At 63.2% G+C, this 56,665-nt stretch carries 49 protein-coding genes and 3 pseudogenes; 23 read left to right on the forward strand and 29 right to left on the reverse strand.

Annotation, left to right across the window (positions count from 1 at the left end; genetic code table 11):
- Positions 1 to 432: 432 nt before the first annotated feature.
- Positions 433 to 1,404, reverse strand: a complete 972-nt coding sequence (gene cbiB / locus X760_RS58195; RefSeq protein ID WP_023719900.1) for an adenosylcobinamide-phosphate synthase CbiB — start codon at positions 1,402 to 1,404, stop codon at positions 433 to 435.
- Here cbiB and cobD point away from each other — a divergent pair.
- Positions 1,403 to 2,461 (forward strand): threonine-phosphate decarboxylase CobD, encoded by a 1,059-nt coding sequence (gene cobD, locus X760_RS58200; RefSeq protein WP_023719901.1) that lies wholly within the window; start codon positions 1,403 to 1,405, stop codon positions 2,459 to 2,461. The genes cbiB and cobD overlap by 2 nt on opposite strands.
- Entirely contained in the window at positions 2,458 to 2,967 is a 510-nt protein-coding gene (locus X760_RS58205) for a tyrosine phosphatase family protein (RefSeq protein WP_023719902.1), read from the forward strand. The genes cobD and X760_RS58205 overlap by 4 nt, the downstream gene beginning before the upstream one ends.
- On the opposite strand, the gene X760_RS58210 is transcribed toward X760_RS58205, so the two are convergent.
- Both X760_RS58210 and X760_RS58215 read right to left on the reverse strand, forming a co-directional pair.
- On the reverse strand, positions 2,968 to 3,771 hold the full coding sequence (locus X760_RS58210) for a creatininase family protein (protein ID WP_023719903.1): 804 nt from the start codon (positions 3,769 to 3,771) through the stop codon (positions 2,968 to 2,970).
- Positions 3,772 to 3,879: 108 nt separating this feature from the next.
- The gene (locus X760_RS58215; protein ID WP_023719904.1) at positions 3,880 to 4,263 is read right to left on the reverse strand and encodes a RidA family protein; all 384 of its coding nucleotides are present in this window, start codon (positions 4,261 to 4,263) and stop codon (positions 3,880 to 3,882) included.
- A gap of 276 nt (positions 4,264 to 4,539) precedes the next feature.
- Here X760_RS58215 and X760_RS58220 point away from each other — a divergent pair, with 276 nt between their 5' ends.
- From X760_RS58220 to X760_RS58235, 6 genes and pseudogenes are all read left to right on the forward strand, one after another.
- On the forward strand, positions 4,540 to 5,544 hold the full coding sequence (locus X760_RS58220) for an ABC transporter substrate-binding protein (RefSeq protein WP_023719905.1): 1,005 nt from the start codon (positions 4,540 to 4,542) through the stop codon (positions 5,542 to 5,544).
- Between the two features lie 3 nt (positions 5,545 to 5,547).
- Positions 5,548 to 6,390, forward strand: a complete 843-nt coding sequence (locus tag X760_RS58225; protein ID WP_023719906.1) for an ABC transporter ATP-binding protein — start codon at positions 5,548 to 5,550, stop codon at positions 6,388 to 6,390.
- Positions 6,377 to 7,205 (forward strand): annotated as a pseudogene (locus tag X760_RS74895) (ABC transporter permease). Before X760_RS58225 ends, X760_RS74895 begins: the two are co-directional and overlap by 14 nt.
- Positions 7,206 to 7,294: 89 nt before the next feature.
- Complete coding sequence (locus X760_RS0138250; RefSeq protein WP_031194267.1) at positions 7,295 to 8,560, forward strand: cytosine deaminase; 1,266 nt, start codon at positions 7,295 to 7,297, stop codon at positions 8,558 to 8,560.
- Positions 8,560 to 9,957 (forward strand): FAD-binding oxidoreductase, encoded by a 1,398-nt coding sequence (locus X760_RS58230; RefSeq protein WP_084642772.1) that lies wholly within the window; start codon positions 8,560 to 8,562, stop codon positions 9,955 to 9,957. Before X760_RS0138250 ends, X760_RS58230 begins: the two co-directional genes overlap by 1 nt.
- A complete protein-coding gene (locus X760_RS58235) occupies positions 9,954 to 10,535 on the forward strand; it encodes an NAD(P)H-dependent oxidoreductase (RefSeq protein WP_023719909.1) in 582 nt (193 codons plus the stop codon). Before X760_RS58230 ends, X760_RS58235 begins: the two co-directional genes overlap by 4 nt.
- Before the next feature lie 237 nt (positions 10,536 to 10,772).
- Here X760_RS58235 and X760_RS58240 read toward each other — a convergent pair whose 3' ends face one another.
- From X760_RS58240 to X760_RS58260, 5 genes and pseudogenes are all read right to left on the reverse strand, one after another.
- Positions 10,773 to 13,247: an FAD-dependent oxidoreductase gene (locus X760_RS58240; protein WP_023719910.1), complete on the reverse strand. Its 2,475-nt coding sequence runs from the start codon at positions 13,245 to 13,247 to the stop codon at positions 10,773 to 10,775.
- Positions 13,244 to 14,425 (reverse strand): pyridoxal phosphate-dependent aminotransferase, encoded by a 1,182-nt coding sequence (locus X760_RS58245; protein WP_023719911.1) that lies wholly within the window; start codon positions 14,423 to 14,425, stop codon positions 13,244 to 13,246. Before X760_RS58245 ends, X760_RS58240 begins: the two co-directional genes overlap by 4 nt.
- The gene (locus X760_RS58250) at positions 14,425 to 15,324 is read right to left on the reverse strand and encodes a homocysteine S-methyltransferase family protein (RefSeq protein WP_023719912.1); all 900 of its coding nucleotides are present in this window, start codon (positions 15,322 to 15,324) and stop codon (positions 14,425 to 14,427) included. The genes X760_RS58245 and X760_RS58250 overlap by 1 nt, the downstream gene beginning before the upstream one ends.
- Positions 15,321 to 17,784: pseudogene (locus X760_RS58255) on the reverse strand (FAD-dependent oxidoreductase). Before X760_RS58255 ends, X760_RS58250 begins: the two are co-directional and overlap by 4 nt.
- 13 nt (positions 17,785 to 17,797) lie before the next feature.
- Positions 17,798 to 18,391, reverse strand: coding sequence for an XRE family transcriptional regulator (locus X760_RS58260; RefSeq protein WP_031194268.1), 594 nt, complete (start codon positions 18,389 to 18,391; stop codon positions 17,798 to 17,800).
- Between the two features lie 273 nt (positions 18,392 to 18,664).
- Between X760_RS58260 and X760_RS58265 the strand changes: the two genes are divergently transcribed.
- Positions 18,665 to 19,363 (forward strand): nitroreductase, encoded by a 699-nt coding sequence (locus tag X760_RS58265; protein ID WP_023719914.1) that lies wholly within the window; start codon positions 18,665 to 18,667, stop codon positions 19,361 to 19,363.
- A gap of 20 nt (positions 19,364 to 19,383) precedes the next feature.
- Here the strand turns inward: X760_RS58265 and X760_RS58270 are convergent, their stop codons facing one another.
- The 4 genes from X760_RS58270 to X760_RS58285 form a co-directional block, all read right to left on the reverse strand.
- Entirely contained in the window at positions 19,384 to 19,971 is a 588-nt protein-coding gene (locus X760_RS58270) for a sarcosine oxidase subunit gamma (RefSeq protein ID WP_023719915.1), read from the reverse strand.
- Entirely contained in the window at positions 19,964 to 22,960 is a 2,997-nt protein-coding gene (locus tag X760_RS58275) for a sarcosine oxidase subunit alpha (RefSeq protein WP_023719916.1), read from the reverse strand. The genes X760_RS58270 and X760_RS58275 overlap by 8 nt, the downstream gene beginning before the upstream one ends.
- Positions 22,957 to 23,253: a sarcosine oxidase subunit delta gene (locus tag X760_RS58280; protein ID WP_023719917.1), complete on the reverse strand. Its 297-nt coding sequence runs from the start codon at positions 23,251 to 23,253 to the stop codon at positions 22,957 to 22,959. Before X760_RS58280 ends, X760_RS58275 begins: the two co-directional genes overlap by 4 nt.
- Before the next feature lie 91 nt (positions 23,254 to 23,344).
- The gene (locus tag X760_RS58285) at positions 23,345 to 24,604 is read right to left on the reverse strand and encodes a sarcosine oxidase subunit beta (protein WP_023719918.1); all 1,260 of its coding nucleotides are present in this window, start codon (positions 24,602 to 24,604) and stop codon (positions 23,345 to 23,347) included.
- 216 nt (positions 24,605 to 24,820) lie between these two features.
- Between X760_RS58285 and X760_RS58290 the strand changes: the two genes are divergently transcribed.
- The 7 genes and pseudogenes from X760_RS58290 (at position 24,821) to X760_RS58320 (ending at position 34,211) form a co-directional block, all read left to right on the forward strand.
- Complete coding sequence (locus tag X760_RS58290) at positions 24,821 to 27,310, forward strand: mechanosensitive ion channel family protein (RefSeq protein WP_023719919.1); 2,490 nt, start codon at positions 24,821 to 24,823, stop codon at positions 27,308 to 27,310.
- 156 nt (positions 27,311 to 27,466) lie between these two features.
- Positions 27,467 to 27,730, forward strand: a complete 264-nt coding sequence (locus X760_RS58295; protein ID WP_023676533.1) for a hypothetical protein — start codon at positions 27,467 to 27,469, stop codon at positions 27,728 to 27,730.
- 268 nt (positions 27,731 to 27,998) lie between these two features.
- Entirely contained in the window at positions 27,999 to 30,560 is a 2,562-nt protein-coding gene (locus tag X760_RS58300; protein WP_023719920.1) for an FAD-dependent oxidoreductase, read from the forward strand.
- Between the two features lie 96 nt (positions 30,561 to 30,656).
- Entirely contained in the window at positions 30,657 to 31,508 is an 852-nt protein-coding gene (locus tag X760_RS58305; protein ID WP_023719921.1) for a DUF1194 domain-containing protein, read from the forward strand.
- A gap of 111 nt (positions 31,509 to 31,619) precedes the next feature.
- Positions 31,620 to 32,570, forward strand: coding sequence for an ABC transporter substrate-binding protein (locus tag X760_RS58310; protein WP_023719922.1), 951 nt, complete (start codon positions 31,620 to 31,622; stop codon positions 32,568 to 32,570).
- Positions 32,571 to 32,759: 189 nt separating this feature from the next.
- A pseudogene (locus X760_RS58315) lies at positions 32,760 to 33,429 on the forward strand (ABC transporter permease).
- Positions 33,426 to 34,211 (forward strand): ABC transporter ATP-binding protein, encoded by a 786-nt coding sequence (locus X760_RS58320; RefSeq protein WP_023719923.1) that lies wholly within the window; start codon positions 33,426 to 33,428, stop codon positions 34,209 to 34,211. Before X760_RS58315 ends, X760_RS58320 begins: the two are co-directional and overlap by 4 nt.
- Positions 34,212 to 34,243: 32 nt before the next feature.
- Here X760_RS58320 and X760_RS58325 read toward each other — a convergent pair whose 3' ends face one another.
- The 3 genes from X760_RS58325 to X760_RS58330 form a co-directional block, all read right to left on the reverse strand.
- Positions 34,244 to 35,182 carry a GlxA family transcriptional regulator gene (locus X760_RS58325; RefSeq protein ID WP_302895626.1) on the reverse strand — a complete coding sequence of 313 codons (939 nt, stop codon included), beginning with the start codon at positions 35,180 to 35,182 and terminating at the stop codon, positions 34,244 to 34,246.
- A 348-nt stretch (positions 35,183 to 35,530) separates the two neighbouring features.
- Complete coding sequence (locus X760_RS74900) at positions 35,531 to 35,677, reverse strand: hypothetical protein (RefSeq protein ID WP_198030510.1); 147 nt, start codon at positions 35,675 to 35,677, stop codon at positions 35,531 to 35,533.
- Between the two features lie 322 nt (positions 35,678 to 35,999).
- On the reverse strand, positions 36,000 to 36,185 hold the full coding sequence (locus X760_RS58330; protein ID WP_023719925.1) for a hypothetical protein: 186 nt from the start codon (positions 36,183 to 36,185) through the stop codon (positions 36,000 to 36,002).
- A gap of 230 nt (positions 36,186 to 36,415) precedes the next feature.
- On the opposite strand from X760_RS58330, the gene X760_RS58335 reads away from it, so the two are divergent.
- Complete coding sequence (locus tag X760_RS58335) at positions 36,416 to 37,315, forward strand: LysR substrate-binding domain-containing protein (protein WP_023676521.1); 900 nt, start codon at positions 36,416 to 36,418, stop codon at positions 37,313 to 37,315.
- 6 nt (positions 37,316 to 37,321) lie between these two features.
- Here the strand turns inward: X760_RS58335 and X760_RS58340 are convergent, their stop codons facing one another.
- The 10 genes from X760_RS58340 to X760_RS58385 form a co-directional block, all read right to left on the reverse strand.
- The gene (locus X760_RS58340) at positions 37,322 to 38,305 is read right to left on the reverse strand and encodes an alpha/beta hydrolase (RefSeq protein ID WP_023719926.1); all 984 of its coding nucleotides are present in this window, start codon (positions 38,303 to 38,305) and stop codon (positions 37,322 to 37,324) included.
- Positions 38,306 to 38,574: 269 nt separating this feature from the next.
- Entirely contained in the window at positions 38,575 to 38,757 is a 183-nt protein-coding gene (locus X760_RS58345) for a hypothetical protein (protein WP_023719927.1), read from the reverse strand.
- A 188-nt stretch (positions 38,758 to 38,945) separates the two neighbouring features.
- The gene (locus X760_RS58350; protein WP_023719928.1) at positions 38,946 to 41,015 is read right to left on the reverse strand and encodes an ASKHA domain-containing protein; all 2,070 of its coding nucleotides are present in this window, start codon (positions 41,013 to 41,015) and stop codon (positions 38,946 to 38,948) included.
- A gap of 113 nt (positions 41,016 to 41,128) precedes the next feature.
- On the reverse strand, positions 41,129 to 42,103 hold the full coding sequence (locus X760_RS58355) for a methyltetrahydrofolate cobalamin methyltransferase (RefSeq protein WP_023719929.1): 975 nt from the start codon (positions 42,101 to 42,103) through the stop codon (positions 41,129 to 41,131).
- 80 nt (positions 42,104 to 42,183) lie between these two features.
- Positions 42,184 to 43,275 carry a methylenetetrahydrofolate reductase gene (locus X760_RS58360; RefSeq protein ID WP_023719930.1) on the reverse strand — a complete coding sequence of 364 codons (1,092 nt, stop codon included), beginning with the start codon at positions 43,273 to 43,275 and terminating at the stop codon, positions 42,184 to 42,186.
- Positions 43,272 to 43,895, reverse strand: a complete 624-nt coding sequence (locus X760_RS58365; protein ID WP_023719931.1) for a methylenetetrahydrofolate reductase C-terminal domain-containing protein — start codon at positions 43,893 to 43,895, stop codon at positions 43,272 to 43,274. Before X760_RS58365 ends, X760_RS58360 begins: the two co-directional genes overlap by 4 nt.
- Positions 43,888 to 44,190, reverse strand: a complete 303-nt coding sequence (locus X760_RS58370) for a virulence factor (RefSeq protein ID WP_023719932.1) — start codon at positions 44,188 to 44,190, stop codon at positions 43,888 to 43,890. The genes X760_RS58365 and X760_RS58370 overlap by 8 nt, the downstream gene beginning before the upstream one ends.
- Before the next feature lie 236 nt (positions 44,191 to 44,426).
- Positions 44,427 to 45,338, reverse strand: coding sequence for a fatty acid desaturase (locus X760_RS58375; RefSeq protein ID WP_245278621.1), 912 nt, complete (start codon positions 45,336 to 45,338; stop codon positions 44,427 to 44,429).
- A 47-nt stretch (positions 45,339 to 45,385) separates the two neighbouring features.
- A complete protein-coding gene (locus X760_RS58380; RefSeq protein WP_023719934.1) occupies positions 45,386 to 46,168 on the reverse strand; it encodes a formyl transferase in 783 nt (260 codons plus the stop codon).
- Between the two features lie 82 nt (positions 46,169 to 46,250).
- Complete coding sequence (locus tag X760_RS58385) at positions 46,251 to 46,826, reverse strand: DUF4893 domain-containing protein (protein WP_023719935.1); 576 nt, start codon at positions 46,824 to 46,826, stop codon at positions 46,251 to 46,253.
- Between the two features lie 121 nt (positions 46,827 to 46,947).
- On the opposite strand from X760_RS58385, the gene X760_RS58390 reads away from it, so the two are divergent.
- Positions 46,948 to 47,862 carry an NAD(P)-dependent oxidoreductase gene (locus tag X760_RS58390; RefSeq protein ID WP_023719936.1) on the forward strand — a complete coding sequence of 305 codons (915 nt, stop codon included), beginning with the start codon at positions 46,948 to 46,950 and terminating at the stop codon, positions 47,860 to 47,862.
- A gap of 4 nt (positions 47,863 to 47,866) precedes the next feature.
- Here the strand turns inward: X760_RS58390 and X760_RS58395 are convergent, their stop codons facing one another.
- Positions 47,867 to 48,496: a DUF1638 domain-containing protein gene (locus X760_RS58395; RefSeq protein ID WP_023719937.1), complete on the reverse strand. Its 630-nt coding sequence runs from the start codon at positions 48,494 to 48,496 to the stop codon at positions 47,867 to 47,869.
- A gap of 64 nt (positions 48,497 to 48,560) precedes the next feature.
- Between X760_RS58395 and X760_RS58400 the strand changes: the two genes are divergently transcribed.
- On the forward strand, positions 48,561 to 48,701 hold the full coding sequence (locus X760_RS58400; RefSeq protein WP_023676507.1) for an entericidin A/B family lipoprotein: 141 nt from the start codon (positions 48,561 to 48,563) through the stop codon (positions 48,699 to 48,701).
- 81 nt (positions 48,702 to 48,782) lie between these two features.
- Here X760_RS58400 and X760_RS58405 read toward each other — a convergent pair whose 3' ends face one another.
- Positions 48,783 to 49,481, reverse strand: a complete 699-nt coding sequence (locus X760_RS58405; protein ID WP_023676506.1) for a B12-binding domain-containing protein — start codon at positions 49,479 to 49,481, stop codon at positions 48,783 to 48,785.
- Between the two features lie 308 nt (positions 49,482 to 49,789).
- On the opposite strand from X760_RS58405, the gene X760_RS58410 reads away from it, so the two are divergent.
- Positions 49,790 to 51,364, forward strand: a complete 1,575-nt coding sequence (locus X760_RS58410; RefSeq protein WP_023719938.1) for a trimethylamine methyltransferase family protein — start codon at positions 49,790 to 49,792, stop codon at positions 51,362 to 51,364.
- 89 nt (positions 51,365 to 51,453) lie between these two features.
- On the forward strand, positions 51,454 to 52,140 hold the full coding sequence (locus tag X760_RS58415; protein WP_031194270.1) for a hypothetical protein: 687 nt from the start codon (positions 51,454 to 51,456) through the stop codon (positions 52,138 to 52,140).
- Between the two features lie 45 nt (positions 52,141 to 52,185).
- Here the strand turns inward: X760_RS58415 and X760_RS58420 are convergent, their stop codons facing one another.
- Positions 52,186 to 52,467, reverse strand: coding sequence for a hypothetical protein (locus X760_RS58420; RefSeq protein ID WP_031194271.1), 282 nt, complete (start codon positions 52,465 to 52,467; stop codon positions 52,186 to 52,188).
- 304 nt (positions 52,468 to 52,771) lie between these two features.
- Here X760_RS58420 and X760_RS58425 point away from each other — a divergent pair, with 304 nt between their 5' ends.
- Complete coding sequence (locus X760_RS58425) at positions 52,772 to 53,332, forward strand: RNA polymerase sigma factor (protein WP_023719942.1); 561 nt, start codon at positions 52,772 to 52,774, stop codon at positions 53,330 to 53,332.
- Between the two features lie 2 nt (positions 53,333 to 53,334).
- A complete protein-coding gene (locus X760_RS58430) occupies positions 53,335 to 55,455 on the forward strand; it encodes a VWA domain-containing protein (protein WP_023719943.1) in 2,121 nt (706 codons plus the stop codon).
- A 147-nt stretch (positions 55,456 to 55,602) separates the two neighbouring features.
- On the opposite strand, the gene bmt is transcribed toward X760_RS58430, so the two are convergent.
- Positions 55,603 to 56,619, reverse strand: a complete 1,017-nt coding sequence (gene bmt, locus X760_RS58435; protein WP_023719944.1) for a betaine--homocysteine S-methyltransferase — start codon at positions 56,617 to 56,619, stop codon at positions 55,603 to 55,605.
- Between the last annotated feature and the right edge of the window lie 46 nt (positions 56,620 to 56,665).

Consider the following 56,665-nt stretch of genomic DNA (forward strand, 5'->3'; position numbering starts at 1 on the left):
ATCGCGATTCCCTCAGACCGTCCACCTCAGAGAATCACAATCAGCGAATTACGCAACAGGCCCACAAGGGGAGATCGGCAGGGCAGAGGGGGGCACTGTCCCCTCGGCCTGTCAGTCGGAGACAACTACGTCGTCAGACCGTCATTAGCAGGTGAACGGTCAAGAGGCTGGCGATCCTTCGCGCCCCCCTCTGTCCTGCCGGACATCTCCCCCGCGAGGGGGGAGATTGGATGGCGCTTCGGATTTCGCCAACCTCGAACGTCAAAGGCAGGGAATGAGAAGCGCAAAGCTGGGGCGATTATTCTTTGGGCACAGCAATTTTGTTCTTGCTTTGTGCCGGCAGCTATGGTACTAATCTCGCTATGGTGCTAACTGGCTCCAACGACCCGCCGCTTGGCGGGTTTTTTGTTTCCGCTCGATCTCGGGCGCAGGTCACGCCAAGACAACAACCACTGCGACCACCCCGAACAGCGCGATCAGCAGTAAGTCGGCGACCCGGTAAAGTTTCAGCGCCCGTCGGATGTCGGTGCTCTCGATATCGTCGCGGCGGCCGCCTTCGCCCATCAACGCGTCTTCGACCATGACGCCGTCATAGGAACGGGGGCCGGCGAGCGCCAGGCCGAGCGCACCGGCCATCGCTGCTTCCGGCCAGCCGGCATTGGGCGAGCGGTGTTTTTTCGCATCGCGCCGCACAGCATGCCAGGCGGCTTTGGCATCGGCGCCCTTGACCAGGACAGCGGCAAGCACGATCAGCAGCGCCGTCAGCCGTGATGCCGGCAGGTTGATCCAATCGTCGAAGCGCGCCGCTGCCCAGCCGAAGGCCTCGTGGCGCGGGGTGCGGTGGCCGATCATCGAATCGGCGGTGTTGGCGGCCTTGTAGGCGACGCCGCCGGCGAGCCCGCCAACGCCGATCCAGAACGCCGGCGCGACGACGCCGTCGGAGAAGTTCTCGGCCAGGCTTTCGATCGCGGCGCGGCAGACAGCGGCCCTGTCGAGCTTTTCCGGGTCGCGGCCGACGATCCGCGAGACGGCAATGCGGCCCATGTCCAGTCCGCCGCTGTCGAGGGCGTCGGCCACCGCTTCGACATGCTCGGCCAGGCTCTTCTGCGACAGCAGCGACGTCGCCAGGATTGCGATGACCAACAAGCCGAGGGGAATGCTCCAAAGCATGGCTTCGATCCAGAAGGCGAGGGCGGCCGGCACCAGCACGATGACCAGCAGCGCGAAGACGCCCCAGCGGCGACGCTGGGCGTCGGAATCAGTGGCGCGGTTGAGCCTGCGGTCGAGAAAGGATATCAGCCTGCCGAACCAGGTGACGGGATGGCCAATGGCATCGAAGAGCTGGGCCGGGTAGCCGAGTACAAGTTCGATGGCCAGCGACAGGAAAGTGATCAGGATCGACATGAAGTCTCTTGATGGAGTGACGGCGGCAGTGGACCACGGCGGAAGCCTTGGCCGGGCGAGGGCGCTTTTCGCTCACGCGCCGCTGCCTTTCGTCGACCTCTCGACCGGGATCAATCCGCACTCCTACCCGCTTTTCGATTTGCCCGCCACCGCCCTGTCGCGATTGCCGGAAGCAGCGCGTGCCCGTGAATTGGCCGAAGTCGCGGCAAGCGCCTATGGCGTGCCGTCGGCGGCGAATGTCGCAGCGGCGCCCGGCACGCAGATCCTGTTGCCGCGCGTCGCTTCGCTGGTCGGCCCAGGTAAGGCGCTGGTGCTCGGGCCGACTTATGCCGAGCATCGGCGGGCAGCGGCGATCGCCGGCCATGCAGCGGCTGAAGTCGATGATTTCGAAGCCTTGGCGGCGGCCGACCTTGCCGTCGTCGTCAATCCCAACAACCCGGACGGGCGCGTCGTCGAGCGCGAAAGGCTGCTTCGACTTGCCGCAAAATTGCGCGCCAGAGGCGGGCTGCTGGTCATCGACGAGGCCTTCATGGATGTCGGCCCACGCAGCGAAAGTCTCGCTGGCGACGTCGACCAGGGCGGCATCGTCGTGCTGCGCTCGTTCGGCAAGTTCTTCGGCCTGGCCGGCCTGCGGCTTGGCTTTGCATTGACCGACGCGCTGACGGTCGAGCGGCTGCAGGCGCAATTCGGGCCATGGGCGATTTCCGGGCCGGCGCTCGAATATGGCATAAGGGCGCTTGCCGATACCGGCTGGCAGGCCGGGATGCGGCGCCGATTGGCCGAGGATGCCGCACGGCTCGATGCGCTGTTCGGCCGGTTCGGCGTGCCTGTCGCCGCTGGCACCGCGCTGTTCCGCTATATCAGGCTGGCGAACGCCGCCCGCCTGTTTTCGGTGCTCGGCCAGCGCGGCATCCTGCTTCGGCATTTCGCCGACCGGCCGGATGTGTTGCGCGCCGGCCTACCGGGAGCCGACGAAGAATGGCGGCGGCTCGAATCAGCGCTTGCCGGCTGGGCCTCGCGGCGCGACGATGATGCCAAGGGAGAAACGATCCAATGATCCATGTCTGCTCGCTGTCCAAAGTCGAGGAAACGGTGACGAAGACCGGGGCCGGGCGGCTGCTTTCGCTGCTCGCTGCCGGCACGGAGGTGATGCGGCCGGCCTCGATCACCAGGGAAAACCATCTGCACCTAGTCATGCACGACATTGCGGTAGCGCAGGAGGGCATGACCATGCCGGGCGAGGAGCATGTCTTGAACCTGCTCGATTTCGCCCGCCAATGGGATCGCTCGCGGCCGCTGGTGGTGCATTGCTATGCCGGCATCAGCCGGTCGACCGCCTCGGCCTACATTATCGCGGCAGCGCTGGCGCCGAAGCGCGACGAAGCCGAACTGGCCAAGACGCTGCGCGCGCTGTCGCCCACGGCGACACCCAATCCGCGGCTGATCGCAATTGCCGACGCACTGCTCGAGCGCGACGGCCGCATGAGCCGCGCCATCGAGGCGATCGGGCGCGGCGCCGAAGCGTTTGAGGGCACGCCGTTTGCGCTGAGGATCGAGGGCTAGTTACGCCAGCCAATCCGCCAGTTTTGCCTTGCGCACGTCCTTCAGCAAGCTGATGAAGCCGTCGGCCTGATGCTCGGCGGTGAGCCGGCCTTTTTCGGCGGTTGCAATGCTGGCGTCGCCGACCACGCCATTTGGGTTGAGGTCGCTGGCGATCCAGGCGAAGGCGTGCGTTCCGGTGTGGCGCAGCAGCGAAAATTCCTTTTCGGCGCGCGCAACCTTGGAGACGAAATTGTCGGCCTTGGCCATGTCGACGAGGTCGGGCCGGAAGTGCAGCATCAGCGAGGTCTCGACGTCGCCGCCATGAATGCCGTGGCGGTCTTCGAGGTCGGTGTACATGCCGGCCGGCCGGCCAAACCGTTGCCAGCTGGTCTTTACCGCCAGCATCTTTGCCCGCACGCGCAATTCGCGGGTGACGATGCCCATGATCTCCTCATTGCCGCCATGCGAGTTGACGACAATCAGTTTTCGCACGCCGGCGCGTGCGACCGACAGGCCAAGTTCGGTCCACGCCTCGACCAGGGTCGTCGCCGGCAGAGTGAGGGTGCCGGGCGCATGCAAATGCTCGTTCGACTTGCCCACCGCCTGAACCGGCAGGATGCGGATGTCGAGATCGCCGGGCAGGCGCGCGATCACCGTTTCCAGCATGCCGTTCATGATCGAGGTGTCGGTCGAAACCGGCAGATGGGGCCCGTGCTGCTCGATCGCCGCCAGCGGCAGAACGGCAATGGTCGCCTCAGGATCGACGGTCGCGTATTCGGTGGTCCGGTAGTCACCCCACCATACGCGTTTTTTTGTTCCGGCCATTTTTTACCTCGAAGAGACTGGATGCGCGCTTGATGAGGGGCGGCACCAACCTTTGTCGTGTAACTTGAGATCATCGGCCTGTCGATTCCAGCCGCTGGCCAGCGCTCCTCAACCCGCCGCGATGACCTCGATCTCGACCTTAAACTCCGGCCGGGCAAAGCCGGACACGATCATCAGCGTCGAGGCCGGCGCCGGACTGGCGAACAGCCGGTCGCGAACCTCCATATAGGGCCGCAGGAAGGCGCGGTCGGTGACGTAGGCGTTGATGCGGACGATGTCGGACAGGCCGAGCCCGGCCTCGCCGAGAATCGCCGCTATGTTCTGGAAACAGAGCTCGGCCTGTGCGCCGGCCTCCTCGGGGATCTGGTCGTCCGCTGTGGTCGCGACCTGGCCCGAACACAGCACCAGCCGCTTGCCGGGCGGCAGCTCGACGCCATGGCTGTAGCGGGCGAAGGGCGGCTTGATCGACTTCGGCGTGAGAAATTTGAACATGGCAATCTCCGTTCACGGCAGCGTAAAGCTGGATGTAGGCGGGCATCAAGATGGCGGTGCATGTCACGAGGGCGATTGTGGACAGGCGATCAAAAAATAGGCACGATGCCTTCCGTACAGCATGACCCGTCCGGCCTTCGCGCCGCCATTGCACAGGCGGGCATTGCACAAGCGGGCGGTCCCGACGCAACGCGCCGGTGGCATGTGTCTTGCTTCTTGAAACAATGGTGTCGAGCCCGGCGCGTGATGCGCCGGAGCGAACAAAGGGTGGTGTGGATGTACGGAAGACTCAAGATTTCGGCGGGCGTGATCGTGCTGCTTGGCGCAGGTACGCTTGCCGCGGCAGCGAACGAAAAAGTCACCTTCGGCACCAACTGGCTGGCCGAGCCGGAACATGGCGGTTACTACCAAGCCGTGGTGGATGGTACCTATGCCGCATGCGGCATCGACGTGACGATCATGCAGGGCGGCCCACAGGTCAGCGGCCGGCCGCTGCTGCTCGCAGGTAAGATCGATTTCTACATGGGCGGCAATCTGCTGTCGGCCTTCGATGCCGTGCAGCAAGGCATACCGATGCGCGTCGTGGCCGCCGACTTCCAGAAGGACCCGCAGGTCATCATGTCCCATCCCGGCCAGGGGCTGGACAAATGGGAAGACCTGAAGAACGCCGACCAGTACATCCTCGGCGACGAAGGTGCGCAGACCTTCTTCCAGTGGATGGTCACCGACCTCGGCTTCGATGCCGCAAAACGCGTGCCCTACACTTTCAACCCGGCTCCGTTCATCGCCAACAAGAAGTCGATCCAGCAGGGCTACGTCACCTCGGAGCCATTCGCCGTCCAGAAGCAGGGCGGTTTCACGCCGAACCAGTTCCTGCTGGCCGACTATGGCTGGGACACATATGCAACGACGGTCGAAACCATGCAGGAGACGGTCGACAAGCGGCCCGAGGTGGTCCAGTGCTTCGTCGATGGCTCGGCCAAGGGCTGGTACAATTATCTCTACGGCGACAACAAGGCCGCCAACGAGATGATCAAGAAGGAAAATCCGGACATGACGGATGAGCAGATCGCCTTCTCGATCGAGCAGCTGAAGAAGTTCGGCGTGGTCGATTCCGGCGACAGCGAAAAGCTCGGCATCGGCGCCATGACCGATGCGCGCATCCAGAGTTTTTACGACAAGATGGTCAAGGCCAAGGTAACACCGGCGGGCATCGACATCAAGAAGGCCTACACGCTGGCCTTCGTCAACAAGAGCGTCGGGCTCGACCTGAAGAAGTAGGCCGTGAAGCTGGAGAAAGTGGCGCAACAGCCAGGAAGCGTATCGGGGCCGACGCTGTTGGCGCTGCGTGGCGTCGGCAAGGTGTTTTCCAACGGCGTCACCGCGCTCAGCAATGTCGAGCTGACGATCCGGGAAGGCGATTTCCTCAGCCTGCTCGGACCGTCGGGCTGCGGCAAGTCGACGGCGCTGCGGCTGATTGCCGGCCTGTCGACGCCGACCTCGGGTGTGCTCGACTGGCGCGGCAGCGGCGCCCTCGATCGTTCAAATATCGGCGACCGCTCGAATATCGGCTTCGTCTTCCAGGAGCCGACGCTGCTGCCCTGGGCCGATGTCTTCGACAATGTCTGGCTGCCGCTGCGGCTGAAGGGTGTGTCGCGGGCCAAGGCGGCGCCGGCGGTGATGGAGATGCTGGCGCGGGTTCACCTGACCGGCTTCGAGAATGCCGTGCCGCGCGAATTATCAGGCGGCATGAAGATGCGCGTCTCGATTGCCCGCGCCATGGTGACCAAGCCGCGCATTCTGTTGATGGACGAGCCATTCGCCGCACTCGACGAGATCACCCGCTTCAAGCTCAACAACGATCTTCTGGAGCTATGGCAGGATGAGCGTTTTACCGTCGTTTTCGTCACTCACAGCGTCTTCGAAAGCGTTTTCCTCTCCAACCGCGTCGTCGTCATGGCGGCGCGGCCGGGCCGGGTGTTTGCCGAGCTTGCCGTCGATGCATCCTATCCGCGCGACGAGGCGTTTCGCACCTCGCCCGATTATGCCGCGCTCTGCCGCCAGGCATCCGACGTGCTGATCGGCGCCATCAACTCAACTGCCGGACCGCATCATGACGGCCATTGAAGAACAAGTCCTGGCGCTCGACCCGGAGGAGGCGCGCCGCGTTCGCCAGGAGCGCTTCGAGCGCATCGGCAGGTGGCTGCTGCCGCTGGCGATCATGATCCTGGCGATCTGGCTGTGGGACCGCGTCTGCGTCTGGAACGACATCCCGAAATATATCCTGCCGCGTCCCGGCGTGGTGCTGCAGACGCTGCACGACGATGCCGGGCTGCTGTTCTCCTCGCTGCTGGTGACGCTCAGGATCACCTTCTTGAGCCTGCTTCTCGCCGTCATCGGCGGCGTCGGGCTGGCAGTGCTGTTCGCGCAGTCGAAATGGGTGGAGATGTCGTTCTTTCCGTTCGCCATCGTGCTGCAGGTGACGCCGATCGTCGCGATTTTTCCGCTGATCAACATCTATGTCGACAACCAGACGACAAAGCTGCTGCTTTGCGCCTGGATCGTCGCCTTCTTCCCGATCCTCTCCAACACCACGCTCGGCCTCAATTCCGTCGACCGCAATCTGCGCGATTTGTTCAAGCTCAACGGTGCCACCCGCTGGCAGCAATTGCGCTATCTGCGGCTGCCGGCGGCGATGCCTTATTTCCTCGGCGGGCTGAAGATCGCCGGCGGCCTGTCGCTGATCGGCGCNCGCCACCGGCCAGTCGTCCGGCCTCGCCTCGCGCATCATCGAGGCCGGCTACCGGCTCAACGCACCAAGGCTGTTCGCGGCGCTGATCCTGATCTCGCTCACGGGCATCCTGATCTTCCTGGTGCTGTCGCTGATTTCGCATCTCATTTTGCGGCGCTGGCACGAGAGCGCGCTGAGGCAGGAGCGGTGATGGTACCGTGTTTTGTAGGCAAAAGCTGCCTGTCGCCCATCCCGGCGTCAGCGCTGCCCCTCATCGCCCTGCCGGGCACTTCTCCCCGTATAGTGACGGGGAGAAGNTCCCTGACGCTCGGCCTTGCCGCTCCTTCCGACACCGACGGATTTGCGCTCGCGGACGTTGCCGTCGCCGATGGCAAGATCTCCGGGATTACGGCGCATCGATCCAACGCACAGGCAGGCGCCATCGACCTTGGCGGCCGGATCGTCTTGCCCTGCTTCGTCGACTGCCACACCCATATCGACAAGGGCCATATCTGGCCTCGAAAGCCGAACCCGGACGGCACCTTCATGGGCGCGCTGAACGCAACGGGCGCCGACCGCGCGGCGCACTGGAGCGCCGACGACGTTGCCCGCCGCATGGATTTTTCGCTGCGCTCTGCCTATGCGCATGGCACCAAGGCGCTGCGTACGCATCTCGACAGCGTTGCGCCGCAGGAAGAGATCTCCTGGCCGGTGTTCGAGACGATGCGGGAGAAATGGCGCGGCCGCATCGAGCTGCAGGCGGCCTGCCTGCTCGGCATCGAAGGCGTGCGCGACAGGAAATGGTTCGAGAGGCTGGCCAAGCGGGTGGCTGCCGCCAAGGGCGTGCTCGGCGTCGTCACCTATATGGTGCCGGACCTCGAGGAACTGCTTGACCAGGTGTTTGCGCAGGCGATCAAGCATGGCCTCGACCTCGATTTCCATGCCGACGAGACCGACGATGTCTCGGCGATCTCGCTCAAGAAGATTGCCGAAGCCGCCCTCTGGAACGGTTTTGACGGGAACATCCTGGTCGGCCATTGCTGCTCGCTGGCGCGCCAGCCCGATCTCGAGGTGCTCGACACGCTGGACAAGGTCGCCAAGGCCGGCCTGGCGGTGGTGTCGCTGCCGATGTGCAATCTCTATTTGCAGGACCGGCGCGGCGATAACACCACGCCGCGCTGGCGCGGGGTGACGCTGCTGCACGAGATGAAGGCGCGCGGCATTGCCGTCGCCGTCGCCTCCGATAATACGCGCGACCCGTTCTACGCCTATGGCGATCTCGACATGCTGGAGGTCTATCGCACGGCGACGCGCATCCTGCATCTCGACCATCCCGTCGCTGACTGGCCGCAAGCGGTGACAGCGACGCCGGCCAAGGTGATGCGGCTCGATGGTTTCGGCACGCTTGCCGCCGGAGGGCCGGCCGATTTCGTCGTCTTCAAGGGGCGAAGCTGGACGGAATTGCTGTCGCGGCCCGAATCGGATCGCATCGTGGTGCGCGACGGCCAGGCGATCGAACGCCAGCTGCCCGATTATGCCGAACTCGATGATCTGATGGTGGAATGATGGATATTGCGGCGCTCAAGCGCGACCTGGACGGCCTCAAGGTCGACGACCATCCGGCGATCGTCCAGCAGAAGAGCCGCGACTTCTACTGGTACAGCCCGGTGCTGAAGCAGCAGCTCGAGCATGTCACCGGCGACCTGATCGTGACGCCGAAAACGGAAGACGAGGTCGTCCGCGTGCTCGCCGCCTGCCACCGGCATGGCGTGCCGGTGACGCCGCGCGGCAGCGGCACCGGCAATTACGGGCAGGCGATGCCCCTGTCCGGCGGCGTCGTGCTCAATCTCGCCGAGATGAACGCGATCAAGGCGATCGCGCCCGGTCGTGTCGTCACCGGTCCCGGCGCCGTGCTCGCCGACATCGACAAGGCGACGCGGGCGCATTCCGGCCAGGAGCTCCGCATGTCGCCGTCGACCTACAACACGGCATCGATCGGCGGCTTCGTCGCCGGCGGCTCCGGCGGTATTGGCTCGATCCGCTGGGGCGGCTTGCGCGACCTCGGCAACGTCATCCGGCTGAGGACCGTGACGATGGAGGCACAGCCCCGCGTCATGGAGCTCACCGGCGAGGACGTGCTGAAAGTGATGCACGCCTACGGCACCAACGGCATCATCACCGAAGTCGAGATGCCGCTAACCGCCAGTTATGACTGGATCGACGTCATCGTCGGCTTCGACGATTTCATGGATGCGGCCGGCTTCGGCAACGATCTCGCCATCCAGGACGGCATCCTGGCGAAGCTGATCACGCCGATAGCAGCACCCATCCCCTACGATTACTTCAAGCGCCACCAGCGGTTTTTCCGGCGCGGCCAAAGCATCGTCGTCCTGATGATCGCGCCGCATGCGATGGATGCCTTCCTCGCCTTCACTGCGCGCAGTAAGGGCGAGATCGTCTTTCGCGCCGATAAGGAGGCCGATCTCAAGGGGCTGCCGCCGGCCTATGAGCTGACCTGGAACCACACCACGCTGCGCGCCATCCGGGTCGACCCGACGATCACCTATCTGCAGACCCGCTACCCGTCGCCGGACCACCTCGGTCACGTCAAGGCGATGGTCGAACGCTTCGGCGACGAGGTGCCGGCGCATCTCGAATTTATCCGCTTCGATGGCGCCATCGGCATCGCCGGATTGCCGCTGGTGCGCTTCACCACGGCGGAGCGGCTGTACGAGATCATCCGCATCCACGAAGACAATGGCTGCTGGATCTTCAACCCGCACCGCTACACGCTGGAAGAAGGCGGCATGAAGCGGACGGATGAAGTGCAACTGGCTTTCAAGCGTGAGACCGACCCGCAAGGGCTGCTCAATCCGGGCAAGATGATCGCCTGGGAAAACCCGGACTATGATTATCGCTCAGGCAAGTCGTTCCTGTTCAAGGGGCTGGAGAAGACGGGTTGAACGTCCTCGTCCTCTACGCTCATCCGGTCGAGACCAGCTTCAATGCCGGCCTGCACCGGACCATCGTCGAGCGCCTGAAGGCCGCCGGCCATGTCGTGGACGACTGCGATCTCTATGCCGAGGGTTTCGATCCCAGGCTGACGCGGGCCGAACGGCTGTCCTATCACGACGAACGCAGCGACGGCGATCCGGCGTCGCCTTATGTCGAGCGCTTGCTGTGGGCCGAGGCGCTGGTGCTGTCATTTCCGGTGTGGAACTTCGGCTATCCGGCCATTCTGAAAGGCTTTTTCGATCGGGTCTTCCTGCCCGGCGTGTCGTTCAAGCTGGTCGACGGCAAGGTGCAGCCGTCGCTGCACAACATTCGCAAGGTGGCGGCGGTCACCACCTATGGCGGCGGCCGGTTCCGCGCCATGCTGATGGGCGACCCACCGCGCAAGCTGGTCAAACGGGTGCTGCGTGCGACGATCAAGCCCGGCGGCTCGGTTTCCTACCTCGCGCATTACTCGATGAACCTGTCGACCGGCGAGACGCGGACGAGGTTCGTGGCGAAGGTCGCGGCCAGGATGGACGCGTTCTGACGCGGGAGGGGATTTTTCCTTCTCCCCTTCTTGTGGGAGAAGGTGGATCGGCGCGTAGCGCCGAGCCGGATGAGGGGTGCTGGAAGAAACGCGGCGTGGAAAGATCGAGGGATGGGTGCGCTAAATTGACGAGGATGGGAGCGCTAATTCTTTCGAGGTAGCGATCCTTCCAACACCCCTCATCCGACCGAGCTTCGCTCGGCCACCTTCTCCCACGAGGGGAGAAGGGAAGGTGCGCTACGCCCGCACCCGCTCCGCTTTCGGATCATACATAGGTTTCAGCGACGCTTCCGCCGCAAAGCGCTCGCCGGCGATCTCGATCTCGTAGGACGACGACAGCACATCCGCCTCGCTCTCACCCTTGCAAGGCACGTAGCCAAGCCCGATTGCGCCGCCGAGATGATGGCCGTAATTGCCCGAGGTGATCGGACCGACGATCTTGCCGTCGCGCAGGATCGCCTCGTTGTGGAAGAGCAGCGGCTCGGGGTCGTTCAGGCGGAACTGCACCAGCCGGCGTGACAGGCCGGTTTCTTTCTTCTTCAGCACCGCATCGCGGCCGAGGAAATAGCTCTTGGCCGTCTTCACGGCGAAGCCAAGGCCGGCCTCCAGCACATTGTCTTCGTCGGTGATGTCGTGGCCGAAATGCCGGAACGCCTTTTCGATGCGGCAGGAGTCCAGCGTGTGCAGGCCGCATAGCTTCAGACCGACATCGGCGCCGGCCTCTTCTATCGCCTCGAAGACGTGGGCGGCCTGATCGGTCGAGACATAAAGCTCCCAGCCGAGCTCGCCGACATAGGTGACGCGGTGGGCGCGGGCCAGGCCCATGCCGATCTCGATCTCCTGAAACGTTCCGAACGGATTGTTGTCATTGGAGAAATCATTCGGGCTGACCTTTTGGATCAGCTTCCTCGAATCCGGGCCCATCAGGCAAAGCACCGCTTCGGCAGCGGTCACATCGGTAATGACGACGAACTCGTCGGCAAGATGTTTTTTCAGCCAGGCCAGATCGCGCTGCAGCGTGGCGCCCGGCACGACGAGGAAGAAGGCTGTTTCGGACAATCGCGAGACGGTCAGATCGCTCTCGATACCGCCGCGCTGGTTGAGCATCTGGGTGTAGACGATCTTGCCCGGCGCCACGTCCATGTCGTTGGCGCAGAGCCTTTGCAGGAAGGCGCAGGCGTCGCGGCCTTCGACGCGGATCTTGCCGAACGAGGTCATGTCGAACAGGCCGACGCCGTTCCGGACCGCCAGATGCTCCTCGCGCTGGTTGTCGAACCAGTTCTGCCGTTTCCACGAATAGCGGTATTCGCGCTCCTGGCCGGGCCTAGCGAACCAGTTGGCGCGCTCCCAGCCGGCGACCTCGCCGAACACCGCGCCGCGCGTCTTCAGGTGCTCGTGCAGCGGCGAACGCCTCACGTTCCGCGAGGTTGCCATCTGCCGGTAAGGAAAATGATCGGCGTAGAGCAGGCCGAGCGTTTCAGAGACGCGCTCCTTGAGATAGCGGCGGTTCTTCTGGAACGGCTGGGCGCGGCGGATGTCGACCTCCCAGAGATCGAACGGCGCCTCGCCGTCATTGATCCATTGCGCCAGCGCCATGCCGGCGCCGCCGGAGGAGACGATGCCGATCGAATTGTAGCCGGTCGCCATCCAGTAGCCGGAAAGCTCCGGCGCCTCGCCGAGATAATAACGGTCGTCGGGGGTAAAACTCTCTGGGCCGTTGAAGAAGGTGTGGATGCCGGCGGTGGCCAGCATCGGCATGCGGTTGACGCCCATTTCGAGGATCGGCTCGAAATGGTCCATGTCCTGCGGCAACTGGTCGAAGCAGAACTCCTCGCTTATGCCGTTCATGCCCCACGGCTTGGCCACCGGCTCGAAAGCGCCGAGCATCATCTTGCCGGCATCTTCCTTGTAGTAGGCGCATTCGTCCGGCACGCGCAACACCGGCAGGCGGGAGAGCCCCGGGATCGGCTCGGTGACGAGATAGAAATGCTCGCAGGCGTGCAGCGGGATGGTGACGCCGTTCTGGGCGCCAAGTTCGCGTGCCCACATGCCGGCGCAGTTGACGACGATATCGGCTTCGATCGTGCCTTGCTCGTCGCCCTGCGCCCAGGAGACGCCGGTGACGCGGCCTGCCTTGGTATGCACCTTGGTCACCTTGACGTTCTCGACGATCGTCGCACCGCGCTGACGTGCGCCCTTGGCCAACGCCATGGCGATGTTGGCGGGGTCGCATTGGCCGTCGAGCGGCAGATGCACGGCGCCGACCGCATCGGATACATTGAGATGCGGATACATCTGCTTGACTTCACCTGGCGAAATCTCGCGCACGTCGACATCGAAGGCACGGGCGAGAGACGCCTGCCGATAGATCTCGTGCTTGCGCTCCTCGGTCAGCGCCACCGTGATCGAGCCAACCTGGCGCATGCCGGTGCCGACATCGGTCTCGGCCTCGAGCTTGACGTAGAGGTCGGCCGAGTATTTCGCCAGCCGCGTCATGTTCTGCGAGCCGCGCAGCTGGCCGATCAGGCCGGCGGCGTGCCATGTCGTGCCCGATGTCAGCTGCTTGCGCTCGAGCAGAACGATGTCGGTCCAGCCGAGCTTGGCCAGATGATAGGCTACCGAGCAGCCGGAGACGCCGCCACCGATGATGACCGCCCTTGCTTTGGGAGGAATGGCCTTGGTCGGTATGGTTTTGGCGGGCGGCGAGTTCATGCGGCTTCGCGGCGGTAGCTGGAGGCGAAGCGGCGCAGGCGCGTGGCAGCCTCCATCAGCACCGGCTCAGGCTGGCAGAGGCTGAAGCGGATGTGGCCGGCTGCAGCTTCGCCGAAGCTCGAGCCGGGCATGACGCCGACCTTCTCCTGGTCGAGGAACGCCCAGGCGAATTTCTCATCGTCCGGCTCGATCGCCGATATGTCGAGCATCACGTACATGCCGCCCTCGGAGCCGCGCACGGTGATGTTGTTCATGCCGCGCATGGCATCGAGAACGACGGCGCGCCTTGCGGCATAGCGCTCGGCGATCTCCTTGACGCCGTAGCCGTTTTCGAGCGCCTCGGCGCAGGCGAGGCTGATGAAGGCCGGCAGGCCGTAGGTCATCACCAGATTGAGGTCGGTCAGCAGCGAGACCATTGGTTCGGGCCCGGTCAGCCAGCCCATGCGCCAGCCGGTCATGCCGTGGCTCTTGGACATCGAATTGATGACCAGCGTACGTTCGGCCATGCCGGGCAGCGAGCGTGGTGAGACGTGCTCGCCGCCACCCAGCGTCCAGTAGACCTCGTCCGACAGCAGCCATAGGTCATGCTCGCGGCAGATCTGCGCCAGCTCTTCCAGGCGCTCGCGCAAATAGACGGCACCGGTCGGGTTGTTCGGCGTGTTGATCAGAATGGCGCGGGTGTTCGGCCGTAGGGCGGCGCGGATCTCGGCGGCGCGCGGCTGAAAGCCATCCTCGGCGGGTGTCTCGACGACGCTGAACGCGGCGCCCGCCGCGCTGAAGGTATTGGGATAGGTGGCGTAATAGGGCGCGACGACGATGGCATGGTCGCCCTGGTCGAGAACAGCTTGAATAGCTGCGTAAAGCGCGGCCTGCCCGCCCGGCGTGGCGATGACCTGGTCGGGGCTGGTCGCAACACCGGTGCAGAGCGTCGAGGCCGCCGCCATCGCCTTGCGCAGCCGCGGAACGCCGGCAAGTGGGGTGTAGTGGTGATTGCTGGCGCGGACCGCCGTCACGCAGGCTTCGATCGTCTCGCTCGGCGTGTCGAAATCATGGTCGCCGACCGACAGCATGATGATGTCCTCGCCGGCCTGCTTGCGCGCCCAGGCAGCGGAATGAACCTCCCAGCCATCCTTGCCCGAAGGCACGATGCCGGAAATGCGCGATGATGGCCTGGGCATTATGCTACTCCCGAAATTTCGTAGCCGGCCTGTTCGAGCCGGTCGCGCAAGGCGGCGATGTGGGCCGGTCCGACTTCGCAGCAGCCGCCGACGATGCCGGCGCCGGCCTCGACCCAGCCGATCGCCTGGCCGGCATAGGCGTCCGGATCGAGGTCGTGGCGGGCGTGCAGCACTTCGACGGTGCCGCCATGCTTGAGCGCCTCGACCGAGGTGAAGCCATTGGCATAGGCGCCGACCGCACCGCCGAGAGCGATCAGTCCGGGCAGCGCTGCAGCGATCGCTTCGGGCCGACAGCAATTGATCAGCCGGGCCGCGACGGGTAGGCCGTCAAGAGCGCCCGACGCCGCCGCAATGGCTTCGCCGCTGCGCAGGCGCGGCATGCCGTGATCCGCGAGCGTCCACGACACCCAGACAGGCTTGCCGCTTTCCGATGCCGCGGTGACGGCGGCGCGCGCCTCTTCGGCCGACGCCATGGTTTCGCACAGAAACAGATCGACGCCGTCCGCCTGCTCGGCAACTATACGGCGATAGATGTCGAGCGTATCCTGGAAGGATATCGTCAGCGCCGGCGCATAGCTGCCGAACAGCGGCGATAGGCAGCCGGCGATCGCCGCGTCGCCGGTCTGGTCGCGTGCTTGCCTTGCCAGTTCGATGCCGCGCTTCTGCAAAGGCTTGAACAGCTCTTCCGCGCCCTCGCGCGCCAGCCGCTCCGGCGTTGCGGAATAAGTGTTGATGGTGATGACGCGGGCTCCGGCGCGGATGAATTCCGCATGCAGGTCGCGCACCAGATCCGGTTCGTCGATCAGCACCCTGGCCGACCAGAGCGGCGTCGGCTCGGAGCTGCTGCGGCGGACCAGCTCCTGGCCCATGCCGCCATCGGTGAGGATGACTTTCTTCATGCTTTGAGCCTCTCGTTCTTCGGATCCCATAACGGCTCATCCTTCTGCACGATCGCCCGAAAACGTTCGCCGAAGATCTCGACCTCGACCGCGGTTCCCGGCTCGGTGAGGTCGGCGCGCAGCATGCCGAGCGCGATCGACTTGTCGATGCGATGACCCCAGCCGCCGGATGTCGTCTCGCCGACGATCCGGCCGTCATGCCAAAGCGTCGACATGTAAGGTGTGTCGCAGTCGCCGGGATTTTCGACGACCAGCGTGACGAAGCGTTTCTTGACGCCTTGCTGCTTTTCGCTCTGCAACGCCGCCTTACCGCGGAAGTCGGGCTTGTCCCATCTGACGAAGCGCTCCAGCCCGCCCTGCAGGATCGAGTAGTCGGTCGACAGATCGCCCTTCCACGTACAGTAGCCTTTTTCGAGCCGCAGCGAATCCAGCGCGTACATGCCGAATGGTTTCAGGCCGTGCCTCTGGCCGGCCGCCCAGACAGCGTCGAAGATGACTGCGGTATCGTCGACCTTGCTGTGGATTTCCCAGCCGAGCTCGCCAGCGAAGGATACGCGCACCAGCTTGGCCCAGCGCCCGGCGATCGATGTTTCCTGATGCGTCAGCCAGGGCAGGGTGAGGTCGGCCGCGCAGAGTTCGGCGAGGATGTTTCGCGAGTTGGGTCCGGCGAGGATCTGGGTCGAATACTCTTCTGTCCGGTCAGTCAACTTGAACGTCGCGTCCTTCGGCATGCGCGATTTCAGCCATTCGAAATCGTGCCACTGCGCCACCGCGGCGGTGATCAGCGTCATGTGATCTTCGTCGTGACGCACCACCGACATCTCGGTGACGACGCGGCCCTTGTCGTCGGCAAAGTAGACGAGGCCGATGCGGCCGGGTTTCGGCACCAGGCCTGTCACCTGGAGGCTCAGCCATTCGGCGGCACCCGGACCGTCTAGATTGAACCGGGAAAATCCCGGCAGGTCCAGAATGCCGGCGGCATCGCGGACGGCGAGGCATTCCTCGCGCACACGATGCTGCCAGGGGCCGTCACGGCGGAAGGTCAGCGTGGATTCTTCGGAGATGTCGTCGCCTGGCTTCGCATACCAGGTGGCGCGTTCCCAGCCATTATAGGCGTCGAACCGGGCGCCGAACGACTTGATGCGGCCGTGGAGCGGCGACAGCTTGCGGTCGCGCCCAGCCGGCCAGGCGTGGCGCGGGAATTGGATGGCATACTCGTTGCCGTAGATCTCCATGCCCTTGGCGACGCAGTAATCCGGCGCCGACGCAAAGGCGGTGAAACGGCGTGGATCGCAGGACCACATGTCCCATTCGGTCTGGCCCTCGGTCACCCACTCGGCCAGCACTTTGCCGGCGCCGCCGCCCTGGGCGATGCCGAAGGTGAAGACGCAGGCCTCGAAGGCGTTGGGCACGCCGGGCATCGGGCCGATCAGCGGGTTGCCGTCCGGCGCATAGGGGATCGGCCCGTTGATGACCTTGGACAGCCCGGCGGTGCCGAGGATCGGCACGCGGGCGACGGCATCGGCCAGGTAATGTTCCAGCCGGTCGAGGTCGTCGGGAAACAGCTGGAACGAAAAGTCGTCCGGCATCGGGTCGTTGTGGCCGACCCAATGGGCGCGGCAATTGCGCTCATAGGGGCCGAGGTTCATGCCGTTCTTTTCCTGGCGCAGATAATAGGACGTATCGACGTCGCGCAGCAGCGGCAGCTTCTTGCCTTGTTCCTTCGACCACGCCGCCAGTTCGGGGATTTCCTCAAACAGGATGTATTGATGGCTCATCACCATCATCGGCACCTCGCGGCCGAACATCCTGCCGACTTCGGCGGCGCGGTAGCCGGCGGCGTTGACGACGATCTCGCAGCGAATCTCGCCTTGCGGCGTCTCGACCACCCACTCGTCGTTCTCGCGGCGCACGCCGGTGACCGGGCAGAAGCGGATGATCTTCGCACCCATGTCGCGCGCCCCCTTGGCCAGCGCCTGGGTCAATTGCGCCGGGTCGATGTCGCCGTCGCTCGGATCGTAGAGCGCGCCCTTCAGCTCATGCGTTTCGATGAAGGGGTAGCGGCGCTTGATCTCGTCGGGGCCGACGACATTGATGTCCATGCCCTGATAGCGGCCCATGCCCTTGGCGCGCTGGAATTCCTGCATACGCTCGATCGTATGGGCGAGCCTGAGCGAGCCGGTGACATGATAGTTCATGGGATAGCCGACCTCGTCGGCCAACCGGCGATAGAGCTCGGTCGAATAGCGCTGCATGTTCATCAGCGACCATGACGAGGAGAACGTCGGCACGTTGCCGGCGGCATGCCAGGTCGAGCCGGAAGTCAGCTCGTTCTTCTCCAGAAGCACGCAGTCGGTCCAGCCCGCCTNAGCCCGCCTTGGCGAGATGATAGAGCGAGGAGGCGCCGACGGCACCGCCTCCGATGATCACCACGCGTGCCGTGGTCGGCAAACTGGCCATGTTCTTCTCCAGATCAATAGACGGGCGGCGAAACCACCCAGATCACCACAGCCGCTTCCGCTCCAGGATTGCGCCAGCGGAACGGCTTGCCCTCAAAGCGGAAGGAGTCGCCTGCTCCAAGCCGGTGCCAGACGCCGGCGATTTCGATGTCGAAGCTGCCGGACGCGACGTAGCCGGCTTCCTCGGTCGGCCGGCGGGCCTCGGTCTTCAGCTCGGCACCGGGGGCGAAGACCGAACGCAGCATCTCGAAGCTACCGCCGAGATCCGGCGACAGAAGCTCCTCCACCAGGCCGGAATCGCTTGTGCCAAGGGTGCGCCGGTTGCCGGCGCGCACGACCACGCCGCGTTCGGTCTCGACAGGCACGTCATGGCTGAAGAACAGGCTGACCGGCACGCCGAACAATTCGGCGAAGGCCCTGAGATCGCCGAGCGACGGGATCGACAGGCCGCGCTCGACCTGACTGACCCAGCCGACGGAACGGCCGAGCTTCAGCCCGATTTCGGCAAGCGTCAGGCCGCGCGCCTTGCGCAACGCGCGAATGTCGCCGGCCAGCAGCCGTTCGCCGTTATCTTGTTCCGGTGTTGCGGCGGTTGAGGGCAAAGCCATCCCTGTCTCGATGAAAAATTCCCAGCAAATTTCATGTGACCGCAGGTCTGTGAAAAAATCAAGATGATTTTCATGAACCCACAAGATTTACTTGCGCCATTTTGACGGTTCAGGCAAAGGCTCGGCACACGAGCGGCGAGTGGGGCGTCCGGTCGAGGCGGATAGGGCGTCGAGCGTTCATAGAAACTCGCAAGGATGCTCCATCACTTCTAGTCGGCGCATGATCCTTTCCGGAAAAGCCGGGTTCCAGGATTATGCGCAAAGGGACGGCCCATGCTGGAAAACAACTCCCGGATTGCGGCGGCGATCGTCGATGACGCGATCACCTCGCGCAGGTCCGTACGCGCCTTCTTGCCCGACATGGTCGACGACGACACCATCCGCGATATTCTCGCCGTTGCTGCGCGCGCGCCCTCGGGCACCAACATGCAGCCCTGGAAGGTCTATGTGACCAAGGGCGAGGTCAAGCAGCGCATCACCGACGCCATCCTCAGCTCGGGCATCCGCGCCGAAAAGGCCGAGTGGGACGAGTACCGCTACTATCCCGACCAGTTCTTCGAACCCTATCTGACGCGACGGCGGGCCAACGGCTTCGGCCTCTACGGCGTGCTCGGCATCGGCCGGCGCGAGGTCGACAGGATGCGTGCGCAACACGACCGCAATTTCGTCTTCTTCGATGCGCCGGTCGGCTTGATCTTCACCGTCGACCGGCGGCTGAACAAGGGGTCGTGGATCGACTACGGCATGTTCCTGCAGAACATCATGGTCGCGGCGCGGGGCAGGGGCCTACACACCTGCCCGCAGGCCGCCTTCGCGCCCTATCACCGGCAGATCAGGCCCGTGCTCGACATTCCCGACGAGGAGATCGTCGTGTGCGGCATGGCGCTCGGCCACGAGGATACGTCCAAGCCTGAAAATGCCTTCCGCACCGATCGCGCGCCGCTGGAAGAGTGGGTGACGTTCGCCGAGTAAGGTGAAGACGCGCCGTCTAGCTACTGCACTTCGTAGCCGACTTCCTCGCTGGCGTGGCAGAGTGCCTTCCAGAACGAGCGTGCGAACGAGCGGAACACATAGATGTCGAACTGATCGGCGCCGGTGCGCTGGATCTGGGCGAAGACGTCGTGATGCATGGTTGAGCGGCCGGCGCCGATCGGGAAGGCCGGCAGCGCGAAGTCGATGGCGAAGAATTTTGCCAGGACCCACTCGGCCTTTGGCCCGGCGATACGGATCGCGGTGCGGCCGTGCGAAAGGTCGGTCACCGTACCGATGGACGGAGTGACGACGTCGGCAAAGGCCGATGCCAATCCCTCGGCCTCATCGACCATTGTGAACTTTCCCGGCGCAAAGCCGAACACCGACCTGACGCCGTCCGTGACACCGCCGCCGGCGCCGTCGGGCAAAGCCAGGCCGGTAACAGTGCGGATGCCGGCCATCAACGCCTTCTCCTGGCCGGGCCAGGCGGCGAGCTGCAGGATCGAACCCGGCCTGGTTTCGGAGAGGATGATTTCGACACCGTGCTCGAAATTGCCATGCGAGCCTGGATGCAGCACCGGCTCAAGCGGTGATTGGCGCTCAACCATGCATGCGGCTCCCGTCCGGATCGAAGAAATGGTTGGAGACGATCTCGACCGGCCCGAACCGGTTGCGCAACGGGTCGGAGACATAAGCGCGCGTGCCGCGCCGCGCCTTGCCGCCCTTGACCAAGGCAAGCGCTATATATTTGCCGAGCGCCGGCGAATAGCAGCAAGCGGTGATGTGACCGAGCGAGCCGTGCGGATTGGCTTCGTCAAGCTCCTCGACGATGTGTGCGCCGCCGTTTAGCGGCTGGTTGTCGAGCGAAACAATACCGACGAGTTCCAGGCGGTCGGGCGCGATCAGCCCCTCGCGATCCATCATCGCCGAACCGATAAACGGCTTCTTCTTCGACAGCATCCAGTCGAGATGCAGGTCGCGCCCCGTGGTACGACCGTCGATCTCGGCGCCGGTGACGTGGCCCTTCTCGATGCGCAGGGTGCCCAGCGCCTCCAGTCCGTAGGTCACCAGCCCGAACGGCTTGCCGGCTTCGATCAGCGCCTCCCAGACATGGGTGCCGTAACCGGCGCCGGAATAGACCTCGAAGGCCATTTCGCCGGAGAAGGACAGCCGGCAGATCATCACCGGCACGCCGGCGATTTCGCCGTGGACGATGCCCATGAAGGGCAGGGCGGCATTGTCGACAGCGGTGCCGCTGACGCAAGCAGCCAATATCTGCCTGGCGTTCGGCCCGCCGATGGCGGCACCGGCCCATTGGTCGGTGACCGAGGTGACGTGGACCTTCAGCTCCGGCCAGATCACGTCGAGAAAATACTCCAGATGCTGCATTACCTTGCCGGCATTGGCGGTGGTGGTGGTCATCAGGAAATCCTGCTCGCCAAGCCGCCAGGTGGTGCCGTCGTCGAAGGCGAGGCCGTCCTCGCGCAGCATTAGCCCATAACGCGCCTTGCCGACGGCCAGCGTCGAAAACATGTTGGTGTAGACGCGGTCGAGGAATTCCGCCGCGTCCGGGCCTTGCACCGCGATCTTGCCCAGTGTCGAGACGTCGACAATGCCGGCGCTCTCGCGCGTGGCTCTCGCCTCGCGCACATAGGCCTGCTCGATCGTTTCACCGGGATGGCCGTAGATCATCGGCCGGTACCAGAGGCCGGCCGAATACATGGTGGCGCCGTTGGCGACGTGCCAGTCATGCATCGGCGTCAGCCGCTCGGGCTTCAGATCGCCGAAGCGTTCGGCGGCAAGCGAGCCGATCGACACCGCCGAAAAAGGCGGACGAAAGCGCGTCGTGCCGACCTGCGGGATCGGCTTGCCCAGCGCCTCGGCCATGATGGCGAGGCCTGGTATGTTGGAACTCTTGCCCTGGTCGGTCGCCATGCCGAGCGTGGTGTAGCGCTTCAGATGCTCGACCGAGACGAAGCCTTCGCGATGCGCCAGCCGCACGTCGTCGGCCGTCACGTCATGCTGGAAGTCGACGAAGCTTTTTCCTGCGGCCTTGATCTCGAACACCGGTGCCGGATCGGGATCGCCAGGTGCTGCCCCGACGGCAGGCAAGGCCGCCGGCGTGGCTGTTGCGCCCGCAGCGGAAAGGCCGGCGGCGCGACCTTCGGCGATCGCCTCGGCGGTGGAGAAACTGCCGGTGAAGGCGCCGGCGCCGATCCATTGCCGTGTTGTCGGTTTCGGCGGCAGGAACGCTTGTAACGCTTCGTTCCATTCCGCTTTGGCTCCGGCCTGGCTGGCCAGATGGATGGTCGGCGACCAGCCGCCCGACATCAGCAGGCAATCGGCGTGGATGCTGCGCGCATCGCCGGAAAGCGCACCACTGGCCATGTCGAAGCGCTGCACCTTGAAGCCGGAAAGCGCCTTGCCGCCCTCGGTGGCTATCACCGCGTGGCCAGAAAAGATCTCGGCTTCGGTCTCGCCGGCCAGCTTGCGCATTTCGCTCGAAAGCTCCGGGCGCGCGTCGACGATGGCGACGACCGCGGCACCGGCCTTCTTCAACGCCAGTGCTGCGCGATAGGCGCTGTCATTGTTGGTGAACAGCGCGACCCTGTGACCCGGCAGCACGCCATATTCATTGGCATAGCGCTCGGCCGCATGCGCCAGCATCACGCCTGGCCGATCATTGCCAGGAAAGACCAAGGGACGCTCCAGGGAGCCGGTGGCCAGCACCACCGATTTGGCGCGGATGGTCCAGTAGCGATGGCGCGGCTCGCCTTTGTCCGGCGTTTCCTTATGGTCGGTGACGCGTTCGATCGCGGCAAGCGTGTTGCCGTCGTAATAGCCCCAGACGGTGGTGCGCGGCAGCAGGCGAACATTGTCATGGCCTTCAAGCTGGCCGGCGGCGCGCGCCGCCCAATCGGCGGCCGGCATGCCATCGATCGTCTCGCCCGACCAATTGGCCGAGCCGCCGAAATGCGGCTCGAGCTCGGCCAGGATGACGCGTGCACCCTGATCGGCGGCCGCCCTGGCGGCCATCAGCCCGGCCGGGCCGGAACCGACTACCAGCACGTCGCAAAACGCGTTCATGCGTTCGTAGCGCGCCGTATCGGGAGCCGTGCCTGCCTTGCCCAGGCCGGCGGCACGGCGGATGAAATGCTCGCAGAACATCCAGAAGCGCGTGCCCTTCAGCGGACCGACCACGGGTCCCATGAAGGTCTTGTAGTAGAAGCCGGCCGACAAAAGCTTGCCGCCGAGCTGGTTGATGGCATTGACGTCCCAGGCAAGCGAGGGGAAGCGGTTCTGGCTCATTGCGGCCAGCCCGTCATAGATCTCGACCATGGTGGCGGGAATGTTCGGCTCGCGAACCTCGCCCCTCAACACAGTCACGAGCGCGTTTGGCTCCTCGACGCCGGCAGTCAGCACGCCGCGCGGGCGGTGATATTTGAACGAACGCCCAAACAGGGTGACGCCGTTGGCCAGCAGCGCCGAAGCCAGCGTGTCGCCGGCATGGCCGGTATAAGGCGCGCCGTCGAAGGTGAAGCGGATGGTCCGCAGCCGGTCGATGCGGCCGCCGGTCTCGGTACGGCGCGGGCTCATGACTTGTCCTCGGCCCTGTGCCGCGCAACCGAGTTGTGGTCGCCGCGCGCGAAGGCAGTGCTGGAGATCTCGTGCGTCAGCGTGTTGCGCACCACCCTGAGATGGGCGCGGCAGCCGCCGGAATGCTGCCAGATCTCATTGTGGTCGCCGGCGGGGTTCAGCCGGTCGTAGACATAAGCGTTCCAGGCGTCGAGGTTTTGCGACGCGGGCTGTGGGCGCTGGCGATTGCCGTCGCCCTGATAGGTGAATTCGATAACGTCGCGCGGGCCGCAATAGGGGCAGGTGATGAGCATGGATCTCTTAAACTTCTCGTTTGACCATGATCTTGTCCGAAAACCGGTTTCCACTTTTCGCTGACGCGGACCTGCGGTTCGGGATCATGGCCTAATGCAGCCGGGGCGTGGCGCCCTGGCCCTTGTCGTCGATCACCATGCCACGGTAAAAGCGGTCGAGCGTGAAGGCCGCGTTGAGATCGTGCGGCTCGTCCTTGGCAATGGTCCAGGCAAAGCACCAGCCGGAAGCCGGCGTCGCCTTGAAGCCGCCATAGCACCAGCCGCAGTTGAGATACATGCCCGGCAGCGGACCGGTGGTGATGATTGGCGAGCCGTCCATCGACATGTCGCAGACGCCGCCCCATGAGCGCAGCATGCGGACGCGGGCGAGCCCCGGGAACAGCGCCAGCATCTCGCTCATCACCTCATCGACGATCGGCAGGCTGCCGCGCTGGGCGTAGCTGTTGTAGCCGTCGAGGTCGCCGCCATAGACAAGGCCGCCCTTGTCCGATTGCGACATATAGAAATGGCCCATGCCGAAGGTCAGGACCGTATCGATAAACGGTTTCAGCGATTCCGTAACGAAGGCCTGCAGCACGTGGCTCTCGATCGGCATTGTCTCGATGCCGGCAAGCCGCATGACCCGCCCGGTGCTGCCGGCCACCGCGACCGCTACCTTTTTAGCGCGGATTTCGCCGCGGGTCGTCGTGACGCCGGTGATGCGGTCGCCGTCGCGCAGGAAGCCGGTGACCTCGCAGTTTTCGACGATGTCGACGCCGCGGCGATCTGCGCCACGCGCATATCCCCAGGCGACCGCATCGTGGCGGGCGGTGCCGGCGCGTCGCTGCATCAGGCCGCCGACGATCGGGAAACGCGCCGTGGCGGAGACGTCCAGCGCCGGCACCAGGCGGGCGATCTCCGCCGTGGTCATCAGTTCCGCGTCGACGCCGAGATGGCGCATGGCGTTGCCGCGCCGGGCATAGTCGTCGAGCTGAGCAGGTGTGTGGGCGAGGTTCAGGCAGCCGCGCTGCGAGAACATGACGTTATAGTTGAGGTCATGCGACAGGTTCTCCCACAGCTTCATCGAATGTTCGTAGAAGCGCGTGTTGGCGGGCAGCAGGTAGTTGGAGCGGACGGCCGTCGTGTTGCGGCCGACATTGCCGGAACCGAGCCAGCCCTTCTCCAGCACCGCGACATTGGTGATGCCGTGCTCCTTGGCGAGATAGTAAGCGGTCGACAGGCCATGGCCGCCGCCGCCGATGACGATGACATCGTAGGACGCCTTCGGGTCGGGCTTGCGCCAGGCCGGCCTCCAGTCCTTGTTTCCGGTCAGCGCGTTCTTGAGAAGCGAAAAGGCCGAATATTCCGCCATTCTTATTGTCATCCATTTCAGGCTTGGCGGCAGACTATAGAGCAGGCGGCCAACGCAAAGCCAAGATTGCGCCATCGCTTTTCGACTCCCCGACTTCGATTGGATATGGCCGACTTCGAAAGCGGGCCGTCAGGGACGGCTTGCCCCCAGATATGTCGGTCTTTATCAAGAGCGGGCCTTTAGAACGCCTTATCGCCCGTGAGTCGCCAGACAATCATGTTTTTCCGACTGCTCCGCTTCGTTCTGGTCCTGATGCTTGTCGCCTCGGCGCCGCTTTCGTTGCGAGCGGTGGCGCAAGGGCTTGGCCAGGCGCCCGCGGGACTGGTCAGTGATCAGCAGAAAATCCTCCAGGACCTGACGACGAAGACCGACAATCTCGAAACGAAGTTCCAGCAGGACGGCGACGATGACGCCAGCCTTGTCGATATTCGGCTGCAGCTGGAAGAAATGTCGCGTGCCTCGCTCAACAGCGCGCTCGCTTTCCGGCCGCGGCTGAGCGAGATCAACAGCCGGCTAGAGCAGCTAGGCCCGCCGCCGGCCGCGGGCCAGCCGGCCGAGCCCGATATCGTGACCGGCGAACGCCAGGCGCTGGCCTCCGAAAAAGCCGAGATCAATGCCGTCATCGCCACGGCGCAAAACCTGTCGATCCGCATCAGCGGGCTGATCGAGAAGATCGGCAATATGCGCAGCGAGCTTTTCCGCAACCAGCTCACCAAGCGCTACGTGCTGTCCGATGCATTGAGCCCGGAGGTCATTTCCGATGCCAACAACGAATTTACCAGTTTCTACAAGGCGGTGTCGTCCTGGCTGAGCTTTGCCTTCAAGTTCAAGTTCCAGGCCGTTCTTGCCGCGGCCTTGATGGCGCTTGCCTTGGCCGCCGTGCTTTTCGTCGGCGGGCGGCGCCTGTTCGGCCGTGTGTTCGAAGCGGACCCCTCGGTGGAGGATCCCTCCTATCTCAGCCGGCTGTCGGTGGCGTTCTGGTCGACATTGCTGCCGACGCTGGCAGTCGGCGTCTTCCTTGCCTCGACCATTTTCTTTTTCAATTATTACAACGTCTTGCGCGGCGATATCGGCATCTTCCTGAATGCGCTGGCTGCCGTTGTCGCGGGTGTGTTCTGCGTCAACCGGCTGACCAATGCGGCGCTTGAGCCGCGACTGCCGAACTGGCGTCTGATCCCTGTCGAAACCGGCCCGGCGCGCTGGCTGGTGCGGCTGACGACGGCCATGGCCGTCGCCATCGGCATCAATTATTTCCTGTCGGTCGTGAACGACAAGATGGGCTCGCCGCTGTCGCTGACCATCGCCAGAAGCTTTGTCGCCACCATCATCGTCGGCGTCATCCTGATCCTGATGGGCCTGCTGAAGCCGTTCAAGGCCGCCGACGGGATCTGGCGGCCGTGGCCGGCGTGGCTGCGTTACACCGCCGTGGCGCTGGGGCTGTTCACCATCGCGTCGGCGCTGTTCGGCTATATCGGCCTTGCCATGTTCGTCTCGGTGCAGGTCGTGATCACCGGCACCATCCTGGTCACCGCCTATATCGGCTTCCTGTCGGCGCGGGCGATCGGCGAGGAAGGCGGCTTCGCCAATAGCTCGATCGGCCGTTGGCTATCCGCCAATTCAAGCTATGAGCCGACCGCGCTCGACCAGCTCGGCCTGGTCGTCAGCGTCGCCATCAACGTGATGATCGTGCTGGTGTTCCTGCCGCTGATCCTGTTGACGTGGGGCTTCCAGCCCGGCGACATCCAGGCTTGGGCCTACAAGCTGGCAACGGGGCGGACCATCGGCTCGGTGACGATCTCGATCACCGGCATCCTCTCAGGCGTCGTTGTCTTCATCATCGGCTATTTCCTGACGCGCTGGTTCCAGGGATGGCTGGACGGCTCGGTGATGGCGCGCGGCCGCGTCGACACCGGCGTGCGCAATTCGATCCGGCTGGCGGTCGGCTATGCCGGCGTCGCCGTCGCGGCACTGGTCGGCATCTCGGCCGCCGGCATCGACCTCTCCAGCCTCGCGCTGGTCGCCGGTGCGCTGTCCCTCGGCATCGGCTTCGGCCTGCAGAATGTCGTCTCGAACTTCGTCTCGGGCCTGATCCTGTTGGCCGAGCGGCCGTTCAAGGTCGGCGACTGGATCGTCGCCGGCGACATCAGCGGCACTGTCAAGAAGATCAGCGTGCGCGCCACCGAGATCGAGACGTTCCAACGGCAATCGGTGATCCTGCCCAATTCAAACCTGATCAACAATGCGGTCGGCAACTGGACGCACCGCAACAAGCTCGGCCGCGTCGACATCAAGGTCGGCGTTGCCTATGGTAGCGACGTCAAGCACGTGCATGGCGTCCTTTTGGAGATCGCACGCAGCCATCCGCTGGTGCTGAAGAACCCGGAACCCTTTGTGCTGTTTTCCAATTTCGGCCCGGCCGCGCTCGAATTCGAGATTCGCGTGTTCCTGGCAGACGTTCTTAGTGGCAATATCGTCCAGAACGACATCCGCTTTGCAATCTTCGATGTGTTCGCCGACCAGCATATCGAAATTCCGTCGGCGCCGCGCGCCGTCGTCGAGACCAAAAAGCACGAGGCGTGGCCGATCGACGACGACAAGATCGAAGTCGAATTCGCCGAGCGAGAGCAAGCAAAAGCACTGGCAGTGGCGGAGGCGAAACGTCTCGCCAAGTCGGGACGCAAGGTGCGGAAGCCTGATCCTGACTAGCTGTTTGGAGCTTGCCTTCAAGCCTTCGGAAACCAATTGCGGCATGAATGCGGCATTCAGTTGCCGTTCAGCTTGCATTGCATATAAGCTCACCTGCAAACGGCGAGAATGCCTTGCAAAATGCAACAGAGGCGGTGGCAACACCGATACTGCAAAATGTGGAAGTCTCTCGTCGCCGCCATCGCTTTTCTGGCCGTGGGCGGTTCGGCCCATGCCGCCAGCGCGGTCAACAAGGACGCTGAGACCCGCACGCTGATCGTGACCGAAGGCGGCGGCAAGACCGAGCTGGCGCTGGCCGCCGGCGAAACCGTGGAATTTTGCCCGAGCGGCTGTTTTGTTACCTTGCCGAATGGCGACCTCGAGGCGCTGACCGGTTCGGAGACCATTGAGATCTCGGGCGGCGTCGCGCGCATCAAGTAAAGTCGACGCCATGATTTTTTGAAGGCCGGGCAAACGCCCGGCCTTTTATTTGCTTCCGGTAATCGGCGATGAAGGTATGCACTTTTCTTCGAAGCTGCGCAGGACGGGCTCTAGCAGCGCCTTCGTACTGAGCAGGGCGAAGGCGTAGGTCTAACTGCATTCGACGGGCTGGTGGCGCGGGCTTTTTTGGCGATGTCGCAAACAGGCTGCAAGCGCGGCGCGGCGCCGCCCTATAGTCTGGCGCAATAGCATCTTGGAGTCGCGGGCAATGGCAGGGTTTCCGGAAAAGGCGAAGGTCGTCATCGTCGGGCTTGGCGGCATCGTCGGCGCATCGGTCGCCCATCACCTGATCGAGCGCGGATGGGACGATATTGTCGGCATCGACAAATCAGGCATCCCGACGGATATCGGCTCGACGGCGCATGCCTCCGACTTCTGCTACACGACCAGCCACGATTTCCTGTCGTGCTGGACGACGCTCTATTCCATCGATTTCTACGAAAAGATGGGCCATTACGCGCGCATCGGCGGCCTCGAGGTCGCCCGCGTCGGCGACGACGCCCGCATGGCGGAGATCAAGCGCAAGATCGCCTCGGCGAAGGCCTTCGGCACACGCGCCCGCCTGATCGATCCCGCCGAGATCAAGGAAAAATTCCCGCTGATCGAAGAACAGATGGTACAGGGCGGCCTGTGGGATCCCGACGCCGGCCTCGTCATCCCGCGCTCGCAGACGGTCGCCGGCAAGCTGGTCGACCAGGCGGAAGCCTCCGGCAAAGTCAGGGCGTTTGCCAATACCTCCGCCAAGTCGCTCGTCATCGAGAACGGCCGCATCAAGGCCGTGGTGACCGACCGCGGCACTATCGAAGCCGACTATGTCGTGGTCTGCACCGGAATCTGGGGACGGCTTATTGCGGAAATGGCGGGCGAGGACCTGCCCGTGATGCCGATCGACCATCCGCTTACCTTCTTCGGGCCGTACACCGAGTTCGCCGGCACCGGCAAGGAGATCGGCTGGCCGCTGCTGCGCGACCAGGGCAACTCGGCTTACATGCGCGATACCGGCGATCCCAAGACGGCCGAAGGCGGGCAGATCGAGTGGGGCTACTACGAAGAGACCAATCCGCGCCTTTGCCATCCGCGCGACATTCTCGAGAAAAACGAGGCACGGCTTTCGCCGTCGCAGCGCGATCTCGACATGGAGCAGATCATGGCGCCGCTCGAGCGCGCCATGGAACTGACGCCGATCCTGGGCGAGTTGGGCTACAATGAGAGCCATTCCTTCAACGGCCTGCTGCAGGTGACGGCGGACGGCGGCCCGTCGATGGGCGAAAGCCAGAAGGTCAGGGGTCTCTGGTATGCCGTTGCCATCTGGGTCAAGGATGGCCCGGGCATGGGCAAGCTCATCGCCGACTGGATGACGGACGGCCGCACGGCGATCGACCACCACGCCATCGACTATTCGCGCTTCTATCCGCACCAGACGAAAGAGCAGTTCATCTGGGACCGCTGCACCGAAACGGCGATGAAGGTCTACAACCCGGCGGTGCATCCGCGCGAACCCTTCTCCAAGGCCCGCAATGTCCGCCGCTCGCCCTTCTGGGAGCGCGAGAAGGAACTCGGCGGCTATTTCATGGAGCTCGGCGGCTGGGAACGCGCCCATGGCTACGCCGCCAACGAGCATTTGCTCGAGAAATACGGCAACCGGGTGCCGATGCGTCAAAACGAGTGGGACAACCGCCATTTCTGGCGCGTCTCGAATGCCGAGCATCTCGCCATGAGCGAGGATTGCGGCATCGTCAACCTGTCGCATTTCGCCATGTACGACGTCGAAGGCCCCGATCACGTCGCGCTGATGGAATGGCTGTGCGCGGCAAAGATCGGCGGCGACGGCAATATCGGCAAGGGCATCTATACCCATTTCCTCGATGAGGAAGGCATGGTGCGCGCCGACCTGACCGTCATCCGCATGGCCGACCGCTGCCGCGTGATCGACGGCGCCGATGCCGGACCGCGCGACTTCCAGTACATGCGCCGGACGGCAGAAGACAAAGGCTTCGACGTTACCGTCACCGACGTGACCGAGAAGTACGTGACCGTCGGCATCTGGGGTCCGAATGCGCGGGCGGCATTGAGCAAGGTCGTGGAAAATCCCGACGGACTGACGCCGGAGAATTTTCCCTTTGCCGCCATCAAGCCTGTCAGGATCGCCGGCAAGGACGTGACCGCCTTCCGCATCTCCTATGTCGGCGAGCAAGGCTGGGAACTGCATATGCGCTACGAGGACGGCCTGGCCGTCTGGGACGCCCTGCGGTCGACCGGCGTAATGGCCTTTGGCGTCGAGACCTATGCCAACAGCCGCCGCATGGAGAAGAGCCTGCGCCTGCAGAACGCGGATCTCTTGACCGAGTACAATCTGCTGGAGGCTGATCTTGCCCGGCCGAAGGTCAAGGAGGCCGATTTCTGCGGCAAGGCAAAGCATCTGGAATATCGCGCCCGGGCGCATCAGCCGGCCATGCTTTGCACCCTTGTGATGACGGACAATACCGATTCCAACGGCGTTCCCCGCTATCCGGTCGGCACGATGCCAGTGATGGACCCGCAAACCGGTGAGACGCTGGTCGACGAGCTCGGCCGTCGGTCGTTCACGACCTCGGTGGCCTATGGTCCGACCCTCGGCAAGAATATCGCGCTCGCCTACCTGCCCTGGGCTTATTGCCAGGAGAGCCGCAAGTTGAGCGTCGAATATTTCGGCGAGAAATACCCGGTCGAAGTGGCCGCCGTCGGCTACAGGCCGCTCTACGACCCGGAGAACCTCAATCCGCGCAGCTGAACTTAGAGACGTGCTCGCAAAAACGTGACTGGAACAGCCGCGCTCTCGGCCGGGCTTTCCTCTTTGTCGGTCGTCGATTTTAGCTTACCGTGCGGCATGTCTGCTTTTGCCTGTGCAAGACATCTCGTCTCGGGTGCCGCCGCGCTGGCGTCGGTGCTATGGCCGGCGGCAATCTCCCGCGCCGCCGAGCCGGTTGACGTCGAACTGGTGCTGGCAGTCGACGTGTCCTTGTCCATGTCGCCCGACGAGCTCGAAATCCAGCGCCACGGCTATGCGGCGGCGCTGACGCACGACGACGTGCTGCAGGCAATCGGCGACGGCGCTCACGGCAAGATTGCCGTCACCTACGTCGAATGGGCAGGCGCGACCTGGCAGCAGGTCGTTGTGCCGTGGACGGTAATCGCCAACCGTGCCGACGCCGAGCGGCTGGCAGCGCAGCTTTCCGCTCATCCGCCGGCCAGTGCCAGGCGCACCTCCATCTCCGGCGCGCTGGAATTCGCCAGCGATCTGTTCGCCGAAAGCGGCTTCCAGGGCGTCAAGCGGGTGATCGACATTTCGGGCGACGGCCCCAACAACCAGGGCGCACCTGTCGACATCACCCGCGACGCCGTGATCAAGCAGGGCATCACTGTCAACGGCCTGCCGCTGATGACCAAGGGCGGCGGGTTCAGCAGCGCTTACGATGTCAACAATCTCGACCGTTACTACAGCGATTGCGTCATCGGTGGGCCGGGTTCCTTCATGATCCCGGTCAATGACTGGACGCAGTTTCCGGAGGCCATCCGCCGCAAGCTGGTGCTTGAGCTTGCCGGTCCGGCCTCGCCGCAGCGAGCGGCGGAAGAGGCGGCGCATCCGCCATTGGTCTTGGCACAGGACAGCCCCGTCACCGACTGCCTGGTCGGCGAAAAAATGTGGCGCGACCGCAGCTGGATGTACAACACGCGCTAATGGCGAAGTTTGCTGCCGGCGGTGAGATACCGCAGTGCAGCATCGGCTTCATTGACAAGCCTGCGGGCGTCTGTGACACAATTCCGATCCGAACAAAAAAGGGGAACCGACATGAACAGGATCGGAATTCTTGCCACAGGCTTGACGCTTGTCGCTGGGTTGTGCGCGCCGGCGATGGCCGCCACATCGGTCAGCATCGGCATCAGCGGATGGACGGGCTTTGCGCCGCTGACGCTCGCCAAGCAGGCCGGCATCTTCGAAAAGCATGGCCTCGACGTCACCTTGAAGAAGGTGCCGCAAGCCAGCCGGCCGCTCGCCATCGCCAGCGGCGACTTGCAATGCGCCGCCACCACGGTCGAGACCTGGCTGGTCTGGAACGCCAACGGCGTGACGACCAAGCAGATATTCCAGCTCGACAAATCCTACGGCGCCGACGGCATCGTCGCCCGCAACGACATCAAGACCGTTGCCGATCTCAAGGGTAAGTCGGTCGCGTCTTCGGCGCCGGGCACGTCACCCTATTTCATGCTGGCCTGGGTGCTCAACAAGAATGGCATGTCGACCAAGGACGTGACGGTCGTCAATCTGGAGCCGGATGCCGCGGCGCAGGCGTTTCTTGCCGGACAGAACGATGCGGCAGTCACCTATGAGCCGTTCATCTCGGCGGTGCGCGAAAAATCCGAGCAGGGGCATATCCTCGTGACCACTCTCGACTATCCGATGGTGCTCGACACCGTCGGCTGCACGCCGGAGTTCCTCAAGGCCAATCCGGATGCGGCCAAGGCGCTTGCCGACAGCTATTTCGAGGCGCTCGACCTGATCAAGAGCGATCCGGCGAAATCCTATGAGACGATGGGCGCCGACGTGAAGCAGTCGGCCAAGGAGTTCGAAGAGTCGGCCAAATACCTGAAATGGGCCGACAAGGCTGAAAACAAGCAGTTCTTCACCAAGGAGTTCCAGGACTTTTCCAAGACCGCCGGCGAGCTTCTGCTGCAGATGGGCCTGATCAAGGAAGCGCCCGACGTCTCGACATTGGCCGACACCAGCGCCGTCGCCGACTGACCGGCAGGATTGTCGCCCGGCGGCGGTGCCCTGCGCCGCCGCTTTTTCATTCAGATCAAAGGACGGTTGACGATGCCGCGCCCCTTGCATCCGGTCTCGCCCGGCATTCGAACCGTGCTCGGCATCTCGTTCTTCGTGCTGTTCGTGGCGTTCTGGGCGTGGATCACGCTTGGCGGCCACGTCAATCGCATCTTCCTTGCCGATCCGCTTTCGATGCTGAGAGACGGCTGGCGGCTGCTGGTCGAGGACCGCTTCTGGCTCGACATCCTCATCACCATCTGGCGCGTCTTCGGCGGGTTTCTGATGGCAGCCATCGTTGCCGNTCGTTGCCGTCCCGCTCGGCATCGTGATGGGCGCCTGGAAGCCCGTGGAGGCGTTCCTGGAGCCGTTCGTCTCCTTCGCCCGCTATCTGCCGGCATCGGCCTTCATCCCGCTGCTCATCCTGTGGGCGGGCGTCGGCGAACTCGAAAAACTGCTGGTGATCTTCGTCGGCTCGGTGTTCCAGATCATTCTGATCATCGCGGTCAAGGTCGGCGGCACACGGCGCGACCTGGTCGAGGCGGCCTACACGCTGGGCTCGTCCGACAACGGCATCGTGCGGCGCGTGATCATGCCGGCCAATGCGCCGGAGATTGCCGAGACCCTGCGCCTGGTGCTCGGCTGGGCCTGGACCTATGTCATCGTCGCCGAGCTGATCGGCTCGTCGTCGGGCATCGGTTACATGATCATCAACAGCCAATCGCGGCTGGCGACGGGGCAGATCATCTTCGGCATCATCGTCATCGGCCTGATTGGGCTGTTGTCCGATTTCGCCTTCAAGGCGCTCAACCGTTGGCTGTTTCCATGGAGCCTGGCGTGAGCAAGCTTCTTATTGAAGGCGTCTCGCGCACGTTTGCCGGTGTCGGCGGCGGGCAACCGGCCCAGGCGCTGATGCCGATCGATCTGGCGGTCGCCGCCAACGACTTCATCACCATCCTCGGGCCGTCCGGCTGTGGAAAATCGACGCTGCTGAGGATCGTCGCCGGCCTCGAAGCGCCGAGTGAGGGCCGCGTGTTGCTCGACGGCAAGGCGGTGGACCGGCCGGGTCCAGACCGTGGCATGGTTTTCCAGTCCTATACGCTGTTTCCGTGGCTGACGGTCGCCGAGAACATCGCCTTCGGCCTGCGCGAACGTGGAATGGCCGAGCGCGAGCGCAGCGACATCGTCGCGTCCTATGTCGATCTGGTCGGTCTGAAAGGTTTTGAGAACCATTGGCCGAAGCAGCTTTCCGGCGGCATGCAGCAACGCACGGCGATTGCCCGGGCACTGGCCAACGATCCGGAGATCCTGCTGCTCGACGAGCCGTTCGGCGCACTCGACAACCAGACCCGCGGGCTGATGCAGGAACTGCTTCTCGGCATCTGGGAGCGCCGGCAAAAGACGGTGCTGTTCGTCACCCACGACATCGAGGAGGCGATCTTCATGGCGTCGCGCGTGGTGGTGATGACGGCGCGGCCCGGCCGCATCAAGTCGGACGTTGCCGTCGACCTGCCGCATCCGCGCCACTATACGCTGAAGACCAGCCCGGAGTTTTCGGCACTGAAGGCGCGGCTGACGGAAGACATCCGCGTCGAGGCAATGCGCACGGCCGAAGCGCATTAACTCAGTGGACTTTCTTCAGCTGATGGCTCGGATCAAGCCGCCAGAAGCTGCTTGCGGTCGACGCGTTCTTGTTGCGGCGAGCGGGCATAGAGTTCGCGATAGCATTTGGAGAAATGCGAGGCGGAAACAAAGCCGCAGGCGACTGCCACTTCGACCACCGGCAACGACGACTGGATCAGCAGGTGCCGGGCGCGGTCGAGGCGGATTTCCAGATAGTAACGGGCAGGGGAGCGCCCCATCTCGGTGCGGAACAGGCGCTCGATCTGCCGGCGCGACAGGTCGACATGGTCAGCGATCTCGATCAGCGAGAGCGGCTCGGAGAGATTGGCCTCCATCAGCTCGATAATGGTCAGAACCTTGGAATTCTGCACGCCGAGACGGGCGCGTAGCGGCAGGCGCTGGCGGTCGGTCGGGCTGCGCACGCGATCGGTCAGCACCTGCTCGCAGACGCGGTTGACGAGGCTCTCGTCGAAATCGTCGCCGATCAGCTTCAGCATCATGTCGAGCGCGGCGGTGCCGCCGGCGCAGGTGTAGATGTTCTGGTCGATCTCGAAGAGGTCGGCGAAGACATTGGCCTTGGGGAACGCCTCGGAAAAGCCCGGCAGGTTCTCCCAATGGATGGCGCAGCGCTTGTTGGACAGCAGGCCGGCGGCGGCCAGGATATGCGCGCCGGTGCACAGGCCACCGACGGCAACGCCGCGATTGTACTCCTCGCGCAGCCAGGCAAAGGCCGATTTGTTCTGGTAGCGCTCGACATTGATGCCGCTGCAGACGATGGCCATGTTCGGCCGGTCCGGTCCGGACATTTTCTTGCGCTCTTCCTCCAGCGAGGTGTTGACGGCGCATTCGACGCCATTCGAGGCGCGCACCGGCTTGCCGTCGATGCTGGCGAGCCGCCAGCGATAGGCTTCATAGCCGAGCATGCGGTTGGCCGAACGCAACGGATCAAGCGCCGTCGCGAAGGCGATCATGGTGAAATCGGGGATCAGGAAGAATACAAACGATCGCCGGATCGGGTGCTTTACGACGTTCACGGGTAGATCCTCACGCTGCAATGGCGCGAACAGGATGTCGCGATCAGCATAGCGACATCAGGAAAAACGTTTCCTGTCAATTGGCTAGATGGCAACGGAAAGACTTTATTTGCGACATGGGTCGCAAATGGGCAATCGCTATGCGGCGAAGGGCACAACGTGCCGCCGGATTGTCCAAACGAGCCGAACAGTCTGCGCACACGAAAACGCCGCCTCGGCAAAGCCGAAGCGGCGCTGGATCGACTTCGAAGCAGCGCTAGGCTGCTTCTGCCAAGATTTGCTGTTTCAGGCGACAAAGCCGAGGCGCGCGGCGGCCATGGCACCGGTCTGGCCAGGCATGGTGTTAGCCAGGCGCTGGCGCTCGAGCGCGGTCGTCAGGTTCATTTCGCGGCGGGCAAAGAGGCGGGCAAAAAGCTTCATGATCATCTCCATTCGGTTGCTCAGACGGGTCGCCTTCGCTTGATGGAGTGGGGCAGCTCGTTTGTTGATGATGATATAGGCTTAGGTGAGGGGAAACTAAATCGCAAAAGCGAAGCACTTGATATGAAAAGCGACACGGAATGCGACAAATTTGGGCATTCTGCCCAGGATTTACGATTATTTACAACGTGTTGATTGCCGGCGCGGGCTGCTATGCGACTTGCTCATATGCGTCATGCGGCGGCGACATGGCTCGGGGAAATCATTTGAATACAAACAAAAAGGCCTGCCGGGCTGATCTGCGCGGCAGGCCTTCAGCTGTTGATACACACGGTTACTTTGCTCCGGCCCAAGATCCCACACCATGGCGAGTGCCAGTCTTGGCATCGGCAGCTTCGGGCCAGCCGATATCCTTCTGCAGTTCAATCGGCAGCGCGCGGATGGCGCGTTCCGTCTGGTAGCGGGCACGGGCCTCGCTGAACTCGGTCGCGATCCGACCGATGGATGACAGGATAGACATCTCATTCTCCTTCGCGTTGGGCCGGGATTGTCCCGGCGCTTGCAGCGTCAGGCGGTACACCGGGTTTGTTTCAGCTTCATTTCGTGTCGATTGCAGGTCCGTGTCATGGTTGTTTCGGGACCACTTCTACGTGTCTTGCCTTCGATGGAGTTGACTATCCTCCCAAACTGATGTTCAATCAAACGAAATGGAATGATGGTTTGCATCAGAAAAATTGAAGGTCGCTCCCCATGAACGCCCCACTCAATCATCCACTGCCGCTGCTCGATCTCGATGTTCTGCGCACTTTCGTCGCAATCGCCGAGACCGGCAGTTTCACCACTGCGGCCAATGCGGTCTTCCGCACGCCGTCGGCCGTCTCCATGCAGATCAAGAAGCTGGAGGACATTCTCGGCCGCTCGGTGTTCGCGCGCGACGCCCGTTCGGTGACGCTGACCACCGATGGCGAGATGCTGCTCGGCTATGCGCGCCGGCTGCTGTCGATCAATCGCGAGGTGGTGTCGAAGTTCATCATTCCAGACATTGTCGGGGTGGTGCGGCTCGGCTCGCCGGACGATTACGGCGAACGTGTGCTGCCGCATGTGCTGAAGCGGTTCGCACAATCGCATCCATCGATCGCAGTCGACGTCACCATCGACCAGAGCGTCAATTTGCGCCGGCGCATGGACGACCGGGCGCTCGACATCACGCTGCTCACCAACTCCTACAAGACCAGCGCGATCGGCGCCGAAGTGCTGCTCACAGAGCCGATCGTCTGGGCCGGTGCCAAGGGCGGTTGCGCGCATCTGCGCGAGCCGCTGCCGGTCTCATTGTGGGAAGAGGGCTGTGCCTGGCGGGCAGGGGCATTGGAGGCGCTTGGCCGCGAGGGCCGCAACTACCGCATCGCCTATATGAGCGCACACACGGCCGGCCAGCGCGCCGCGATCATGGCGGATCTTGCAGTCGCGCCGCTGCCGAAATCGTTCCTCGGCAGTGACATGGTCGAGTTGTGCCCGAAGGACGGTATGCCTGACATCGGCACCTACAATCTCGCCATGGTGGTGACGCCAGACGCCAGCGCGCCGGTGAAGGCAGTCGCCGACCATATCCGCGCGACGTTTGAGATGTTCAGGGAAACTGGGAAGTTCTGACCCAAACTACGACCTGAGCGGCGCAACCAGATCGCGAGGGGTTCCGTCGCGGTCTGTCCTCTGCAGCGACAACACGCCTGCCGTGGCATGATAACTGTCAGTTTCGTTGGTCAAGAAGGCCACTATACTGTCCCGCGCGCGTCGCGCCTCCGGCATGTCGATCAACGGCCAGACATGGAACATGCCTTGCTCGTGGACGACCTCAATTTCGACGCCGGCCGCGCGTGCCTTTTCAGCGAAGATCAGATTGTCGGGGGTGAGCAGATCGCGTGAACCGGTCAGCAGCAACGTTTTGGGCAGCACCGACAGGTCGCCGTAAACCGGGCTGATGCGCCAGTCGGTGGGATCTATACCGGCGCTGTAAAGCCGGATCGCCTCGCGGCCGCCAGCAATGCCCAGCCACGGATCGTTGCGTTCAGCCTCATACATTTCTGGGTTGGCGAGCGACACGTCGAGGCCGGGCGAAATCAGCACGTGGCGTGATGGCAAGGGCAGGCCGTCTTGCGCAGCCATCATGGTCAGCACGACGGCCATGTTTCCGCCGGCGGAATCGCCCATGAAGATGATGTCATTCGCCCCGGTTTCGCCGAACATCTGGCGGTAGACGGCGCCGACCATGCCGAACATGGCGTGGAAATCGTGTTCGGGAGCAATGGGATAGATCGGCACAGTGATGCCGAACCCGAGACGGTCGGCCATGTCCGCGATCAGCCGCCAATGATAGGGTGTGATTTCAAAGACGTAAGCGCCGCCGTGCAGGTAGAGAATCCGCCTCCGCTCGCCAGCCTTGGGCGCGATCTCGTAGACGGGGAAGCCGCTGATCGTGCGGGTTGTGATCTCCAGGCGCGACTGCAGCGACGCAGGCGGCTGATGGTTTTCAGTCTTGCGCGCATAGGCGATCCAGCGCTGCAGGTTCTCCGGGCTGGAAAACGCCTTCTTGCGGCTGTACCTGAGGACGAACGACACGACGTGGCTTTTGAGGCTGGGCATACAGATACACGGACTTCGGCTGAGCCGACTAAGAGAACCCCCGACTATTTCGAAGATTGTGTCGCCACCAAAAAAGTCAAGATTTATGCGATCTCAACACGGTGGTTTGATCCCGGCCGGCGACAAAGTGTCCGGCCTATGGAGTCCCTGGCCCAGCGGCGCAGCTCAACGCCGGGGCAGTAATGCGGCGCGCAGCCAATTGCTGGGTGCAGCCGGAGCCGCATTGCGGCCCCGGCGAATACCGAGCAGCTTGCATTTGTCGGTGAATTTCATCCGCGCTGCATGCCCCAGCCGACCGAAAGCTGCTTTTTGCTCGATCGCGGCGACACCGGCCAGCCAATGTCCTTCTGGATCTCAGGCGGCAGGCTGTTCAGGATGCGCAGTGACTTGCGCGCTTCGCGTGCTTTCTTGAAGGCCGCACCATAGCGGCCGAGGCTTTCGAACATCGACATCTTGATCTCCTTTGGAGCGTTGCGGTGGCCGGAAACTGGTTCTGCCTGCCGTTCGATGCCGGTTAAATGCACCGCCTATGTATCTGGCGGATTTCACGAAAACGCGATTTCGTTTCCAGATCGGCGCGATCTGGAAACATTTGCATACAAATGAAAATGGAAGGTATGACAGGCCTAGCGGGGGCGAGTCATCCCCGCCCGCGCCGCGCGGCGTGGCCTTCGCGCGAACGCCGCCGCGGGGCGGCGTCGCCGGCAATGCCGTCTTCGCTCACCGTCTTGCGCGGCGGCAGTTTGACCGCCGCCGAAAGCTTGGGGAACGGGTCGATCTTGTTCGGCAGCGCCATGGCGTAGACGAAATGCTCCTGGAATTTCGGCTCCAGGGCCGTCTCAATCTTCTCGATCCTGCTGACGGTTTCCTCGATCTCGCGGCGATAGCCGCGGTTCAACAGCGCCATGCGGGCACCGGCGCCGGCCGCATTGCCAACGGCCGAGACCTTGTCGAGGTCGCAATCCGGGATCAGGCCCAGCACCATTGCGTATTTCGGGTCGATGAACGAGCCGAATGCACCGGCGAAGTGGATGCGGTCGACATGATCAGTGTGCTGCTTTTCCATCAAAAGCTTGGTGCCGGCATAAAGGGCGGCCTTGGCAAGCTGGATAGCGCGCACGTCGGTCTGGGTGATGGTGATCTTGGGCCCGCCTTCCTTCAGCACATAGGAGAAGGTGCGGCCGTTGGCGACGACGCGCGGCGAGCGGGCGCTCAGCGATCCGTCGACGACACCGTCCTCGGAGATGACGCCGGCGAGATACATCTCGGCGACTACCTCGATGATGCCGGAGCCGCAGATGCCGGTGACGCCGGTCGCCTGCACGCTGTCGAGGAAGCCCGGCTCGTCGGACCAGAGTTCCGAGCCGATGACGCGATATTTGGGCTCCAGCGTTTCGGGATCGATACGGACGCGCTCGATGGCACCCGGTGCGGCGCGCTGGCCGCCGGAGATTTCCGCGCCCTCAAAGGCCGGGCCGGTCGGCGAGGATGCCGCCACGACCCGCTGGCGATTGCCGAGCACGATCTCGGCATTAGTGCCGACATCGACGATCAGCATCATTTCGTCCTGGCGGTGCGGCCCCTCCGACAGCGTCACCGCCGCCGCATCGGCGCCGACATGGCCGGCAATGCAAGGCAGCATATAAAGCCTGGCGCCCTGGTTGAGCTTCAGGCCGATATCCGATGCCTTGATGTGGACGGCGCCGGAGATCGCTAGCGCGAAGGGAGCGCCGCCGAGCTCGGTCGGATCGATGCCGAGGAACAGATGGTGCATGATCGGATTACCGACGAAAATGGAATCCAGTATGTCGTTGCGCTGGACGCTGCCTTCGGCGCAGACCTTGTCGACGAGGCCCGAAATGGCCTCGCGCACGGCGACTGTCATGCCTTCGCGGCCGTCCGGGTTCATCATCACGTAAGAGACGCGGCTCATCAGATCCTCGCCGAAGCGGATCTGCGGATTGGATGTACCCGACGAGGCGGCGACGCGGCCCGATAGCAACGACACCAGATGCATGGCGATCGTGGTCGAGCCGATATCGCAGGCAAGCCCGTACGCCTCGTTCTTGAGGCCTGGCCACAAGGCGATGACCCGTGCGGTCTCGCTGTCGGTGTCCTTGTGGATGGCGGCGGTCGCTGCCCAGTTGCCTTTGCGCAAAATGCCTTGCACCTGCGGCAACAGATGGAAATCGAAATCGAGGCTCTTGAGGCCCCAGTCCTTCATCAGCGCGATTTTCAGGCGGTCGAGGTCGCCGAGCGGCTTGTGCATGTCGGGTTCTTCGATCTCGACATAGCACATGCGGATTGCCGCATCGCGGGCGATGACCCTGGTGTCGGCGTCTTTGCGGATGGTTTGCGCGTTGATGACGGTGTCCTGCGGCACGTCGACGACGAGATCGCCGAGAATCTGCGCCGAGCAGGACAGGCGGCGGCGTTCGGGCAGCCCACGAACGCGCTCGTAGCGCTCTTCCTTTGCGCCCTTGGGCGAGATGTGGTCGTTGGAGGAAACGATCTTGTGCTTGGCGAAATTGCCTTCCTGCACCTCAATCTGGCAACGCCCACAAGTGGCACGCCCGCCGCACACGCTCTCGACATAGACACCGAGCTGGCGCGCGGCATCCAGCACCGGCGTGCCGACCGGAAACCGCCCCCGCTTGCCAGACGGCATGAACAGCACGAGCGGATCGGTGATGTTGACGGGAGAGTTCATACGTTCCAGACTTTACTTTCTACGCTGCTCAGGTCTTGGCCGCGGCAGCGATGCCGCAGTGTTTCGGTTCCTCCCCAGTCCTAAGCCCCATATCGTGTCGGCCAAGCCATGGCTCAACCCCGGGCCATCCGCGCTTCGCGGCCGCCGCGCCTGCGTCCGCCATTGCCATTGCCATCGCCCGGCGCGTTGACCTGCGTCCGGGCGGCAACGGCCTGGCCGCCTTCGGCAGGCTTGTAATCCTTGTAGGTCCTGATCCAGTTGGTGCAGTTCTCATCGGTGCCGTTCAGCACATTGGCGCCACGCACCGCTTCCATTTCCTGCGGCCGCACCGGGTTCATGATCGCCGAGGTCATGCCGGCGCCGATCACCATCGGAATGAAGGCGGCGTTGATGCCATGACGGTGCGGCAGGCCGAACGAGATGTTAGAGAGGCCGCAGGTGGTGTTGACCTTGAGCTCCTCGCGCAGGCGGCGTAGCAGTGCAAACACCTGGCGGCCGGCATCGCCCAACGCGCCGATCGGCATGACCAGCGGGTCGACGACCACGTCATGCGCCGGAATACCGAAGTCTGCGCAGCGCTGAACGATCTTCTTGGCGACGGCAAAGCGCACGTCGGGGTCCATCGAAATACCGGTCTCGTCGTTGGAAATGGCGACGACCGGAACGTTGTATTTCTTGACCAGAGGCAGGATGGCCTCGAGCTTTTCCTCCTCGCCAGTGACGGAGTTGACCAGCGGTCGGCCCTTGGCGACTTTCAGCGCCGCTTCGATCGCCGCGGTCACCGAGGAGTCGATCGACAGCGGCAGGTCGACCAGGCCCTGCACGATCTCCAGGGTCTGCACCAGCAGGCCGGGTTCGGTCTCGTTCGGGTTGACCGAGGTGACGCCGGCATTGACGTCGAGCATGGTTGCGCCGCAGGCGGCCTGTTCCAGCGCATCCCTGATGACGGTCTCAAAATTGCCCGCGATCATTTCGGCGGCCAGCTTTTTGCGGCCGGTCGGGTTGATGCGCTCGCCGATCACGCAGAAGGGCTGATCGAAGCCGATGATGATTTCTCGTGTCGCCGAGGCGACGATGGTCCGGGTCATGAAATCTCTCCATCGTGATATAAAGAGTTCTTTATATCGTTATCTGTTTCTGATCAAGCGAATGCTGACGATTCGCGCTGTCAATGCGCGGTCTTGACCATGTCGACCTGGGTTTCGGTGAGGTCGTCATGCAGTATGTGGTCGAGCCGGTCGGCAACGAGCTGGTCGTCGCGGCGGATTTCGCGCTTCCACGGCCGGCGGCCCTTCAGCACGCCGGACTCGTCGACGATCTCGGCGACATACTCTTCCTGGCGATAGGCCATCACATGGACGCCGGACACACCTGGAATTTCCTTCACCTCATTGATGATGTCGATGCAGAGCTGCTTGCCTTCCTTCTTCTGATCCTGAGCGCCTTCCAGGCGCTTGACGATCTGATCGGGAATGTGAATGCCCGGCACGTTGGAGCGGACCCATCTGGCCGTCTTGGCCGAGGCCAGCGGCCCGACTCCGCACAGGATGAAGCATTTCTCGGTATAGCCGAGGTCGCGGACCTTCTGCATGTAGGTGCGGAACATCGGTACGTCGAAGCAGTACTGGCTCTGCACGAACTGCGCGCCGGCGGCGATCTTCTTGCCCAGCCGATACGGCCGGAAATCGATCGGCGGCGCGAACGGGTTGATGGCCGCGCCAAGGAAAAGCTGCGGCGGCGTGGTGAGTTTGCGGCCGGACAGGAATTTGCCGTTATCGCGCATGATGCGGCAGGTTTCGAGCAGCGACATGCAGTCGAGATCGAACACCGGCTTGGCGCCGGGCTGGTCGCCGGCCTGCACGCCGTCGCCAGTCAGGCACAGCATGTTGGCAACACCCATCGCGGCACCCCCCAGCACGTCGCCCTGGATGGCGATGCGGTTCCGGTCGCGGCAGGCGATTTGCATGATCGGGGCATAACCCATGCGGGTCAGCAGCGCGCAAATACCGACCGACGACATGTGGCAGTTGGCCCCGGAAGCGTCGACGGCATTGATCGCGTCGACCCAGCCGTCGAAAATCCTGGCGCGGTTGTAGACGTCTTCCGGATCGGCGCTGTCGGGCGGATTGAGCTCGGTCGTCACTGCGAACTCGCCGCGCCGCAGGACCCGCTCAAGCCGGCCGCGCGAGGTGTGACCGGGCAGGGGATCGAGCGGCAAATGGATGCCGGCCGGATTCTCGTCTGGCTGACGGCCGATCATGCCGACGCTCCGGTGTTCGTAGTATTCTGGGCCGCATTGCGGGCGGCCGCGGCCTGCGCGGTCACCCGCAGCCAGGCGGAGGTTTCGCGCAAGGACTGATCCACCGGCTTCTGCACGTCCAAAATCTTGTCGCCATGCACCATGTTCTGCGAGCCTTCCCAGGCCTTGACCCAGACGCAAGGCATATCAGGCTCGACCTCGCAATTGCCGTTGGCGCGCACACCGCCGCAAGGGCCGTTGCGCAATTGCTTAGGGCAGTTCATCGGGCACGACATGCCGGTCGAGGAAAGAATGCACTGACCGCACATGCGGCAGTCGAACATGAAGCCCTTGACGCGCTTCTCGACGAATTTCACCGGCCCTTCGACACGGCTGTAGCCGATGCCTTTCCATAGCGGGTGGAGAGTCAGGAACATGTCGGCGAATTTGGCGTAGAACCACTCGAGCAGCCGCGAATGCCGCACCGACCAAAGCCGCACCGCAAACGAGCGCTGCACGCGCCGCTGCGGCGACACGTCAGCCGGCTTGTAGTCGGATTTCGGCGCCGCCTTCTTGACGATTGTCGCCTGGGTCACGCCGCCTTGAGCCGTCGTCGCCGGCATTGATTGGGGATCAGACATTTTCTTTGCCGCCCGCCTTGACCAGAGCGACCAGCCGCTCACGGTCGTATTTCGCATCGAGCTCCTGAAGAGCCTTCTCGGCCTCGACTTCAAGATCGTCACTGACTGGGACGGGCTCTGCCTTGCGCCATTCGGCAAGATAGTCGTCGGTGCCGCCGGCGCCGGTGCGCATGGCGCACATGTCGATCGCCTCGGTGAAGCGCAGCGGCAGTTCGCGCTTGGCGTTCTGCCGGCCCTTCTTGATGATGACCTGGGCGGGGATGTCGCGCCAGTAGACGACGATCAGATCGGCCATGAATTCCTGCTCCTGGAGAGCGCCGCGCGTCCAATCGAACGCACAAACGATGCTCTACCACCTAACTCCGCTGCATCGTGCCCTCCGAAGATCGATTCCGATCCTTTGGGCCGATGCAGTGGTTTCGAGCATTGCCGGAAGCGCTGTTGGGCTGCTTGTTATGGGACGACGCGGGGGCCTTCAAAAGCGACGCAATCGACGGCTGCGGCTGAAAGCGGAGTCTCTTCCAGCACTGGTCAGCCGGCGCGGCCATCGAAGCTGCCGACCAGTTTCCTGTGGAAGCGCACGTAACCTCGTTCGGTCGTGCGTAAATGCTCCGCGATGATCTCATGGAAGCGCGGCAGGCGATGGAAGGGAACGGCCGGATAGGAATGGTGCTCGGAATGGTACGGCATGTTCCAAGCCACGAAGCGCACCAGCCTTGTGGTGAAGGTGGTGCGGGTGTTCTCGAGCATGTTGGCGACATGCGGGCACAATGCGTGCTCGGCCAGCAGGTAGGCCCGCAAAAACGGCTGTGCGACCAGCACCGGCACGATCCAGACCCACAACAGCAGCGCCGACTGTGCGGCGAGCGATGCGGCCAGCAACACCGCATAGCCGATCAGGAACAGCCGCGCTTCAATAACCACCTTGCCGCGGCCCTTTTCCGGCACAAAGCCGTCGCGGTTGCGGCCCGCCGCATTGGTTGCGATCACACGAGCCATGCCTATCCAATAGGGGCCGCCGGACAGATAGCGCAGATATTGGCTGATGGTCTCCGGCTTCGGCGCCATCAGTTCGGGGTCGTTGTCCGGGTCGTGGGTGTGGCGGTGATGGGCGAAATGGAAATAGCGGAACCATGCGGGCGGCAGCAGGATCAAGAAGCCGGCCACGGCGGCAACAGCGCGATTGAGCCACGCCGTTCTGAACGCCGTTTCATGGATGGTCTCGTGCAACAGCGTGAAGAAGAAGACGATCAGGATCCCCTGCGGCAAGACGAGAAGCGGCCAGAACGGGATGCGGGCGGCGATCAGTGCGCCCAGCACGACAACCAGCCCGCCATGGACGGCCAGCCGGACAATGCCTGGCCCGTCGACCCGGGCGGTGAGGTCGCGACGTTCCTCAACCGAAAGACCGGCAATGATGGTGCGGTGGTCGATGTCGCTCATGATGCAATGTTAGCGGCGGGTGGCTGTCGGGTAAATCGGCGCGCGTGTCACCAGACGCCGTTTCTTATCCCGGTCCAGAGATAGAACCAGACCGTCGGATGATACCATTGTCTCGAAGGCAGACCGGGATCGACCGTGCCGAGCTTGCCGGCCAGCGCATCCCTGACCGCCTCGACGCAGATGTCGCGCGAGAATGCCGCCTGCCGCAACGCGTAGCTTGAAATAGTGTCGCTAGGTTGGGGTTTGCCGCGTGCCTGCCGCAACACCCCGCCAGTGTCGACGCCGGCGTCGACCAGATGCACGGTGGTGCCGAAGTTTTCCGCATCGCCTGAAGCCAGCGCCCAATAGCCGCCGTTCATGCCACGATATTTCGGGGCGATGCCGGCATGGTAGTTGAGGACCGGGCAAGGGATTTTCGCCAGCGTCTGCCGCGACAGCAAGCGGCAGCCGGCGAGCAGCACGACACCCGGCTGGATTTTCTCGATCGCCTGCAGGCACTCCGGCGCGTTGGCCGACGAGACCTGGACGATCTTTTGCCCAGGCTTCGGTTCGGTTTGCAGCTTTTGCTCGGCGGCGAGCCGTGCTGCGTGGCCGGCGAAGAAGCGCTTGCCGAGCCGGGTCAGCATCATCGTGCCGAGTTGACCGATGGCCGAGGTCCAGCCTTGCCGCCGCGCCCGCCCGAGAAGCAATTGCCTTTTGGATTCAGGGGTTTCGAGGATGACGCTGACAGGCGCGAGGTGGTCGGCGATGGCGTTGACGATCGCCCAGATATGCGGGCCGCCTTCGGTGACGACGACGATCGGCCGTTGGTTTGTTTTCGACCGTGCCATGCTTCGCGACCCCCGCAAAGAGCTGTTCTTTGTGCGCGAATGCTAGGTTGACCGGGTTAACCCTTGGTGATCGGGGGCGGGCTCAGCGCTTGAATTCGAGGATGTCGAGCTTCGATTCGTAGTGGGGCGCCGGGAACTCGATGCGCCATTCGCTGGCGCTGTGGCGGAAGGCATAGCCGACCTGATCGCTTTCCGGGCCGCTGCCGTAGGGCTTTGCCGGATCGTCGTTGACGTAGAAGGAACCTAGATAGATCGCGCGTTTCTCGCCATCGTCGAAGAAGCGGCCCTTGGTGCGCTGCGAACCGGTGATCTTTTCCAGTCTCCAGCCGGAACCGTCGTCGCTCACCTTGCATTTGAACCAGCCATAGATGACGAGCGGGCTCAATCCGCCGGCCTTGATGGTGCGGCATTGCCAATTGCCGGTCAGGTCCTTGTCGGAGAAGGAAACCAGCGGCTTTGCCAGCAAGGCGTCGAGCTGCTTGACCTCGGCGGGATCGCCGGCCTTCGCCTCGTCAAGCGCTGCCTTGCGGGTCTCGCCATATTTGTCGAGGCGCGCCTTGTCGGCAGCGGTGATCAGCTTCTGCACTTCGCCATCGGCGAACGCGGGCAACGTCAAGCAGAGGACAGCTGCTACGGCAAACATAAGGCGAGCGATCATTGGTGGCGTTTCCCTTTTGATGACTGGAGCAGCCTGTTTTCTTGTCTGGCGCATACCTTAATGTTTCGCCGCGCTCTGTCATCCTTGCTTGAGCATCGACAGCAGAAACGAGGTGGAAAGAATGCGGATCTTGCTGACGGGATCGTCGGGTTGGCTGGGCAGGGCCTTGGCGCCACGCCTGCGGACTCTCGGCCATGACGTCACTGGCCTCGATCCCGTCCCATCCTCGGAAACGCGAATCGTCGGCTCAGTCGCCGATCGCGACCTGGTCATGAGGGCGGTCGAGGAGAACCGCATCGAGGCCATCATCCATAGTGGCGCGCTGCACAAGCCTGACATCGAACATCATCGCAACGAGAATTTCGTCGAGACGAATGTGCGCGGCACGCTCAACCTGCTCGATGCGGCGGCAACTTTCGGCGTTCAGCGCTTCATCTTCACGTCGACGACATCGCTGATGATTACCCAGGCCATCCGCGCCGGCTTGCCCGGCAGGGCGGCTTGGCTAACGGAAGACATGTCGCCTGAACCGCGCAACATCTACGGCGTGACAAAGCTTGCGGCGGAACATCTTTGTCGGCTCTACCATATCCAGTTCGGCCTGCCGGTGATCGTACTGCGCACCGCCCGCTTCTTTCCCGAAGCAGACGATATGGCGCATGTGATCGAACAGTCGGACGCCAACACCAAGGCCAATGAGCTGTTGTTTCGCCGGCTGACGGTGGAGGATGCTGCCGACGCCCACATCGCTGCCTTGGAGAAAGCGCCGCAATTGGGCTTCGACACCTTCATCATCTCGGCACCGACACCTTTCCAGCCCGACGATTGCGCGGCATTGATCGCCGACGCACCGTCGATCGTCGCGCGCTATTTTCCGGATTATCCGGCACTCTACTTGAAGAAAGGCTGGACGATGTTTTCGTCGATCAACCGGGTCTACGATGCGTCCCGGGCGAGGGACCGGCTGGATTTCGTCTGCAAGACGAGCTTTGCCGATGTGCTCGCTGGGCTCGAAGCTGAAGAAAACGGTGCCTAAAGTGTCAGGCCAGGGCTGAGGCCCCAGCCAGTTCCTTCGTCAGGTCGCCGTAGCCGGTCGAGCGGCGCTCATAGGCGAGGCCGAGCATTTTCGCCGCCTTTTCGGCGACCTTGTCGAGTTCCGGGTCGTCGGTCTGGGCGATGTAGATCAGCTTCTCGTAATTGCCGAAATAGTCCTTGATCAGCTCCGGGTGCTTGTCGAGGCCGAGCGGCTTCATGAAGAAGGCATCGAATTGCCGGCAGAGGAAATCGGTCATGTAGAACGACATCATGTCGTCATCGGCAACCTTCGCATAGGCATCCATGCCTTGGTAGAAGGCAAAGCAATGCGGCCCGGCCATGCGCTCGACGCCATGCTTCTCGCAGATCCGGTCGAGCAGGCCACCCGTGCCGCAATCGGCATAGCCGACGAAGATGTGTTTGTAGCCGTCAGCCCTGGCCTTGGCGATTGCCTTGTCCATGGCCGGCGCAATGCGGTCCGGATAGAAATGGAACTCCGCCGGGAGGCAGGTCAGGTCGAGATGGTCGAGCCCGAGCTGCTCCTTGACCGCCAGAACTTCGCGCGCAATCATCCCGCAGGCGATGACGAGCAGCCTGTCGCCTTGATCGGATTGTTGTTTTCGCGCGGTAGTCATGGAACCAGTCTAATCCATCTTCGTTGCTGTCCAGCGAATTTATATTCTGAGGGAGACACCAATCATGAAATTGTTCCGCGTTGCGCCAATCGCTATTCTCGCCTGCGCCCTGGCTGTTTCGGCCTGCGCCAACACGGTGCGCGGCGTCGGTAAGGATATCAAATCCACTGCGAAGGCGGTTGACGATACCGTCAAGAAACCCTGATCTGCACGATTTCAAACATTTGGGAATAAAAAAGCCGCACTGCAAGGCGCGGCTTTTCTCGTCGGTGCCGAATTTATTGACTCAGGCCGAAGCGCGGACGTTGTGCTTGCGCTTCATGAAGTCCTTGGCGGTCTCGACCGCCACCGCGGCGTCGCGGCAATAGGCGTCGGCGCCGACGGCTTTGCCGAATTCCTCGTTGAGCGGCGCGCCGCCGACCAGCACGACATAATCATCGCGAATGCCTTTTTCCTTCATCGTATCGATGACGACCTTCATGTAAGGCATGGTCGTCGTCAGCAGGGCCGACATGCCGATGATGTCGGGCTGATGCTTTTCGATGGCATCGAGATATTTTTCGACCGCATTGTTGATGCCGAGGTCGATGACATCGAAGCCGGCGCCTTCCATCATCATGCCGACGAGGTTCTTGCCGATGTCGTGGATGTCGCCCTTAACGGTGCCGATCACCATCTTGCCCTGCTTCGGCGCGCCGGTGGCGACAAGCAACGGACGCAGGATGAACATGCCGGCCTTCATCGCGTTGGCCGACAGCAGCACTTCCGGAACGAACAGAATGCCGTCGCGAAAATCCTCGCCGACGATGCGCATGCCTTCGACCAGAGCCTCGGTCAGCACCTTGTAAGGCGCCCAGCCGCGCTCGAGAAGGATGTTGGTGCCTTCCTCGATTTCTTCCTTCAACCCATCATAAAGGTCGTCGTGCATCTGCTGCACCAACTCGTCGTCGGAGAGTTCCGAAAGGATGATCTCGTCGTCGGCCATTTTTTCTCAGGCTCCTTGCCGGCTACAACTATCGCGGCAGCTTAAAAATATCGCGCCATTACCTAACCCGCGCGGGCCGGTTGTCCATAGCTGATTTGCGACTTCCCGCAAAACGAAAGCGACCGTAAATCTCTTGGAATTCTTGTCGATTTTGCGACAGGCGTTGGCGCTGGCGGGCCGTTTCGAATAAGGTGCATGGCTACGATCCGGCCAGAGACCGCAATATGCGGCTGCAAATGGATTTCAGGCCGGAACAAGAGCCCGGCCAAAGCAAATCAGGCCAGAACGAAAGCCAGGGAAGAACGATTATGAGTGAGAACGCGCCGGTCGATCAGGAAGCGTCAAACGCACGGCGCGGGCGCGCTGCCAGCGGTGGCGCCGCAGCGCGCCGGGCTGCACGTTCGGGCGGCGGCCCCGGTACACAGCTCACCTATATCAAGCGCAAGATCAACGTCTATGAAGTGCTGGACGAGGAAGGCCTGGCGCTGATCGAAAAGAACACCGACACGGTGCTGGAAGAGATCGGCATCATCTTCCGCGACGACGCCGAGGCACTGCAGCTTTGGAAAGAGGCGGGCGCCGACGTCAAGGGCGAGCGGGTGCATTTCCCCAAGGGCCTCTGCCGCTCGCTGTTGAAGACCGCTCCGTCCGTCTATACCCAGCACGCCCGCAACGGCGAGCGCTCGGTGCAGATCGGCGGCAACGCGACCGTGTTCGCGCCGGTCTATGGACCGCCCTTCGTGCGCGATCTCGACGGCGTCAGGCGCTACGCGACGATCGAGGATTTCCGGAATTTCGTAAAACTTGCCTATATGGCGCCATCGATCCACCATTCGGGCGGCACGGTTTGCGAGCCGGTGGACGTGCCGGTCAACAAGCGCCATCTCGACATGGTCTACAGCCATATCAAATATTCGGACAAGCCGTTCATGGGCTCGGTGACCGCGCCCGAGCGCGCCGAAGATACGGTGGCGATGGCCAAGATCGTGTTTGGTGACGATTTCGTCGAGAACAACACGGTGTTGACCAGCCTGATCAACGCCAACTCGCCGATGGTCTTCGACGAGACCATGCTGGGAGCGCTGAAAGTTTACTCGCGCCATAACCAGGCGTGCATCGTCACGCCGTTCATCCTTGCCGGGGCGATGAGCCCGGTGACGGTCGCCGGCACACTGACCCAGGTTTTGGCCGAGGTTCTGGCCGGGGCGTCGTTCACACAGCTGATCCGGCCGGGTGCGCCGGTACTGTTCGGCACCTTCGCCTCGTCGATCTCAATGCAGTCGGGCGCGCCGACCTTCGGCACGCCGGAGCCGTCGCTGGTCTCCTATGGCGCCGCCCAGCTTGCTCGCAGGCTCGGGCTGCCGTTCCGCACCGGCGGCTCGCTTTGTGCTTCGAAAATCCCCGATGCGCAGGCGGCCTATGAGAGCGCCAACACGCTGAATTCGACGATCCTCGCCGGCACCAATTTCGTGCTGCATTCGGCCGGCTGGCTCGAGGGCGGGCTCGCCTCCTGCTACGAAAAGTTCATGATGGATATCGACCAACTCGGCATGACGCAGAAGTTCTCCGAGGGTGTCGACCTGTCGGAAAACGGTCAGGCGATGGATGCCATCCGCCAGGTGGGTCCGGGCAGCCATTACCTCGGCTGCGATCACACCCAGGCCAATTTCCAGACCGCGTTCTACCGCTCCAACATCGCCGATAACAATTCCTACGAGCAGTGGCTGGCCGAAGGCGAAAAAACCGCGCCGCAGCGCGCCAACGAGCTCGCCCGCCGCTGGCTGGAGAGCTACGAGGCGCCTTATCTCGACCAGGGCATCGACGACGGGCTGAAGGACTTCATCGCCAGGAAGAAGGCGTCGATGGCCGACGCCTTCACCTGAAAGGAGCCCGAATCAGGCGGGGCTAAAGTCGCCAACATCATCCACAAGGAAGTCTGGCGGAGCGCCTTCTCCGACCCGGACAAGAAGGGATGATTCTCGAGCGCGGCATGGTCGAAACCATCGCGGCCGCGCTTTCCGCCCACGGCCTCATCCTGCGCGGCGGCTTCAATTTTGCGGGCGGTGAGGGGACACCTTCCGGTCTCTCCGGCGCCGCCGCCAGATCCGTCCTGCTGGTGGGGCAGGCAGGCGCCGCACCTTGGCCGCACTTCCTGCGCTGGTTGGAGAAACAGTCACAGCCGATCGACGATTCGCTCGACAGATGGTCGCGCGGAGTGATCGGCGCTGTGGCCGAAAAATTCGGGGCACGCGCGGTGTCACCGTCCGACAGGCCTTATCTGCCGTTCCAGCAATGGGCGATGCAGGCGGAGGGGCTGAAGCCGTCGCCGCTCGGCATCCTCATGCATCCGCAATACGGGCTCTGGCATGCCTATCGCGGCGCGCTGTTGTTCGAGAACGAGATTGCGCTCCACGAACGTCGCGACGTGATTCACCTTTGCGACACATGTTTGGAAAAACCTTGCCTGAAATCCTGTCCGGTCGCGGCTTATTCTGCGGATGGTTTTGTGCATGAAACCTGTCTGGCGCATGTGCGTGGGCAAAACGGCGGACCTTGCCGGACCGGCGGCTGCCTTGATCGCAACGCCTGTCCTTACGGCATCGATTATCGCTATCCGGCCGAGGTTCAGGCCTTTCACATGGCAGCATTCGCGCGCTAGCCAGACAAGACCCCGCTGCACGCAAAGACGTCGACCGTTCCGATCTCAGGATTTTTGGCCGAAAGCCAGCCCCGCCGCGTGAAAGAGACCCATCAGCAGCACCCCGATGGCACCAGAGACCAACGAGACGATGGGATACTGTGCGAAGTTGGCCCCGTACGCGAAGAGGGCCACCACGAAGCTCGCCCAGCCGGCTATCAGATTGGGCACGGCGGAGTTACCGAAGACGCACGGGTAGGAACCCTTGGTTATCCCACTCACGAAATGTGGGACGCCATTGGCGCCAAAAACACCCGCGAAAAAAGCAAGGAATGCCGTCAGCCACATATGAGCTCCGTCCCTTGGCAAATTGAAGCGCGCCGTTCACTTCAGGCCGCCATAGCATGGCAGGCAGTCGGCGAAATTGTGCACAAAGCCAGCGTAAAGCAACCCCGATACGCATTTGTGAACGTGGCGGCTCCACATAGTGCCTTCGATGCAGCCGGCGCCGAACGCCACTGGGAGCGGCTGACGATGCTGTTTGCGGAGACGCTCGGCCAAGGCGCGCCAACCATTACGACGTGACTGCCCGCCAAAAAATTCTTCCCATCACCCAAGGAATCGCCATTAGCCTTCGTCCAACAGGCAAATGATGGCGATGATGCTGGACGAAAGCGAAGCCTCCGACGCCGAACTGATCGGGCGGGCGAAGGGCGGAGACAGGGGTGCTTTCGGCAAGTTGCTCGAAAGGCACTACGGTTTCGTCTATCGCGCCGCCTATCGCTGGTGCGGGAAAAAGGCCGACGCCGAGGATATCGCCCAGGAAGTGTGCGTTCGGCTCGGCCGGGCGATCCGCGACTATCACGGCAGCGGCGCCTTCACGACGTGGCTCTACACCATGACGCTGAATGCGGCGCGCGACATGATGCGCAAGACCGCCCGCGATACGGCCAAGACCGAGGCCTATGGCGCCTATGCGCTGATTTCGGGGGAAACCTCGTCCGAGGCGGAAGACCCGGTCGAGGCGCTCTGGGCAGCGGTGCGCAAGCTGCCGGACAAGCAGCGCGACGCGGTGCTGCTGGTCTATGGCGAAGGGCTGAGCCACGCAGCCGCCGCCGAGGCGATGGCGATCTCGGAGACGACGGTTTCCTGGCACATCCATGAGGCGAAGAAACGGTTGAAGACGCTGATGCGTTCAGCCGGGGAAGTGTGACCATGGTCGACGACAAGCAACTGAACAGGCTGCGCGATATCGCAGCACCGGCGCCTGACGCGGATGCAAAGGCGCGTGCCCTCCAGGCCGCGCTGCGCGCCTATGACATGGAAGAAAAAACTTTACCGGCCGCCCAAGGATCGGCAGGCGGGCTTCGTCTCACAGAGCGAGCACAAAGGCTCTGGAGCGAAATCATGCAAAAGAAACTCTTCGCCACGCCGGCCATTGCCGGGCTCGTTGCCCTGCCGATCGCCGGATACGCCACCATCTATATGCTTGGGGAATCCAAATTCGGCGGGCCCGAATTCGGCGGCGACGATAAGATCACCGAAACGCTGGCTGACAAGCCGGCGACCGTCAAACCGCCGGTTGTTGCCGAAGCAGATAAGCAGAAGAAGGCGGACGCCGACAGCGAAAGCCGCGACGCCGGCGAGGCGCTTGTGGCGCCGACATCGCCGCCGAAAGCGGAATCGACCGCGGTCGGCGGGTTGACGCAGCAGGATGTGCTCACCCGCAATGCACCCGAACCGGCGCAGAGCGGCGAGTTTGCGCTGGATGGCGGTGCAAACTCCGTGGCTCCGGCAGTCGATGGTGGCGCGCGGGTCGGACGCATGCCTGGCACGGTTGCCGAGTCCAAGCTGATGGCACAGCAGCCTGCCGCTGCGCCGGCCGACCAGATGCTGCCGCGAGAGGAAAACCGTGACCGGGTCGAGGATTTCAAGACCAATCCGGTGCATGCCGCACTCGAAGACCCGGTCTCGACGTTCTCTATCGATGTCGACACCGCTTCCTATTCCTTCGTCCGGCGCTCGCTGAAGGAAGGTTTTATCCCGCAGGCCGATACGGTGCGCGTCGAGGAGATGGTCAACTACTTCCCCTATGACTGGAAAGGCCCGGACTCCGCCTCGACGCCGTTCAACTCGACCGTCAGCGTCATGCCGACTCCGTGGAACGAGCACACCAGGCTGATGCATGTCGCCATCAAGGGTTTCGACGTGAAGCCGGCCGAGCAGCCCAAGGCCAATCTGGTCTTTCTGATCGATGTGTCGGGCTCGATGAACGAGCAGGACAAGCTGCCGCTCCTGCAGTCGGCCTTTCGGCTGCTGGTCAACAAGCTGAGACCCGACGATACCGTCTCGATCGTCACCTATGCGGGCGATGCCGGTACCGTGCTGGAGCCCACCAAGGCTTCGGAAAAGGACAAGATCCTCGCTGCCATCGACAACCTGACATCCGGCGGCTCGACGGCAGGCGAGGCGGGCATCAAGGAAGCCTACAGGCTGGCGCAGAAATCCTTCGTCAAGGACGGTATCAACCGGGTGATGCTCGCCACCGATGGTGATTTCAATGTCGGCCAGACCGACGACGACGACCTGAAGCGGCTGATCGAAAAGGAGCGCAAGACAGGTGTGTTCCTGTCGGTGTTCGGCTTCGGCCGCGGCAACCTGAACGACCAGATGATGCAGACCATCGCCCAGAACGGCAACGGCACCGCCGCCTATATCGACACTTTGGCGGAGGCCGAGAAGGTGCTGGTCGAGGATGCCTCCTCGACACTGTTCACCATTGCCAAGGACGTGAAGATCCAGGTCGAGTTCAACCCGAACAAGGTCTCGGAATACCGGCTGATCGGCTACGAGACCCGCGCCTTGAACCGCGAGGATTTCAACAACGACCGCGTCGACGCCGGCGAGATCGGCTCAGGCCATTCGGTCACCGCGATCTACGAGATCATGCCTAAGGGCAGCGGCGGCGAACAGATCGATCAGCTGCGCTATGGCCAGGCCTCGGTGAACAATGGCGGTGTCGCCAATGCCGACGAATATGCCTTCGTCAAAATCCGCTACAAGCTGCCGAACGAGGACACTTCGAAGCTGATCACCACGCCGGTGACGTCAGCCAACGAGGTGGCGTCGTTCGACCAGGCCAGCACCGACCAGCGTTTCTCCGTTGCCGTCGCTGCCTTCGGCCAGAAGCTGCGCGACGAGGATGCGACCGCGAAGTTCGGCTACGACAAGATCATGGAGATTGCCACCGCCGCCAGAGGAGCCGACCCGTTTGGGTACCGGTCCGAGTTCCTCTCGCTTGTGCGCCTTGCCTCGGCGCTCGGCGGTAACCGGTAGTGGCAATGATGGCCGGTTTCTTTCAGATGGGATCGTTCTGACAGGGGGAACCGGCCTACGGGCGGGTGAGGCAGGCCGGCGAGGGAAACCTTGCCGGCCTTTTTTCGTGGCTGCACCGCTTCGCGGACCGCGTCGCAGCCGAAAGCGTCAGGCGCGTCCGCGGCGCCGTTCGCGGCGGGCTTCGCTGGTCTCGGCGACGTTGACCGTCGCCTGCTTGTTGCGCATCGGGCCGATGCGTTCGACGATCTGCTCGACGGTCGGGCGATCCGACCTGGTGTGCGCATCGAGCGCCTTGCGCATGGCGGCAAGGTGCTGGAACGAGGTACCGCAGCAGCCGCCGACGATCTTGGCGCCGGCATCGACGGCCAGGCGCACATAATCGGCCATCAGCTCGGGCGTGCCCGAATAGTAGATCTCGGCACCGCGAAATTCGGGGATGCCGCAATTGCCCTTGACGATCACCGTTGCCTCGGGCTTCGCCTCGGTCATGTCGAGCAGCGAAGCGAGAATATCGGAGGCGCCGACACCGCAATTTGCGCCGACACCGAGCGGCGTCTGCGACAGGCCGTCGACGACACCGTGGATGTCCTTCGGCAGCAGCCCCATCATGGTGCGGCCGGCGGTGTCGAAGGAGCCGGTATAGGTATAGGGCAAGCCGACGCGGATGGCGGCTTCGGCGGCGGCACGGATCTCGTCCGGCGCCGACATGGTTTCGATCCAGGCGACTTCGGCGCCGCCGGCCTTCAGGCCCTCGATCTGCTCGGCAAAGGCCTCGACCGCCTCGTCATAGGTCATGGCGCCGAGCGGCACCAGCAATTCGCCGGTCGGGCCGACTGAGCCGGCCACGATCACCTTGCGGCCGGCCTTGCCGGCGACGGCGCTTGCGATCTCGGCGGCGCGCTTGTTCAGTGCGTGGACGCGGTCCTGCGCATGGTGCAGCTTGAGCCGATGGCGGGTCCCGCCAAAAGAGTTGGTCAGGATGATGTCGGCGCCGGCATCGACAAAGTTCTGGTGCAGGCTGGTGATGGTGTCGGGCGCGGTCTCGTTCAAGAGCTCAGGAGCCTCTCCGGCCTCAAGGCCCATCGCGAACAGATTGGTACCGGTGGCGCCATCGGCGAGCAGGACGCCCTTTTCGGCAAGCAGAGCGTCGATCGGATTGGTCATGTGAAATACGCCTTCCCGGAAGAATAACTGAGATAAGGATATAAAG

Origin of the sequence: Mesorhizobium sp. LSHC420B00 (assembly GCF_000503055.1) — a bacterium.
Taxonomy (GTDB): Bacteria; Pseudomonadota; Alphaproteobacteria; order Rhizobiales; family Rhizobiaceae; genus Mesorhizobium.

What these genes read in the sequence shown, in the direction of transcription:
- cobD (WP_023719901.1), top strand. Translation starts at nt 1,403, where the DNA reads ATGAAGTCTCTTGATGGAGTGACGGCGGCAGTGGACCACGGCGGAAGC.
- cbiB (WP_023719900.1), bottom strand. Translation starts at nt 1,404, where the DNA reads ATGTCGATCCTGATCACTTTCCTGTCGCTGGCCATCGAACTTGTACTC.
- X760_RS58205 (WP_023719902.1), top strand. Translation starts at nt 2,458, where the DNA reads ATGATCCATGTCTGCTCGCTGTCCAAAGTCGAGGAAACGGTGACGAAG.
- X760_RS58210 (WP_023719903.1), bottom strand. Translation starts at nt 3,771, where the DNA reads ATGGCCGGAACAAAAAAACGCGTATGGTGGGGTGACTACCGGACCACC.
- X760_RS58215 (WP_023719904.1), bottom strand. Translation starts at nt 4,263, where the DNA reads ATGTTCAAATTTCTCACGCCGAAGTCGATCAAGCCGCCCTTCGCCCGC.
- X760_RS58220 (WP_023719905.1), top strand. Translation starts at nt 4,540, where the DNA reads ATGTACGGAAGACTCAAGATTTCGGCGGGCGTGATCGTGCTGCTTGGC.
- X760_RS58230 (WP_084642772.1), top strand. Translation starts at nt 8,560, where the DNA reads ATGGATATTGCGGCGCTCAAGCGCGACCTGGACGGCCTCAAGGTCGAC.
- X760_RS58240 (WP_023719910.1), bottom strand. Translation starts at nt 13,247, where the DNA reads ATGAACTCGCCGCCCGCCAAAACCATACCGACCAAGGCCATTCCTCCC.
- X760_RS58245 (WP_023719911.1), bottom strand. Translation starts at nt 14,425, where the DNA reads ATGCCCAGGCCATCATCGCGCATTTCCGGCATCGTGCCTTCGGGCAAG.
- X760_RS58250 (WP_023719912.1), bottom strand. Translation starts at nt 15,324, where the DNA reads ATGAAGAAAGTCATCCTCACCGATGGCGGCATGGGCCAGGAGCTGGTC.
- X760_RS58260 (WP_031194268.1), bottom strand. Translation starts at nt 18,391, where the DNA reads ATGGCTTTGCCCTCAACCGCCGCAACACCGGAACAAGATAACGGCGAA.
- X760_RS58265 (WP_023719914.1), top strand. Translation starts at nt 18,665, where the DNA reads ATGCTGGAAAACAACTCCCGGATTGCGGCGGCGATCGTCGATGACGCG.
- X760_RS58270 (WP_023719915.1), bottom strand. Translation starts at nt 19,971, where the DNA reads ATGGTTGAGCGCCAATCACCGCTTGAGCCGGTGCTGCATCCAGGCTCG.
- X760_RS58275 (WP_023719916.1), bottom strand. Translation starts at nt 22,960, where the DNA reads ATGAGCCCGCGCCGTACCGAGACCGGCGGCCGCATCGACCGGCTGCGG.
- X760_RS58280 (WP_023719917.1), bottom strand. Translation starts at nt 23,253, where the DNA reads ATGCTCATCACCTGCCCCTATTGCGGCCCGCGCGACGTTATCGAATTC.
- X760_RS58285 (WP_023719918.1), bottom strand. Translation starts at nt 24,604, where the DNA reads ATGGCGGAATATTCGGCCTTTTCGCTTCTCAAGAACGCGCTGACCGGA.
- X760_RS58290 (WP_023719919.1), top strand. Translation starts at nt 24,821, where the DNA reads ATGTTTTTCCGACTGCTCCGCTTCGTTCTGGTCCTGATGCTTGTCGCC.
- X760_RS58295 (WP_023676533.1), top strand. Translation starts at nt 27,467, where the DNA reads ATGTGGAAGTCTCTCGTCGCCGCCATCGCTTTTCTGGCCGTGGGCGGT.
- X760_RS58300 (WP_023719920.1), top strand. Translation starts at nt 27,999, where the DNA reads ATGGCAGGGTTTCCGGAAAAGGCGAAGGTCGTCATCGTCGGGCTTGGC.
- X760_RS58305 (WP_023719921.1), top strand. Translation starts at nt 30,657, where the DNA reads ATGTCTGCTTTTGCCTGTGCAAGACATCTCGTCTCGGGTGCCGCCGCG.
- X760_RS58310 (WP_023719922.1), top strand. Translation starts at nt 31,620, where the DNA reads ATGAACAGGATCGGAATTCTTGCCACAGGCTTGACGCTTGTCGCTGGG.
- X760_RS58325 (WP_302895626.1), bottom strand. Translation starts at nt 35,182, where the DNA reads ATGATCGCCTTCGCGACGGCGCTTGATCCGTTGCGTTCGGCCAACCGC.
- X760_RS74900 (WP_198030510.1), bottom strand. Translation starts at nt 35,677, where the DNA reads ATGGAGATGATCATGAAGCTTTTTGCCCGCCTCTTTGCCCGCCGCGAA.
- X760_RS58330 (WP_023719925.1), bottom strand. Translation starts at nt 36,185, where the DNA reads ATGTCTATCCTGTCATCCATCGGTCGGATCGCGACCGAGTTCAGCGAG.
- X760_RS58335 (WP_023676521.1), top strand. Translation starts at nt 36,416, where the DNA reads ATGAACGCCCCACTCAATCATCCACTGCCGCTGCTCGATCTCGATGTT.
- X760_RS58340 (WP_023719926.1), bottom strand. Translation starts at nt 38,305, where the DNA reads ATGCCCAGCCTCAAAAGCCACGTCGTGTCGTTCGTCCTCAGGTACAGC.
- X760_RS58345 (WP_023719927.1), bottom strand. Translation starts at nt 38,757, where the DNA reads ATGTCGATGTTCGAAAGCCTCGGCCGCTATGGTGCGGCCTTCAAGAAA.
- X760_RS58350 (WP_023719928.1), bottom strand. Translation starts at nt 41,015, where the DNA reads ATGAACTCTCCCGTCAACATCACCGATCCGCTCGTGCTGTTCATGCCG.
- X760_RS58355 (WP_023719929.1), bottom strand. Translation starts at nt 42,103, where the DNA reads ATGACCCGGACCATCGTCGCCTCGGCGACACGAGAAATCATCATCGGC.
- X760_RS58360 (WP_023719930.1), bottom strand. Translation starts at nt 43,275, where the DNA reads ATGATCGGCCGTCAGCCAGACGAGAATCCGGCCGGCATCCATTTGCCG.
- X760_RS58365 (WP_023719931.1), bottom strand. Translation starts at nt 43,895, where the DNA reads ATGTCTGATCCCCAATCAATGCCGGCGACGACGGCTCAAGGCGGCGTG.
- X760_RS58370 (WP_023719932.1), bottom strand. Translation starts at nt 44,190, where the DNA reads ATGGCCGATCTGATCGTCGTCTACTGGCGCGACATCCCCGCCCAGGTC.
- X760_RS58375 (WP_245278621.1), bottom strand. Translation starts at nt 45,338, where the DNA reads ATGAGCGACATCGACCACCGCACCATCATTGCCGGTCTTTCGGTTGAG.
- X760_RS58380 (WP_023719934.1), bottom strand. Translation starts at nt 46,168, where the DNA reads ATGGCACGGTCGAAAACAAACCAACGGCCGATCGTCGTCGTCACCGAA.
- X760_RS58385 (WP_023719935.1), bottom strand. Translation starts at nt 46,826, where the DNA reads ATGATCGCTCGCCTTATGTTTGCCGTAGCAGCTGTCCTCTGCTTGACG.
- X760_RS58390 (WP_023719936.1), top strand. Translation starts at nt 46,948, where the DNA reads ATGCGGATCTTGCTGACGGGATCGTCGGGTTGGCTGGGCAGGGCCTTG.
- X760_RS58395 (WP_023719937.1), bottom strand. Translation starts at nt 48,496, where the DNA reads ATGACTACCGCGCGAAAACAACAATCCGATCAAGGCGACAGGCTGCTC.
- X760_RS58400 (WP_023676507.1), top strand. Translation starts at nt 48,561, where the DNA reads ATGAAATTGTTCCGCGTTGCGCCAATCGCTATTCTCGCCTGCGCCCTG.
- X760_RS58405 (WP_023676506.1), bottom strand. Translation starts at nt 49,481, where the DNA reads ATGGCCGACGACGAGATCATCCTTTCGGAACTCTCCGACGACGAGTTG.
- X760_RS58410 (WP_023719938.1), top strand. Translation starts at nt 49,790, where the DNA reads ATGAGTGAGAACGCGCCGGTCGATCAGGAAGCGTCAAACGCACGGCGC.
- X760_RS58415 (WP_031194270.1), top strand. Translation starts at nt 51,454, where the DNA reads ATGATTCTCGAGCGCGGCATGGTCGAAACCATCGCGGCCGCGCTTTCC.
- X760_RS58420 (WP_031194271.1), bottom strand. Translation starts at nt 52,467, where the DNA reads ATGTGGCTGACGGCATTCCTTGCTTTTTTCGCGGGTGTTTTTGGCGCC.
- X760_RS58425 (WP_023719942.1), top strand. Translation starts at nt 52,772, where the DNA reads ATGGCGATGATGCTGGACGAAAGCGAAGCCTCCGACGCCGAACTGATC.
- X760_RS58430 (WP_023719943.1), top strand. Translation starts at nt 53,335, where the DNA reads ATGGTCGACGACAAGCAACTGAACAGGCTGCGCGATATCGCAGCACCG.
- bmt (WP_023719944.1), bottom strand. Translation starts at nt 56,619, where the DNA reads ATGACCAATCCGATCGACGCTCTGCTTGCCGAAAAGGGCGTCCTGCTC.